This is a genomic window from Ruegeria sp. HKCCA4008 (genome assembly GCF_013033125.1).
GTDB lineage: Bacteria > Pseudomonadota > Alphaproteobacteria > Rhodobacterales > Rhodobacteraceae > Ruegeria.
The window spans coordinates 57,672-112,479 of the sequence record NZ_WQDM01000009.1 but is presented as its reverse complement, the minus strand read 5'-3'; the positions used below and the strand labels follow the sequence as shown (position 1 = coordinate 112,479).

General features: G+C 58.8%; 63 protein-coding genes (2 of these 63 only partly in view). 27 read left to right on the top strand and 36 right to left on the bottom strand.

What is annotated here, in order from left to right; genetic code table 11:
• From recF to mutM, 6 genes are all read right to left on the bottom strand, one after another.
• Positions 1 to 730, bottom strand: partial view of a DNA replication/repair protein RecF gene (recF, locus tag GOW60_RS17695; RefSeq protein WP_171230303.1) — the 5' portion only. The gene continues 368 nt to the left of window position 1, outside the view; the window shows 730 of its 1,098 coding nt (coding positions 1–730); its start codon is at positions 728 to 730; the stop codon falls past the left edge of the window.
• A 59-nt stretch (positions 731 to 789) separates the two neighbouring features.
• Positions 790 to 1,911 carry a DNA polymerase III subunit beta gene (gene dnaN, locus GOW60_RS17690; RefSeq protein ID WP_171230302.1) on the bottom strand — a complete coding sequence of 374 codons (1,122 nt, stop codon included), beginning with the start codon at positions 1,909 to 1,911 and terminating at the stop codon, positions 790 to 792.
• 225 nt (positions 1,912 to 2,136) lie between these two features.
• On the bottom strand, positions 2,137 to 3,522 hold the full coding sequence (gene dnaA, locus GOW60_RS17685) for a chromosomal replication initiator protein DnaA (protein ID WP_171230301.1): 1,386 nt from the start codon (positions 3,520 to 3,522) through the stop codon (positions 2,137 to 2,139).
• Positions 3,523 to 4,077: 555 nt separating this feature from the next.
• Positions 4,078 to 4,341 (bottom strand): 30S ribosomal protein S20, encoded by a 264-nt coding sequence (rpsT, locus tag GOW60_RS17680; protein WP_152459792.1) that lies wholly within the window; start codon positions 4,339 to 4,341, stop codon positions 4,078 to 4,080.
• Between the two features lie 221 nt (positions 4,342 to 4,562).
• Positions 4,563 to 5,339 (bottom strand): enoyl-CoA hydratase, encoded by a 777-nt coding sequence (locus tag GOW60_RS17675; protein WP_117870917.1) that lies wholly within the window; start codon positions 5,337 to 5,339, stop codon positions 4,563 to 4,565.
• Positions 5,340 to 5,405: 66 nt separating this feature from the next.
• On the bottom strand, positions 5,406 to 6,257 hold the full coding sequence (mutM, locus tag GOW60_RS17670; RefSeq protein ID WP_171230300.1) for a bifunctional DNA-formamidopyrimidine glycosylase/DNA-(apurinic or apyrimidinic site) lyase: 852 nt from the start codon (positions 6,255 to 6,257) through the stop codon (positions 5,406 to 5,408).
• 86 nt (positions 6,258 to 6,343) lie between these two features.
• Between mutM and ubiE the strand changes: the two genes are divergently transcribed.
• The gene (gene ubiE / locus GOW60_RS17665) at positions 6,344 to 7,096 is read left to right on the top strand and encodes a bifunctional demethylmenaquinone methyltransferase/2-methoxy-6-polyprenyl-1,4-benzoquinol methylase UbiE (RefSeq protein WP_171206363.1); all 753 of its coding nucleotides are present in this window, start codon (positions 6,344 to 6,346) and stop codon (positions 7,094 to 7,096) included.
• 3 nt (positions 7,097 to 7,099) lie between these two features.
• Positions 7,100 to 8,629 carry a 2-polyprenylphenol 6-hydroxylase gene (gene ubiB, locus GOW60_RS17660; protein WP_171230299.1) on the top strand — a complete coding sequence of 510 codons (1,530 nt, stop codon included), beginning with the start codon at positions 7,100 to 7,102 and terminating at the stop codon, positions 8,627 to 8,629.
• Between the two features lie 95 nt (positions 8,630 to 8,724).
• Here ubiB and GOW60_RS17655 read toward each other — a convergent pair whose 3' ends face one another.
• Positions 8,725 to 9,900: an acetyl-CoA C-acyltransferase family protein gene (locus GOW60_RS17655; protein WP_171230298.1), complete on the bottom strand. Its 1,176-nt coding sequence runs from the start codon at positions 9,898 to 9,900 to the stop codon at positions 8,725 to 8,727.
• Positions 9,901 to 10,016: 116 nt separating this feature from the next.
• Here GOW60_RS17655 and GOW60_RS17650 point away from each other — a divergent pair, with 116 nt between their 5' ends.
• From GOW60_RS17650 to GOW60_RS17625, 6 genes are all read left to right on the top strand, one after another.
• The gene (locus tag GOW60_RS17650; RefSeq protein ID WP_171171757.1) at positions 10,017 to 10,580 is read left to right on the top strand and encodes a helix-turn-helix domain-containing protein; all 564 of its coding nucleotides are present in this window, start codon (positions 10,017 to 10,019) and stop codon (positions 10,578 to 10,580) included.
• Positions 10,581 to 10,690: 110 nt separating this feature from the next.
• Positions 10,691 to 11,878: a glycine C-acetyltransferase gene (locus GOW60_RS17645; RefSeq protein WP_171230297.1), complete on the top strand. Its 1,188-nt coding sequence runs from the start codon at positions 10,691 to 10,693 to the stop codon at positions 11,876 to 11,878.
• Positions 11,875 to 12,825, top strand: coding sequence for a PLP-dependent cysteine synthase family protein (locus tag GOW60_RS17640; protein WP_171230296.1), 951 nt, complete (start codon positions 11,875 to 11,877; stop codon positions 12,823 to 12,825). The genes GOW60_RS17645 and GOW60_RS17640 overlap by 4 nt, the downstream gene beginning before the upstream one ends.
• A gap of 19 nt (positions 12,826 to 12,844) precedes the next feature.
• Entirely contained in the window at positions 12,845 to 13,873 is a 1,029-nt protein-coding gene (gene tdh / locus GOW60_RS17635; protein WP_171230365.1) for an L-threonine 3-dehydrogenase, read from the top strand.
• Between the two features lie 64 nt (positions 13,874 to 13,937).
• Positions 13,938 to 14,822 (top strand): tryptophan 2,3-dioxygenase, encoded by an 885-nt coding sequence (locus GOW60_RS17630; protein ID WP_152459784.1) that lies wholly within the window; start codon positions 13,938 to 13,940, stop codon positions 14,820 to 14,822.
• Between the two features lie 3 nt (positions 14,823 to 14,825).
• Entirely contained in the window at positions 14,826 to 15,653 is an 828-nt protein-coding gene (locus GOW60_RS17625; protein WP_171230295.1) for an alpha/beta hydrolase, read from the top strand.
• Between the two features lie 70 nt (positions 15,654 to 15,723).
• Here GOW60_RS17625 and infB read toward each other — a convergent pair whose 3' ends face one another.
• From infB to pip, 6 genes are all read right to left on the bottom strand, one after another.
• Complete coding sequence (gene infB, locus GOW60_RS17620; protein WP_171230294.1) at positions 15,724 to 18,198, bottom strand: translation initiation factor IF-2; 2,475 nt, start codon at positions 18,196 to 18,198, stop codon at positions 15,724 to 15,726.
• 8 nt (positions 18,199 to 18,206) lie between these two features.
• Complete coding sequence (locus GOW60_RS17615) at positions 18,207 to 18,830, bottom strand: RNA-binding protein (protein WP_171171767.1); 624 nt, start codon at positions 18,828 to 18,830, stop codon at positions 18,207 to 18,209.
• A 22-nt stretch (positions 18,831 to 18,852) separates the two neighbouring features.
• Positions 18,853 to 20,472, bottom strand: coding sequence for a transcription termination factor NusA (nusA, locus tag GOW60_RS17610; protein ID WP_171230293.1), 1,620 nt, complete (start codon positions 20,470 to 20,472; stop codon positions 18,853 to 18,855).
• Positions 20,472 to 21,062, bottom strand: coding sequence for a ribosome maturation factor RimP (gene rimP, locus GOW60_RS17605; RefSeq protein ID WP_152459779.1), 591 nt, complete (start codon positions 21,060 to 21,062; stop codon positions 20,472 to 20,474). The genes nusA and rimP overlap by 1 nt, the downstream gene beginning before the upstream one ends.
• Before the next feature lie 160 nt (positions 21,063 to 21,222).
• A complete protein-coding gene (locus tag GOW60_RS17600; protein ID WP_171230292.1) occupies positions 21,223 to 22,044 on the bottom strand; it encodes an ABC transporter substrate-binding protein in 822 nt (273 codons plus the stop codon).
• Positions 22,041 to 23,018: a prolyl aminopeptidase gene (gene pip / locus GOW60_RS17595; protein WP_171230291.1), complete on the bottom strand. Its 978-nt coding sequence runs from the start codon at positions 23,016 to 23,018 to the stop codon at positions 22,041 to 22,043. Before pip ends, GOW60_RS17600 begins: the two co-directional genes overlap by 4 nt.
• A 48-nt stretch (positions 23,019 to 23,066) precedes the next feature.
• Here pip and ubiG point away from each other — a divergent pair, with 48 nt between their 5' ends.
• Positions 23,067 to 23,813, top strand: coding sequence for a bifunctional 2-polyprenyl-6-hydroxyphenol methylase/3-demethylubiquinol 3-O-methyltransferase UbiG (gene ubiG / locus GOW60_RS17590; RefSeq protein ID WP_171230290.1), 747 nt, complete (start codon positions 23,067 to 23,069; stop codon positions 23,811 to 23,813).
• 36 nt (positions 23,814 to 23,849) lie between these two features.
• Complete coding sequence (locus tag GOW60_RS17585) at positions 23,850 to 24,404, top strand: hypothetical protein (protein WP_171230289.1); 555 nt, start codon at positions 23,850 to 23,852, stop codon at positions 24,402 to 24,404.
• A 100-nt stretch (positions 24,405 to 24,504) separates the two neighbouring features.
• Here GOW60_RS17585 and GOW60_RS17580 read toward each other — a convergent pair whose 3' ends face one another.
• The 4 genes from GOW60_RS17580 to GOW60_RS17565 are packed head-to-tail and all read right to left on the bottom strand — an operon-like array spanning position 24,505 to position 26,848.
• Entirely contained in the window at positions 24,505 to 24,945 is a 441-nt protein-coding gene (locus tag GOW60_RS17580) for a MarR family winged helix-turn-helix transcriptional regulator (protein ID WP_152459775.1), read from the bottom strand.
• A 12-nt stretch (positions 24,946 to 24,957) separates the two neighbouring features.
• Positions 24,958 to 25,788: a carbon-nitrogen hydrolase family protein gene (locus tag GOW60_RS17575; protein ID WP_171230288.1), complete on the bottom strand. Its 831-nt coding sequence runs from the start codon at positions 25,786 to 25,788 to the stop codon at positions 24,958 to 24,960.
• On the bottom strand, positions 25,788 to 26,045 hold the full coding sequence (gene grxC, locus GOW60_RS17570) for a glutaredoxin 3 (protein ID WP_152459773.1): 258 nt from the start codon (positions 26,043 to 26,045) through the stop codon (positions 25,788 to 25,790). The genes GOW60_RS17575 and grxC overlap by 1 nt, the downstream gene beginning before the upstream one ends.
• Before the next feature lie 38 nt (positions 26,046 to 26,083).
• Complete coding sequence (locus GOW60_RS17565) at positions 26,084 to 26,848, bottom strand: double zinc ribbon domain-containing protein (protein ID WP_371813379.1); 765 nt, start codon at positions 26,846 to 26,848, stop codon at positions 26,084 to 26,086.
• Between GOW60_RS17565 and GOW60_RS17560 the strand changes: the two genes are divergently transcribed.
• Together GOW60_RS17560 and hemH are read left to right on the top strand one after the other, a co-directional pair.
• Positions 26,829 to 27,659: an SAM-dependent methyltransferase gene (locus GOW60_RS17560; RefSeq protein ID WP_171230286.1), complete on the top strand. Its 831-nt coding sequence runs from the start codon at positions 26,829 to 26,831 to the stop codon at positions 27,657 to 27,659. The genes GOW60_RS17565 and GOW60_RS17560 overlap by 20 nt on opposite strands.
• Positions 27,660 to 27,715: 56 nt before the next feature.
• The gene (gene hemH, locus GOW60_RS17555) at positions 27,716 to 28,765 is read left to right on the top strand and encodes a ferrochelatase (protein WP_171230285.1); all 1,050 of its coding nucleotides are present in this window, start codon (positions 27,716 to 27,718) and stop codon (positions 28,763 to 28,765) included.
• A 72-nt stretch (positions 28,766 to 28,837) separates the two neighbouring features.
• On the opposite strand, the gene GOW60_RS17550 is transcribed toward hemH, so the two are convergent.
• On the bottom strand, positions 28,838 to 29,020 hold the full coding sequence (locus GOW60_RS17550) for a hypothetical protein (protein ID WP_117870963.1): 183 nt from the start codon (positions 29,018 to 29,020) through the stop codon (positions 28,838 to 28,840).
• A gap of 139 nt (positions 29,021 to 29,159) precedes the next feature.
• A complete protein-coding gene (locus GOW60_RS17545) occupies positions 29,160 to 29,759 on the bottom strand; it encodes a L,D-transpeptidase (protein WP_152459769.1) in 600 nt (199 codons plus the stop codon).
• 169 nt (positions 29,760 to 29,928) lie between these two features.
• Between GOW60_RS17545 and GOW60_RS17540 the strand changes: the two genes are divergently transcribed.
• Positions 29,929 to 30,444, top strand: coding sequence for a CAP domain-containing protein (locus GOW60_RS17540; RefSeq protein ID WP_152459768.1), 516 nt, complete (start codon positions 29,929 to 29,931; stop codon positions 30,442 to 30,444).
• A 55-nt stretch (positions 30,445 to 30,499) separates the two neighbouring features.
• Here the strand turns inward: GOW60_RS17540 and ptsN are convergent, their stop codons facing one another.
• The 7 genes from ptsN to GOW60_RS17505 form a co-directional block, all read right to left on the bottom strand.
• Positions 30,500 to 30,964: a PTS IIA-like nitrogen regulatory protein PtsN gene (gene ptsN / locus GOW60_RS17535; protein WP_117872900.1), complete on the bottom strand. Its 465-nt coding sequence runs from the start codon at positions 30,962 to 30,964 to the stop codon at positions 30,500 to 30,502.
• Positions 30,965 to 31,023: 59 nt separating this feature from the next.
• A complete protein-coding gene (gene hpf, locus GOW60_RS17530) occupies positions 31,024 to 31,587 on the bottom strand; it encodes a ribosome hibernation-promoting factor, HPF/YfiA family (RefSeq protein ID WP_152459767.1) in 564 nt (187 codons plus the stop codon).
• Between the two features lie 252 nt (positions 31,588 to 31,839).
• Complete coding sequence (gene lptB, locus GOW60_RS17525; protein WP_152459766.1) at positions 31,840 to 32,598, bottom strand: LPS export ABC transporter ATP-binding protein; 759 nt, start codon at positions 32,596 to 32,598, stop codon at positions 31,840 to 31,842.
• Positions 32,598 to 33,089 (bottom strand): LptA/OstA family protein, encoded by a 492-nt coding sequence (locus GOW60_RS17520; RefSeq protein ID WP_371813378.1) that lies wholly within the window; start codon positions 33,087 to 33,089, stop codon positions 32,598 to 32,600. The genes lptB and GOW60_RS17520 overlap by 1 nt, the downstream gene beginning before the upstream one ends.
• A gap of 3 nt (positions 33,090 to 33,092) precedes the next feature.
• Positions 33,093 to 33,674 (bottom strand): LPS export ABC transporter periplasmic protein LptC, encoded by a 582-nt coding sequence (lptC, locus tag GOW60_RS17515; RefSeq protein ID WP_254444014.1) that lies wholly within the window; start codon positions 33,672 to 33,674, stop codon positions 33,093 to 33,095.
• Between the two features lie 29 nt (positions 33,675 to 33,703).
• Positions 33,704 to 34,672 carry an SIS domain-containing protein gene (locus tag GOW60_RS17510; protein WP_171171788.1) on the bottom strand — a complete coding sequence of 323 codons (969 nt, stop codon included), beginning with the start codon at positions 34,670 to 34,672 and terminating at the stop codon, positions 33,704 to 33,706.
• On the bottom strand, positions 34,669 to 35,283 hold the full coding sequence (locus tag GOW60_RS17505; RefSeq protein ID WP_171230283.1) for a ribonuclease D: 615 nt from the start codon (positions 35,281 to 35,283) through the stop codon (positions 34,669 to 34,671). Before GOW60_RS17505 ends, GOW60_RS17510 begins: the two co-directional genes overlap by 4 nt.
• Positions 35,284 to 35,416: 133 nt before the next feature.
• Here GOW60_RS17505 and GOW60_RS17500 point away from each other — a divergent pair, with 133 nt between their 5' ends.
• The 8 genes from GOW60_RS17500 (at position 35,417) to GOW60_RS17465 (ending at position 42,585) form a co-directional block, all read left to right on the top strand.
• Positions 35,417 to 35,674, top strand: a complete 258-nt coding sequence (locus GOW60_RS17500) for a metal-sensing transcriptional repressor (RefSeq protein WP_152459761.1) — start codon at positions 35,417 to 35,419, stop codon at positions 35,672 to 35,674.
• A gap of 3 nt (positions 35,675 to 35,677) precedes the next feature.
• On the top strand, positions 35,678 to 36,997 hold the full coding sequence (locus tag GOW60_RS17495) for an MFS transporter (RefSeq protein ID WP_171230282.1): 1,320 nt from the start codon (positions 35,678 to 35,680) through the stop codon (positions 36,995 to 36,997).
• A 52-nt stretch (positions 36,998 to 37,049) separates the two neighbouring features.
• On the top strand, positions 37,050 to 37,478 hold the full coding sequence (locus GOW60_RS17490; RefSeq protein WP_171230281.1) for an Lrp/AsnC family transcriptional regulator: 429 nt from the start codon (positions 37,050 to 37,052) through the stop codon (positions 37,476 to 37,478).
• Positions 37,479 to 37,551: 73 nt separating this feature from the next.
• Positions 37,552 to 38,250 (top strand): transglycosylase SLT domain-containing protein, encoded by a 699-nt coding sequence (locus GOW60_RS17485; protein ID WP_371813377.1) that lies wholly within the window; start codon positions 37,552 to 37,554, stop codon positions 38,248 to 38,250.
• A gap of 69 nt (positions 38,251 to 38,319) precedes the next feature.
• A complete protein-coding gene (gene flhA / locus GOW60_RS17480; RefSeq protein ID WP_217355626.1) occupies positions 38,320 to 40,347 on the top strand; it encodes a flagellar biosynthesis protein FlhA in 2,028 nt (675 codons plus the stop codon).
• Positions 40,344 to 41,117 (top strand): flagellar biosynthetic protein FliR, encoded by a 774-nt coding sequence (locus tag GOW60_RS17475; protein WP_171230279.1) that lies wholly within the window; start codon positions 40,344 to 40,346, stop codon positions 41,115 to 41,117. Before flhA ends, GOW60_RS17475 begins: the two co-directional genes overlap by 4 nt.
• Positions 41,114 to 42,202, top strand: coding sequence for a flagellar type III secretion system protein FlhB (flhB, locus tag GOW60_RS17470; protein ID WP_171230278.1), 1,089 nt, complete (start codon positions 41,114 to 41,116; stop codon positions 42,200 to 42,202). Before GOW60_RS17475 ends, flhB begins: the two co-directional genes overlap by 4 nt.
• Complete coding sequence (locus GOW60_RS17465) at positions 42,199 to 42,585, top strand: hypothetical protein (protein ID WP_171171800.1); 387 nt, start codon at positions 42,199 to 42,201, stop codon at positions 42,583 to 42,585. Before flhB ends, GOW60_RS17465 begins: the two co-directional genes overlap by 4 nt.
• A gap of 33 nt (positions 42,586 to 42,618) precedes the next feature.
• On the opposite strand, the gene GOW60_RS17460 is transcribed toward GOW60_RS17465, so the two are convergent.
• The 9 genes from GOW60_RS17460 to GOW60_RS17420 are packed head-to-tail and all read right to left on the bottom strand — an operon-like array spanning position 42,619 to position 47,163.
• Positions 42,619 to 43,125 carry a flagellar basal body-associated protein FliL gene (locus GOW60_RS17460; RefSeq protein ID WP_171230277.1) on the bottom strand — a complete coding sequence of 169 codons (507 nt, stop codon included), beginning with the start codon at positions 43,123 to 43,125 and terminating at the stop codon, positions 42,619 to 42,621.
• Between the two features lie 9 nt (positions 43,126 to 43,134).
• A complete protein-coding gene (gene flgH / locus GOW60_RS17455) occupies positions 43,135 to 43,866 on the bottom strand; it encodes a flagellar basal body L-ring protein FlgH (RefSeq protein WP_171230276.1) in 732 nt (243 codons plus the stop codon).
• The gene (flgA, locus tag GOW60_RS17450; protein ID WP_171230275.1) at positions 43,866 to 44,282 is read right to left on the bottom strand and encodes a flagellar basal body P-ring formation chaperone FlgA; all 417 of its coding nucleotides are present in this window, start codon (positions 44,280 to 44,282) and stop codon (positions 43,866 to 43,868) included. The genes flgH and flgA overlap by 1 nt, the downstream gene beginning before the upstream one ends.
• On the bottom strand, positions 44,282 to 45,067 hold the full coding sequence (gene flgG, locus GOW60_RS17445; protein ID WP_171120134.1) for a flagellar basal-body rod protein FlgG: 786 nt from the start codon (positions 45,065 to 45,067) through the stop codon (positions 44,282 to 44,284). The genes flgA and flgG overlap by 1 nt, the downstream gene beginning before the upstream one ends.
• A 21-nt stretch (positions 45,068 to 45,088) precedes the next feature.
• Positions 45,089 to 45,799, bottom strand: a complete 711-nt coding sequence (locus GOW60_RS17440) for a flagellar hook-basal body complex protein (RefSeq protein ID WP_171230274.1) — start codon at positions 45,797 to 45,799, stop codon at positions 45,089 to 45,091.
• Entirely contained in the window at positions 45,799 to 46,071 is a 273-nt protein-coding gene (locus GOW60_RS17435) for a flagellar biosynthetic protein FliQ (RefSeq protein WP_152459750.1), read from the bottom strand. Before GOW60_RS17435 ends, GOW60_RS17440 begins: the two co-directional genes overlap by 1 nt.
• A 4-nt stretch (positions 46,072 to 46,075) precedes the next feature.
• Positions 46,076 to 46,366, bottom strand: coding sequence for a flagellar hook-basal body complex protein FliE (fliE, locus tag GOW60_RS17430; RefSeq protein ID WP_171230273.1), 291 nt, complete (start codon positions 46,364 to 46,366; stop codon positions 46,076 to 46,078).
• A 12-nt stretch (positions 46,367 to 46,378) separates the two neighbouring features.
• The gene (gene flgC / locus GOW60_RS17425; protein ID WP_170345698.1) at positions 46,379 to 46,765 is read right to left on the bottom strand and encodes a flagellar basal body rod protein FlgC; all 387 of its coding nucleotides are present in this window, start codon (positions 46,763 to 46,765) and stop codon (positions 46,379 to 46,381) included.
• 11 nt (positions 46,766 to 46,776) lie between these two features.
• A complete protein-coding gene (locus GOW60_RS17420) occupies positions 46,777 to 47,163 on the bottom strand; it encodes a FlgB family protein (RefSeq protein ID WP_171230272.1) in 387 nt (128 codons plus the stop codon).
• A 132-nt stretch (positions 47,164 to 47,295) separates the two neighbouring features.
• On the opposite strand from GOW60_RS17420, the gene GOW60_RS17415 reads away from it, so the two are divergent.
• The 6 genes from GOW60_RS17415 (at position 47,296) to GOW60_RS17390 (ending at position 54,485) form a co-directional block, all read left to right on the top strand.
• Positions 47,296 to 48,588 carry a FliI/YscN family ATPase gene (locus GOW60_RS17415; protein ID WP_371813383.1) on the top strand — a complete coding sequence of 431 codons (1,293 nt, stop codon included), beginning with the start codon at positions 47,296 to 47,298 and terminating at the stop codon, positions 48,586 to 48,588.
• An 85-nt stretch (positions 48,589 to 48,673) separates the two neighbouring features.
• The gene (locus tag GOW60_RS17410; protein WP_171230270.1) at positions 48,674 to 49,513 is read left to right on the top strand and encodes a flagellar motor protein MotB; all 840 of its coding nucleotides are present in this window, start codon (positions 48,674 to 48,676) and stop codon (positions 49,511 to 49,513) included.
• Between the two features lie 91 nt (positions 49,514 to 49,604).
• Positions 49,605 to 50,900: a flagellar hook protein FlgE gene (locus GOW60_RS17405; protein ID WP_152459745.1), complete on the top strand. Its 1,296-nt coding sequence runs from the start codon at positions 49,605 to 49,607 to the stop codon at positions 50,898 to 50,900.
• A 32-nt stretch (positions 50,901 to 50,932) separates the two neighbouring features.
• Positions 50,933 to 52,384: a flagellar hook-associated protein FlgK gene (gene flgK / locus GOW60_RS17400; RefSeq protein ID WP_171230269.1), complete on the top strand. Its 1,452-nt coding sequence runs from the start codon at positions 50,933 to 50,935 to the stop codon at positions 52,382 to 52,384.
• Positions 52,385 to 52,386: 2 nt separating this feature from the next.
• Complete coding sequence (locus GOW60_RS17395) at positions 52,387 to 53,394, top strand: flagellin (protein ID WP_171230268.1); 1,008 nt, start codon at positions 52,387 to 52,389, stop codon at positions 53,392 to 53,394.
• Positions 53,391 to 54,485, top strand: a complete 1,095-nt coding sequence (locus GOW60_RS17390; protein ID WP_171230267.1) for a flagellar basal body P-ring protein FlgI — start codon at positions 53,391 to 53,393, stop codon at positions 54,483 to 54,485. The genes GOW60_RS17395 and GOW60_RS17390 overlap by 4 nt, the downstream gene beginning before the upstream one ends.
• A 54-nt stretch (positions 54,486 to 54,539) precedes the next feature.
• On the opposite strand, the gene GOW60_RS17385 is transcribed toward GOW60_RS17390, so the two are convergent.
• Positions 54,540 to 54,808 carry the 3' end of a DUF1523 family protein gene (locus GOW60_RS17385; protein ID WP_152459741.1) on the bottom strand. Its footprint extends 376 nt past the window's final position, so only the last 269 of its 645 coding nucleotides appear in the window; the start codon falls outside the window, past its right edge; it ends in the stop codon at positions 54,540 to 54,542.

Sequence of the window (54,808 nt, the reverse complement as noted above, 5' to 3'; positions counted from 1 at the left end):
TGAACCGGCTTTCATTCAAAGCCTCGCGCAAATCCTCAGCCGTTTCCGGCATCGCACCTTCGGTTTGCACCAATTCCAACTCGGCAGACGGAAAAGCCGTTTCCGCCTGGTCCTGCGCCGCCCGCAGATGGCTCAACGCCGCCAATCGCGCTGCGTGGATACGATGCCCCATCTCGGCCAGCTGACCCTCAAGCGCAGCATACCAATGCGCGTCCCGAACCTGCTCTTTCAGCAAACGGTTCCGTTCGCGCATTGCTTTTTCGTACGTCAGCGAGGCCTCTGCATGAGACGGATCAAAACTGAGCGCAATGCGATCAAGAAACCGGCGCCGGCCTTCGGCCCCTTCAATCCACAGGCGGTCCATGGACGGAACCAGCCAGACCACCCGGGCAAGTTTACCCAGATCAATCTGGGTGGCGGATTTTCCGTCAATCCTTACCTGCCGTGCTGCACCACCCTCAGACCAGGTTTCGATTTCGAAATTCTGACCCTGCGATTGCAAAAGTCCCGACAGTTTCCAGCCCAACACCTCGGGCCGTCGCGTCATCTCGGCCGCGCTTGCCCGCCGCATTCCGCGACCGGGTGAAAACAAGGATACCGCTTCCAGAATATTGGTCTTGCCCGCACCGTTCGGCCCGTGAATCGCCACCGGCCGCCCGTCCAGAGACAACCGCGCCAGCTTGTGAGACCGAAAATGCGAGACCGTAAGCTCGGTCAGGGCCAATCCCATGACCCCTCCCTTCATCTTTTCAAAAATACTCCCGCCGGAGGCATCGCGCGTCCGCGCGATCAGACGCGCATTGGCATGACGACGTAAACCGCGCTCTGATCATTGCCTTCGCGCATCAGGGTCGGGTCGCCAGCTGAATTGAACATGAACACCGCATTCTCTCGATCCACCTGAGACGCGATCTCCAGCAGATATTTGGCATTGAACCCGATCTCCAGACGCTCATCACCATAGGCGACCGCCAGTTCTTCCTCGGCCGCGCCACTGTCTGGTGCGTTCACCGACAGGACCAGCTTGTCGCCATCCAGTTGCAGCTTCACCGCACGCGAACGCTCGGAAGACACCGTTGCCACCCGGTCCACGGCCTGTGCGAACTCGGCGGCATCCACTTCCAGCTTGCGCGTATTTCCTTGCGGGATAACGCGCGTGTAGTCGGGAAAGGTTCCGTCAATGACCTTCGAGGTCAGCGTGATATCAGGCGTGGCGAAACGCACCTTGGTTTCGCTGACCGAAACCGCGATATCCATTTCATCATCGTCCAACAGCTTGCGCAGCTCGCCCACGGTTTTACGCGGGACGATAACGCCCGGCATGCCCTCTGCACCATCCGGCAAATCGGCATCGATCCGAGCAAGCCGGTGGCCGTCGGTGGCCACGCAGCGCAGCACCTTGCCGCCATCGGATCCGTCGGCCACATGCATGTAGACACCATTCAGATAATACCGTGTCTCTTCTGTTGAGATTGCGAATTTCGACTTGTCGAACAACCGTCGCAGCAGGGCAGCCGAAGCCGTGAAATTTGATTGATACTCCGACGACGCCATGACCGGGAAATCCTCTTTCGGCAGCGTCGCCAGCGAGAAATTCGACCGACCCGCCTCAACCGTCAGACGCCCTGCCGCGCTGTCTGCGGTCAGCGTGACCAACGCTCCGTCGGGCAGCTTGCGCACGATCTCGTGCAAGGTGGTCGCGGCCACGGTGGTGGCACCGGCTTTCTCGACCTGCGCCGGGGCCTTGTCGACCACTTCGGTATCCAGATCGGTCGCGCGAAACAGCGCCTGATCGCCTTCCGCCTCGATCAGGACATTGGCAAGTATGGGAATGGTATTGCGGCGTTCCACTACGGATTGGGCCTGCGAAACGGCCTTGAGAAGGGTGCCGCGTTCGATGCTGATCTTCATACCCTCAATTCCTCTGACTTGCGTACCGACATGGGCGGGACTGGCACGTTAGCGGTTCCACCCTGAGGCACAAGGATTTTTTACGGATTTCTGGGTTGGATTGCGTCCAGCGTCAAGGGCAGCGTGCCAGACAGGCACCAGTTCTGATCCAACCGTGGACTAATGCGCACAAGAAACGCCCCGGGCCCGAGGATCCAAGGCGGTATCCTAATTTACAGGCGCGGATCAGGCTTCAAGCGACCGGCGCAGCATTTCGACATCCTCGGCGATCTGACCGTCAGTCAGCTTCAGCTCTTCAATGCGCTTGACGCCATGCATGACCGTCGTGTGATCGCGCCCGCCAAATCGGCGGCCGATCTCGGGCAGCGACCGGCTGGTCAACTGCTTGCACAGATACATCGCCACCTGACGCGGACGCGCGTAAGAACGCAGGCGCTTCGGGCCGATGATGTCAGAAAGCCGGATGTTGTAATACTCGGACACCTTCCGCTGGATCTCTTCAACGGTGATCTTGCGTTCCGAGGCGCGCAGCACATCCGCCAGACAATCCTGCGTCAGTTCCATGTCGATCTCGCGACCGACCAGTGACGCGAAAGCGAACAGACGGGTCAGGGCACCCTCCAGCACCCGAACATTGGTCGAGATGCGATGCGCCAGGAATTCCAGAACGCCATCGGCAATCGTCAGGTCCGGATAGGATGAGCTGTATTGCTGCACCTTGTTCTGCAAAATGCCCAGACGCAGTTCATAATCGGTCGGGTGCAGGTCAACCACCAGACCACATTGCAGGCGGGATTTCACCCGATCTTCCAGATCCTTGATCTCACCCGGGGCGCGATCGGCCGAGATGATGATCTGTTTGTTCTGATCCACCAGCGCGTTGAACGTGTGGAAAAACTCTTCCTGAGTGGAATCCTTGCCGGCGATGAACTGCACGTCATCAACCATCAAAACGTCAACCGAACGGAACAGGTGTTTGAAATCCATCATCCGACGCTCGCGCAGGGCCTGCACGAACCGGTACATGAACTGTTCCGCCGAAAGGTACAGAACGTTCAGTTCCGGATGTTTGGTTTTCAGCTCCCATGCGATGGCATGCATCAAGTGTGTCTTACCCAGCCCTACACCGCCGTACAGAACCAGCGGATTGAAGGTCACCGGCCCGCCCTCGGATACCCGACGCGCAGCCGCATGGGCCAGTTCATTGGGCTTGCCGACGACAAAACTGTCAAAGGTAAAGCGGGAATCCAACGGGGCGGCCTGAAGCGACTCCAATGTATCCTGCGCCGGGTCCTCACTCGGCGCTGCGACAGGTTCAGGCTTTGCCAACGGTGGCATATCGACAGCTGGCTTGGGTCGGGCAGGTGAGTTTGCGGCGACGCGGAAATCCAGACGCTGCACAGTTTCACCTGCGGTGTTCAGCTCGTATAAAATGAGGTCCGCAAAATTCTGGCTGACGTAATTGCCCATGAAGTTGGTCGGCACCGAGAAAACCGCCACGCCGTCCTGAAGCTCCTTGAATTCCAAAGGCTCGATCCAGGTCGTATAATTGTTCCGACCGATGGCCTTCAGCAACTTGTTACGCAGTAGTCCCCATTTCTCTTGTGTCATTAAGCGCCTCACGCATCCCATTCTTATTGGCCTGTCAGCCTTATTCATACGAAGCCGGTTCCCCGGTGTTGTATTCACACGCAATAGGTATCCAGTCGCCAAACCAGTCGGCTTGGCGGGACCATCCCGAAGAGCTCGGCAACCCCAGTTCTGACGCTCAGCAATAACGGAACGTCCCGAAAATCGGGTTGCACGTCGCAATCTCAATTTTTAGACAGGGCCAAGATCACCGGGTTTATTCCGGCTTCCATGGCAGATCGGCAGCCTGGCTCAAGCCAGTCGTCGACAATTGTCCCCTGATCGCTCTGATGCCCGTCAGTTCGATCGGGAAAACAGCCTGTCCCCCCAAGCGAGTGAATCGCTGACATCAGTCGTAGCAATTCCGAGAGGGGCGCGGCAACGAAACTCTGATATTGACTCGGGTCTTTGGGCGAAAGAATCTCTCGGTTTTGTGAAGGCGCGGTTTTCTGGCAACACGAAAAAAGGCGCCGTGATGTGCGGCGCCTTTTCAGAATGGTTCAGCCTTTCTGACGTGACCTAGGGTCACCCCAAAGCTTAGCCCAGTGCTTTGACGCGCGAGGACAGGCGCGACATTTTACGGGCAGCAGTGTTCTTGTGGAAAACACCCTTGGTGACGCCGCGCATCAGCTCGGGCTGAGCCGCACGCAGAGCAGCAGTCGCCGCGTCCTTGTCGCCGGATGCGATCGCTTCTTCGACTTTACGCAGATAGGTGCGGATGCGCGAACGACGCGCTTTGTTGATTGCAAAACGCTTTTCGTTCTGACGAGCGCGCTTTTTTGCCTGAGGCGAGTTTGCCATGTGAATCTGACCTTCGTTAGGTACGTTAATCTTGGGTTGCGCGCCACGGACATATCCGCACCGGATCAGAAATCACGAGTGTGAGTCGGGCCAAGCGGGCCGCACGCGCATGTATAACGAGGGTCTTTAGCCAAGTTCAAAGAGATTGCCAAGGTGATTCTTGGAACCATGGCCAAGAATATGGGGCGGGCTAAAGCCACCCGCCACACAAGTCCCGCGCTTTACTTGTCGCGGAATTGCGCTGTGCGCTTTTCCAGGAACGCGGCCATGCCTTCTTTCTGATCTTCGGTTGCGAACATCGAGTGGAAGACACGACGCTCGAACAACATGCCTTCACTCAGCGGAAGCTCGTAGCTGCGGTTCACCGCTTCTTTCGCGGCCATTGCGGTCAGCTGCGATTTCTCGGCAATCTTCTGCGCTGCGCTCACGGCTTCTTCGATCAGCTTCTTTGCCGGCACCACCCGGCTGACAAGACCCGCACGCTCGGCTTCGTCGGCATCCATGAAACGCCCGGTCAGGTTCATGTCCATCGATTTGGATTTACCCACGAACCGCGTCAGACGCTGACTTCCCCCCAGACCGGCAATGACGCCAAGATTGATCTCGGGCTGGCCGAATTTCGCGGTGTCCGCCGCGATGATGAAATCGCACAGCATGGCAAGTTCACATCCACCGCCCAGCGCGTAACCTGCAACGGCCGCAATGATCGGCTTGCGAATTGCGGTCACACGATCATTCGCATCAGCAAAAAGGTTGATGTTGTAGACGTCGACAAAACTCATCTCGGACATTTCCTTGATGTCCGCGCCGGCGGCGAAGGCCTTGTCCGATCCGGTTATCACGATGCAGCGCACCTTGTCGTTGCTGTCCGCATCTTCCAGCGCGGTGCAGAGCTCACCCAGCAACTGGGTGTTCAACGCGTTCAGCGCATCCGGTCGGTTGAGTTTGATAAGTGCGACGTGGTCTTCGATTTCGACGATGATCGTCTCAAAAGCCATGAGGAGAAAGCTTCCGGTTGTTCCGTTCAGGTACGATTCCTTACCACGCGAAAAACTTGGATCAAGCTATCTTTGGCATTGCGCACAATAGAAGGATGAGCGACCGGACTGGGTGATTCTCTTGATCGGCGCTCCGCACCCTTCGGTCCGGCAGGCCTCGCCCTCGCGGCCGTAGACATCAAACTTGTGCTGAAAATATCCAAGTTCTCCATCGGCTTGGCGGAAATCCCGCAGCGAAGACCCACCGGCTTCGATAGCGTCCTGCAACACCTGCCGGATGATCGGAACAAGCGCCGCCACGCGGGGCGCGGAAATCTGTCCGGCTTTGCGACGTGGCGACACTCGGCCGCGATAAAGAGCTTCGCAAACATAGATATTGCCCAGACCGGCAACGATTCCCTGATCCAGCAGGGCGGATTTGACAGGGGTGTTCTTGCCTTTGAACGCCCTGATCAGGTGCTGGTCGTGAAAATCGTTGCCCAAGGGTTCAGGCCCCAGAACCGACAGCAGCTTGTGATCTTCGGCGCTGGCCGTTTGCAACAGGTCCATCGCGCCAAACCGGCGGGGATCGTTGAAGGTGATGCGCGCGCCGTTGGCCATATGAAAGACCACGTGGTCATGTTTTTGCACGGCGGGATGGTCATGGACGAATTGCCCCAACGGGTCACCCGACACCGTCATCCGCCCCGACATACCCAGATGGATCAACAGCGTCTCACCGCTGCTGAGATCCGCCAGAATGTATTTCGACCGCCGCCGCAACCGCTCCACCCGCTGTCCGGTCAGCCGTTCGGCCATACGTTCAGGGAACGGCCAGCGCAGATCGGGGCGGTTCACATCAGCCCGTTCGATCACGACCCCTTCCATGGCGGGACTCAGGCCGCGTCTTACTGTCTCGACCTCAGGTAATTCGGGCATTACAGGGCTCCTAGTTCAAAGGGCCGCATTGTGCCCGCCTCCCTTGGCCCTATAACAGAGGCGAAAATCGACAAACGGCAAGGCAAATGTCCGACAACATCGACAAGACCACTCATTTCGGTTTCGAAACCGTCCCCGAGGCCGAAAAGGCCGGGCGCGTGCAGGGCGTGTTCAACTCGGTTGCCTCGAAATATGACGTGATGAACGATGTCATGTCGATGGGCATCCACCGGGTCTGGAAGGACGCGATGATGGACTGGCTGGCGCCACGCCCCGGCCAGCGGCTGCTAGACGTGGCCGGCGGTACGGGCGACATCTCATTCAGGTTCCTCAAGCGCGCGGGTCACGGCCACGCCACGGTGCTGGACCTGACCGAGCCAATGCTGATCGAAGGGCGGCAACGTGCCGAGGCAGATCAGATGTCGGACAGCCTGAACTGGGTCGTGGGCGATGCCATGGCCCTGCCCTTCGAAGACAATACATTCGATGTCTACACGATCTCGTTCGGCATTCGGAACGTCACCCGCCCGCAAGAAGCTTTGAACGAGGCTTACCGCGTGCTGAAACCCGGCGGCCGCCTGATGGTGCTGGAATTCAGCCAGCTGCCCAATGAGGGGCTGCAAAAGCTCTATGACCTTTACAGCTTCAACGTCATCCCGCGCATGGGAAAGCTGATCGCCAATGACTATGATAGCTATCAGTACCTGGTCGAATCGATCCGAAAATTCCCCGATCAGGAAACGTTTCTGAACATGGTTCGCGCCGCAGGTTTCGAAAACGCCAAATACCGGAACCTGAGCATGGGTATCGCCGCGCTGCATTCCGGCTGGAAGATCTGACACATGCGTGGTCCCCATAACATCATCCGCCTGATCCGCACAGGCGCCACGCTCGAGCGCACAGGCGCCATGAACGTGGTACTGGATGCGTTCGAAGCCCCGCGCGCCGTTCGCATTCTGGCCCACGCATTGGGCAAACCCTTTCAATGGCTTGGCTACAAAGGCGACCCCGGTATGCCGCCGGCCACGCGCGCCCTGACGGCGCTTGGCCCCGCCTATATCAAATTCGGGCAAGTGCTCTCGACCCGCCCCGACGTGGTTGGCGACGAACTGGCCGAGCAACTGCGCGTTCTGCAAGACAAACTGCCCCCTTTCTCCAAAGCCGACGCGATGGCCGAAGTCGAGAAAGAACTGGGTCAGCCGATCTCGGACATGTTCAGCGAATTCAGCGAACCGATTGCCGCAGCCTCGATTGCGCAGGTTCACAAGGCCAAGCTGACCAGCACGGGTGAGGATGTCGCGGTGAAAGTTCTGCGTCCGGGGATCGAACGCGCGTTCCGCAAAGATGTCGATGCGTTCTATTTCGCCGCCCGGATCGTCCAGCTCTTCGCCCCCGGCGCGCGCCGTCTGCGACCTGTGGAGGTGATCGAGCATTTCGACGGTGTCGTGCGCGGCGAACTGGATCTGCGTCTGGAAAGCGCGGCGGCCTCCGAATATGCGGCCAACACCAAGGGCGACACCGGCTTCTGGCTGCCGCCCGTTGTGTGGTCACTGTCCGCGCGGCGCGTAATGACGCTCAGCTGGGCGGACGGGATCGCGCTGGGTGACAATGATGCTCTGGATGCCGCAGGTCACAACCGCAATGATCTGGCCGAACGTGTCCTGCGCCTGTTCCTTCTGCATGCCCTGCGCGACGGCTTTTTCCACGCCGACATGCACCAGGGCAACCTGAAGGTGGCCGCGAACGGAGACATCATAGCCTATGACTACGGCATCATGGGGCATATCGATGAATACACGCGCCGGGTCTATGCCGAAATCCTGTTTGGTTTCATCCGGCGCGACTACAAACGCGTGGCCGAGGTGCATTTCGAAGCCGGCTATGTTCCCGCCAACCAGGACGTGGACGAGTTCGCACGCGCTCTGCGTGCCGTGGGCGAGCCGATCTTCGGCATGGACGCCACGCATATTTCCATGGGGCGGTTGCTGAGCTATCTATTCGAAGTGACCGAACGGTTCGGGATGGAAACACGAACCGAACTGATCCTGCTGCAACGCACCATGGTTGTCGTCGAAGGCGTTGCACGCTCACTCGACCCTCATATGAACATCTGGGAAGTCGCCCGACCCGTGGTCGAAGACTACATCAAACAGTCCATCGGCCCCCGGGCGGCCCTGCGTGATTTTGGGAAAACCGCAATGGTGCTGGCCCGCTTCGGCCCGCGTCTGCCGGCACTGGTCGAAAACGCACTGATCGCGCAGACCCAGAAGGACGAACCGCAGACGCCCACCTTTTGGTCCTTTGCTCTGCCCGCCACGATCGGCGCCGCAGCAGGTGCGGCGCTGGTCTTGCTGATCAACGCGCTCAGCTGAACCAACCCGCCTGCTTCATCTGGCCACAAATATCCTCGGGGGGAATCGCGCCCTGGCGCGATGGGGGGCAGACAGCCCCCCGCACCCCATCCGGGTCAGAGCCGCTCGATGGCGATGGCAATCCCCTGACCACCCCCGATGCACATGGTGATCAACCCTTTGGATCCGCCGGTACGTTCCAGCTCGTACAGTGCTTTCAGCGTGATGATCGCACCCGTGGCCCCCACCGGATGCCCCAACGCAATCGCACCGCCGTTGGGGTTCACCTTGCTCGCGTCCAATCCAAGCTCCTGATTCACGGCCAGAGCCTGCGCGGCGAAGGCTTCATTGCTTTCGATCACGTCGAAATCTTCCGCTGACAGGCCCGTCTTCTTCAACAGGTTTTGCACTGCCGGAACTGGACCGATGCCCATGACTTCCGGCCGCACGCCTGCATGCGCATAACCAATCACACGCGCCTTCGGTTTCAAACCGGCCCTTTCGGCCGCATCCGCTGTCGCCAGCACCATCGCCGCCGCGCCGTCATTGATGCCCGAGGCATTGCCGGCTGTCACACGCCCGTCCTTCTTGAACACCGGGCGCAGACCGGCCAACGCTTCGGCGGTCGTCGCCTTTTGATGCTCGTCGACTTTGAAATCGACCATGTCCCGCTTGACCTTGACCTGTACCGGAGTGATCTGGCTGTCGAAGTAACCGGCCTCGATCGCCGCTGCCGCACGTGTCTGGCTGACCAATGCGAACGCATCCATCTGCTCGCGGCTGATCTGATGCTCATCCGCCACGTTTTCGGCCGTCACCCCCATATGTCCTGTGCCGAAGGGGCAGTTCAACGCACCCAGCATCATGTCCAGCGAGGTGACGTCGCCCATCTTCGCGCCCCAGCGCGCCTGCGGAACGATGTAGGGGCTTCGTGACATGCTTTCTGCTCCGCCTGCCACCGCAAAGTCAGCATCGCCCAGCATCAGGGACTGAACGGCTGACACGATCGCCTGCGCGCCGGATCCGCACAGGCGGTTCACGTTCATGGCCGGCGTACCATTGGGAATGCCCGCCTGCATGGCGGCGACGCGCGACAGATACATGTCACGCGGTTCAGTGTTGATCACATGACCGAACACAACATGCCCGATCTGCGCCCCCTCAACCCCCGATCGCTCAAGCGCCGCTTCGGTCGCGACAGTGGCCAGATCAATCGGCGCGGTTGAAGCCAGCGCACCACCAAAGGTGCCAATTGCGGTGCGGGCACCGTCGAGAATAACGATATCGCTCATGAGCTACTCCTCCTGAATTTCGCTGCATTATGCATGCGCAGAATGGCACTGTCGCCCCAAACGTCCCGTCACGGCGGGAATTGACATTGCGTTGCACACCCCCCATGGATTCCGTCATGACGGAAGACACAGACGATATCCTGAACCTCCTGCCCGCTCGCCTGAAAGAGGCACGCCGGGCCAAAGGCCTGTCCCTGGAAGCGGTCGCCAATCTCAGCGGTGTGTCCCGGTCCATGGTCAGTCAGATCGAACGCGGCGAAAGCAGCCCGACGATCTCGACCTTGTGGAACCTGACACGCGCCTTGCAGGTGGATTTCGCCGGTCTCTTGGAGGGCACAAAGGCCACGGACCAGATCGAGGTACTCAGAAACTCCGAAGTGCCCAGCATCGACAATATGGGGCAGAACTGCCGAATTCGCATCCTGTCACCACCGGAAGAGGCCGGGGGTCATGAAGTCTATGATATCGAATTTGACGAGGACGGGGCCCTGAACAGCCAACCCCACGCCCGCGGTGCCCGTGAACAGCTCACCGTGCTGGAAGGTGCGGTCAAAGTCACTTCAGGCAATGCGGTGTCCGAGTTGAACCAGGGGGACACGGCCCGATACGCCGCCGACATTGCGCATTCCATCTGTGCCCAAGGGCCAGCCCGAGTATTTCTGATCGTAAAAAACGCCTGACATCCGCGAAATTCCGCCTTCACGGATATTTTTCCTTCATATTGAATTTCCCCTATTTGGGAATTTCATCCGCTATGTTAGATGTGCGACTCAGTTGAACGGAGGTCGCCATGGCAGATGCATTCCTGTCCCATATCACGGACACACTTGCGCAGATCGAATCTGAGGGTCTTTACAAACGCGAACGAATGATCACCTCGCCTCAGGGCAGTGAGATCACCGTGGGCGGCAAGCAGGTGATCAACCTCTGTGCCAACAACTATCTGGGTCTGGCGGATCACCCGGCGCTGATCGAGGCCGCAACTCAAGCGATGGGGCCCAAAGGATTCGGCATGGCGTCGGTTCGGTTCATCTGTGGCACGCAAGACATTCACCGCGAACTGGAACAACGTCTTGCCAATTTCCTGAACAAGGACGACTCCATCCTTTTTGCCGCCTGTTTCGACGCCAATGGCGGGTTGTTTGAACCTCTGCTGGGACCGGAAGACGCCATCATTTCAGACAGCCTGAACCACGCCTCGATCATCGACGGCGTGCGGCTGTGCAAGGCCAAGCGCTATCGCTACATGAACAATGACATGAACGACCTCGAAGCCTGGCTGAAACAGGCGCGCGAGGACGGGGCACGGCATATCATGATCGCCACCGATGGCGTGTTCTCGATGGACGGCTATCTGGCCAACCTGCCGAAAATCAGGGAACTGGCCGATAAATACGATGCGATTGTCATGGTGGACGATTGCCATGCGACCGGCTTCATGGGGCCGAACGGGGCTGGCACACCCGATCATTTCGGCGTCGATGTGGATATTCTGACGGGAACCTTGGGCAAGGCACTCGGGGGGGCAATCGGCGGCTATATCGCCGGGCCGCAGCCAGTGATCGACCTGCTGCGGCAGCGGGCGCGGCCCTATCTGTTCTCAAACTCGCTGCCGCCCTCGATCGTCGCTGCAGGGTTGGAAGCGATCCGCCTGGTCGAAGAAGGCGACATGCTGCGCGCGCAACTGTTTGGAAACGCCAAGTATTGGCGCGCTGGGCTGGAAAAGCTTGGCTTTGACCTGCTGCCCGGGGAACACCCGATCATCCCGGTGATGCTGGGTGAGGCGACGCTGGCACAAGACATGGCATCACGGCTGTTCGACGAAGGCGTCTATGTTTCGGGCTTCTTCTTTCCGGTCGTCCCACGCGGGCAAGCGCGGATCAGAACGCAGATGAATGCGGCTCTGACCAGGGATGAACTGGACCGCGCCCTGTCCGCATTTGGCAAGGTCGGCAAAGAGCTGGGGGTCATCGAATGATCCTTCCATCGGTCATCGATGTGATCGGCGACACCCCCATGGTCGAACTGTCGCGCGTGTGTGCCCAGCAGAAGCTGAGCGGGCGTATCATCGCCAAGCTTGACTATTTGCTGCCGGGATTTTCGAAAAAGGACCGCGCGGCGAAGTCCATCATCGAAACGGCGCGCGCAGACGGGACTTTGTCACCGGGGCAGACGGTGGTCGAGCTGACCTCAGGCAACATGGGCACCGGCCTGGCGATTGTCTGCGGCATTCTGGGGCACCCGTTCGTGGCAGTCATGAGCGCGGGGAACTCGGTCGAACGCGCCCGCATGATGCGCGCGTTGGGCGCCGAGGTGGTGATCGTCCCCCAGGCCCCCGGCAGCAAACCCGGCGAAGTCTCTGGGGCCGATCTTGAACTGGTCGATGTCGAGGCGAAACGCATCACGACCGCACGCAACGCGTTTCGTGCGGATCAATTTGGCCATTCGGGAAACCCCAAGGCTCACGAAACCGGGACCGGGCCCGAGATCTGGGCGCAATCCGAAGGCACCGTCACGGCATTCTGCGACTTTGCAGGATCGGGTGGAACGCTGGCCGGAGCGGCAGAGTATCTGAACCGGCACGGCGTGCGGTGCTATGCCGTGGAACCTGCGGGCGCGCGCGCTTTGGCCGGTGAGCCGGTTTCGACCCCGGACCATCCCATTCAGGGCGGCGGTTACGCCATGGATGATCTGGTGCATTTGAAGGATAGCCGATTGGCAGGACACCTAGCTGTTTCGGGGAAGGCCGCGCGGGATTGCACCCGGCTTCTGGCCCGGACCGAGGGGATATTCGCCGGCTATTCGGCAGGCGCGAATCTTGCCGCGGCAATTGAACTGCTGCGCGGCCCCGAAGAAGGCGGCTGTGTCGCCATCGTCATGTGTGACAGCGGCCTGAAATACCTGTCGACCGATTTGTGGGAGTAAACATATGCGACCCAATACAATGAAAGCACTGGAAAAATCCAAACCCGAAGAAGGGTTGTGGATGGTGCAGGCCCCGATCCCCGAAATTGGCCCCGATGATGTGCTGATCCGTATCAAAAAGACGGGTATCTGCGGCACCGACATCCATATCTGGAACTGGGATGAATGGGCGTCTCATACCGTGCCGGTTCCTATGATCACTGGCCATGAGTTTGCCGGAGAGATCGTCGAGATCGGGCGCAACGTGACAGGGCTTGAAATCGGCCAGCGATGCTCGGGCGAGGGTCATCTGATCACCACCGACAGCCGTCAGAGCCGCGCCGGAAAGTTTCACCTGGATCCGGGAACCCGGGGTATTGGAGTGAACGAACAGGGCGCATTTGCCGAATATCTGAAACTGCCTGCCTTCAACGTGGTGCCCTTGCCCGACGACATACCGGATGAGATCGGGGCCATCCTCGATCCGCTGGGCAATGCGGTGCATACCGCCCTCAGCTTTGATTTGCTGGGCGAGGACGTTCTGATCACGGGTGCGGGCCCCATCGGCATCATGGCCGCTGCAGTCGCTCGTCATGCGGGTGCACGCAACGTGGTCATCACCGACATCAACGCAGACCGATTGAAACTGGCCGAACATGTGGTTCCCTCGGTGCGGACCGTCGATGTCTTCACGGAGGACTTGCAGGGCGTCATCGCCGAGCTTGGGATGAAAGAAGGGTTCGATGTCGGGCTTGAAATGTCCGGCTCGCAAGCCGCCCTGGACCAGATGGTCGAAGCCTTGGTGATGGGTGGAAAGATCGCGTTGCTGGGGATTCCCCCGGGCAAATCTCCGGTTGACTGGTCGCGCATCGTGTTCAAGGCGATCACGATCAAGGGGGTCTATGGGCGAGAGATGTTCGAGACGTGGTACAAGATGATCGCCATGCTGCAAAACGGTCTGGATGTGTCCCGCGTGATCACGCACCGCTTTGCGGTTGATGATTTCACCAAAGGGTTTTCCGCGATGAGATCAGGCCTGTCCGGCAAGGTTGTTCTGGACTGGACCTAACGCGCTGGAAAGTTGCACCCTCAGCCCCTAGACAGGTGCAGAACTTGCACAAGGGAGGCATGAGATGGGCGAGAACAAAGACGATCGTCTGTTGCAACGGGGGGTCGAAGACACCCTGGTCACTGATTTCGCCGAAACGCACCGCAAAAGCTATGGCGACTTCCTGCAACTGAAGACGCTGCTGAACCTGCAAAAAACCTTTCAGGACCCCGCACAACCTGACGAGATGCTGTTCATCATCATTCATCAGGTCAGTGAGCTGTGGCTGAAACTGATGCATCACCAACTGGTCGAGGTGCGTCGGTTCCTGCAACAAGATGAATTCGGACCCGCCATGAAAAACCTCGACCGCATCAAGGCCATTCAACGGCAATTGATTGCGGCCTGGGAAACCCTGCTGACCATGACGCCGGCCGACTATATGACGTTTCGGCAGGCCCTCGGCAACTCTTCCGGGTTTCAAAGCTATGGGTACAGGCAGATCGAATTCATTCTAGGCAACAAGGATGCATCGACCCTGAAAGTGCACGAGCATGATCCCGAGGTGATGGAGATGCTGAACGCCGCCCTGACCAAACCGTCCCTGTATGACGAAGTGTTGCACATGCTGGCCCGACAGGGGTTCGACGTTCCAAGGGATTTGATCGAGCGGGACTACTCTGAACCCTATTCCGGTGATCCGCGCGTGGTTCAGATCTGGGTCGACGTGTTCCGCAACACGGACAAGTATTGGGATTTGTATGCGCTGGCAGAAAAGCTCATGGATGTGGAAAGCCTGTTTCAACGCTGGCGCTTTGACCACGCCACCGCGGTTGAACGTGTGATCGGAATGCAACCCGGTACCGGAGGTTCCAGCGGCGTGGCTTTCTTGCGAAAGGCACTTGAGTTGCGGTTCTTCCATGACCTCTATGATGTGCGGACGGAACTGATGTACAGCGGGCAGGGCTGAGCCATGCTGTATCGCGGATTTTCACAAGCCGAACTGGAGCGGGAATACTCTCCCAGTTCGATGATCGGTGGCGACCTGACCCCCTATCTGACCAGCTATCAAACGCTGAGTGCGCAAGCCCGTGCCGAATTGCCCGTCCAGGCCAACCTGGCCTATGGCGACGCCCCGGCCCAGGTGCTGGATTTCTTTCCCGCGAAGGGGGCCGACGCCCCGTTGCATGTCTTTGTTCACGGTGGGTATTGGCAGGATCTCAGCCAGCGCGAATCGGCCATGATGGCCCCGGCGCTGATCGAAGCCGAGCAATCCTTTGCCACCTTGAACTACACGCTCGCCCCGGATGCGCGGCTGGATCAAATGGTCGACGAATGCCGCGACGCCCTTCTGTGGCTTGCGTCACAGGCCGAGGCACTGGGATTCGACCCGACGCGGATCACCTTGTCAGGGCACAGTGCCGGCGCTCATCTGGCAAGCATGGTCATGGCGACCTCGGCCGGCGCATTGGCCCGTGCCGGGCTGCGTGTGCGTGACGTGCTTCTGATCAGCGGTGTTTATGATCTGGAACCCATCAGTTTGACGTCCGTGAATGATCCGCTGCACCTGACCCCGGTCGAAGTGAACGATCTGTCCCCGATCCGCAACCTGCCCCCACCGGGCCCCCGCTATCATGTTTCAGTGGGGGAACGGGACACCGGCGAATTCATTCGACAAAGCCGCGACTATGCGGAACGGCTGCGCAAGGCCGGGCACTCGGTCAGCTTTGCCTTGAAACACGGAATGCACCATTTCGACATCATCCTGCATTCCGGGACATTCCTGCCCGACACGCAATGAGGCATTTTTTCAAACAAAAACAGCGGCCCGATCGGTGCCGCTGTTTTTTTTGAGTCCATCCCGCTTGGGATCAATCCAGGGTGCGGGTAACCTCTTCGCGCTCGAAGATCTCGATCACGTCGCCTTGGCGGATATCGTCGTAGTTTTCGAACGCCATACCACATTCCTGACCCGACTGGACCTCGGCCACTTCGTCTTTGAAGCGCTTCAGCGTCTTCAGCGTGCCTTCGTGAATCACCACGTTGTCGCGCAGCAGGCGAACGCCTGCCGAACGGCGGGCAACACCTTCGGTCACCAGACACCCGGCAACCTTGCCGACACCGGTAACCTTGAAGACTTCGCGGATCTCGGCATAGCCGATGAACTTTTCGCGGATCTCGGCGCTCAGCAGGCCGGATGCGGCCGCTTTCACGTCGTCCACGAGGTCATAGATCACCGAGTAATAGCGGATCTCGACACCCTTTTGGTTCGCCGTGTTCCGCGCCGATGCGTTGGCACGGACGTTGAAGCCAAAGACCGGCGCGCCGGAAGCCTCCGCCAGACCGACATCCGTTTCGGTGATCGCGCCCACACCCGAGTGCAGAACGCGCACGCGCACTTCTTCGTTGCCGATCTTTTCCATCGCCTGAACGATGGCTTCGGCAGAACCCTGCACGTCGGCTTTGACGAGGATCGGCAGCTCGGCCACGTTCTCGTCTTCCTTGGCCTTCTGCATCAGCTGCTCGAGGGTGGTCGCGGCACCGGCAGCGGCGCGTTTGTCCTTGGCGGCCTGTTCGCGATAAGCGGCGATTTCACGGGCCTGCGCTTCGGTCTCGGTCACGTTCAGAACGTCACCGGCCTCGGGCGTACCGTTCAGGCCCAGAACCTCAACCGGAACGGAAGGCCCGGCTTCCTTGACGCGTTCACCCTTGTCGTTGATCAGCGCGCGGACCTTACCGTACTGCTCACCCACAACGAAGATGTCGCCCTGACGCAATGTGCCGTTCTGAACCAGAACCGTGGCGACCGGGCCACGACCCACGTCCAGCTGCGCCTCGATCACGGCCCCCTGGGCGGCGCGGTTCGGGTTTGCTTTCAGTTCCAGAATCTCGGCCTGAAGCGCGATGGCTTCCAGCAATTCGTCCAGACCCTGACCCGTGATTGCGGACACTTCGACATCCTGGACGTCACCGGACATTTTCTCAACGATCACTTCATGTTGCAGCAGATCGGTGCGCACCTTGTCCGGGTTTGCATCCGGCTTGTCGACCTTGTTGATCGCCACGATCATCGGCACTTCGGCCGCTTTTGCGTGGTTGATCGCTTCGATCGTCTGCGGCATCACCGCGTCGTCAGCCGCGACGACCAGAACCACGATATCCGTAACCTGAGCGCCGCGCGAGCGCATCGACGTAAACGCCGCGTGGCCCGGAGTGTCGAGGAAGGTCAGCGTGGTGCCGCCATCGGTTTTCACCTGATACGCGCCGATATGTTGGGTGATGCCACCGGCCTCACCCGCCACAACGCGCGCGTCGCGGATTGCGTCCAGCAGCGAGGTCTTGCCGTGGTCAACGTGACCCATGATGGTGATGACCGGCGGACGCGGTTGCAGATCGTCTTCGCTGTCTTCGACCTCTTTGATGACGTCTTCAACATCCGAATCGGATACGCGAGTGACCTTGTGGCCAAATTCTTCGATGATCAGTTCCGCGGTGTCTGCGTCGATGGTCTGGTTCTGCGTGACCATCATGCCCATCTGCATCAGCGATTTGACCACGTCAGCCACACGCTCGGCCATACGGTTGGCCAGTTCCGAGACCATGATCGCCTCGGGCAGCTGTACGTCGCGGATCACCTTTTCCCGTTCAACGGCACCGCCCATGGCTTTCTGACGCGCACGCTCCTGCTTGCGCTTCATCGCGGCCATCGAGCGCTGACGGTTGCCTTCGCCACCGGTCGCCTGACCCAGAGTCAGCTTGCCCGAACGGCGGTTGTCGTCACGACCCTTGCCACGGCCACGCTGCTCACGTTCGCGGTCCTGTTTGCGCGGCGTGGCTGCCGGCGCAGGTTTGCTGGCCGGGGCGCGAGCCGCTTTGGGCTCTTCCGGTGCGGGCGCGGCAGCGGCGCGTTTGGCAGCTTCTTCCGCCTCTTTGCGCTTGCGTTCTTCTTCCTCAGCCTTCTGACGCGCACGCTCTTCGGCTTCGCGCTGTTCGCGTTCTTTGGCTTCCTGTTCCGCACGGCGGCGTGCGCGCTCTTCTTCGCGCGCCTTTTCAGCAGCCTCGCGCGCTGCGGCCTCTTCGGCTTCGCGGGCCTTGGCCGCTTGTAACGCCTTCATGCGGCGCGCCATTTCCGCATCGGAAATGCCCGCAGGACGACGCGACGGATCACCCGAAGGTGCAGCACCGCCACCCGGCTTTGCTGCGCCCGGCTTGGGAACCACCACGCGTTTGCGTTTGGTTTCCACCACGACATTCTTGGTACGTCCGTGGCTGAAACTCTGTTTCACATTTCCGGGGCGTGCCCCGCCACGAAGACCCAATGTCTTTTTGCCGTCATTATCGCTCATAAAGCTACTTACCCTTCCGCGCGGCCCCTGCCGCCGTCATCCGTTTCGCGCAAGCCACGCAGGCGCTGCGCTTCCTCTACAACACGTTTGGCGAGTCCGCCAGAGGCCAAGGCCGCATGAATCACCGTTTGGCGCCCAAATGCCTGTCCTAATTCGTCTGCCGTCAGCCAACCTATGTATTTCCCGAAGTGCGGCGTGCTCAGTTTGGACTTGCCGCGCCCCGATCCATCAGCGGCCTGAATCAGCACCTGCGCCTCTTCCCGGTCCAGCCACGTCTTGACCTTTTCATACCCGGCGACCGCGTCGCCGGATTTGCGCGCCAGGCTGAGCAGCTCGACAACGCGGCGCGCGATCTGCTGTTCAACCTTTTCCGCCAGGTCCTTGGGCACAGACACCTGCGCCTTGAACCCCCGCGCAAACAGTTTCTTGCCAACGGCCTTGTCCAGGGCGGCACGATCCGCCGCCACATAGACCCCCCGCCCCGGCAATTTCGCCGCGACATCCGGAAAAACCTGACCGTCCGGCCCCGTCACAAAGCGGATCAGCCCGAATTTGGGCTGCACCTCGCCTGTGGCGATGCACTTGCGCTCGGGTCCGTCGGACCGATCCTTATGGGCGCCACCGCGACTCATACACGCCACCCGAAGCCCGAGATCAGGCCTCGACCTCCTCGTCTGCTGCGTCGCCGTCGACGTCTTCTTCCGCCTGTTCCAGCTCGGCCGGATCAACCCAACCCAGCAGGATACGCGCCGTCATGACCATATCTTGCGCCTCTTCCAGCGTTACGCCGAAAGGCTCCAATACACCGTCATCCTTGACACGCTCACCATCGACGGTCGTCCAGCCACCGGCCAGTTCCCAGTCGGCGCAAGTTGCAAAGTCTTCCAGAGTCTTCACGTCGTCCCTGGCCAGCGCTTCTACCATCTGGGGTGTCAGGCCTTCGAATTCAATGAGACTGTCCTCGGCCCCCAATTCACGCGCCGCATCCAGTGCCGCCTTGGCCTGTGCTTCCAGGAATTCGCGGGCGCGGGTTTGCAGTTCCTGCGCGGTACCTTCGTCAACGCCGTCGATGACCAGCAGTTCCTCGATCTCGACATAGGCAACCTCTTCGAGGTTGGTGAAGCCTTCCGAGACCAGCAGCTGAGCAAAGAATTCATCCAGATCCAGGCTGTCCATGAACAGTTTGGTACGGGCTTCGAATTCCTTCTGACGGCGGGCCGATTCTTCGGCTTCGGTCATGATGTCGATGTCCAGACCGGTCAGCTGGCTGGCCAGACGCACGTTCTGACCGCGGCGACCGATGGCCAGCGACAATTGTTCTTCGGGCACGACGACCTCGATCTTGCCGGCTTCTTCGTCCAGAACCACCTTGGAAACCTCGGCAGGCTGCAACGCGTTCACCAGGAAGGTCGGCTGATCTTCGTTCCACGGGATAATGTCGATCTTTTCACCCTGAAGCTCGTTCACAACGGCCTGAACACGGCTGCCACGCATACCAACGCAGGCCCCGACAGGATCGATCGAGCCGTCATACGAGATCACAGCGATCTTGGCGCGCGAACCGGGGTCACGGGCCACGGCCTTGACCTCGATGATGCCGTCATAGATTTCCGGTACTTCCATCTTGAACAGCTCAGCCATGAATTCCGGCGCGGTGCGCGACAGGAAAATCTGGTGGCCACGCACTTCGCGGCGAACCTCTTTGATATAGGCGCGCACCCGGTCATTCGGGCGATAGCTTTCGCGGCCGATCTTGTCGTTGCGGCGCAGAACCGCCTCGGCACCGCCCAGATCGACGATGACATTGCCAAACTCTTCGCGCTTGACCGCACCGTTGATGATGGTGCCCGCGCGATCCTTGAATTCTTCGTACTGACGGTCGCGCTCGGCTTCGCGCACTTTTTGCAGGATGACCTGCTTGGCGGACTGAGCCGCAATCCGACCCATTTCAACCGGCGGAACTTCTTCGACGAAGACGTCGCCAACCTCGGGCGATTCCATGTACTGCTTGGCCTGCTCGACGGTCATTTCGGCCTGATAGTTTTCAAGCTCGTCATCTTCGACCACCGTGCGAACACGGGTGAAAGTCGCCTTGCCGGTCTTGCGGTCGATGCTGACGCGGATGTCCATCTCGGCGCCGTAGCGGCTCTTGGCGGCACGGGCGAGCGATTCCTCCATCGCTTCGACGACCAGGCCGGGGTCGATCATCTTTTCGCGGGCCACGGCCTCGGCGGTCTGCAACAGCTCCAGCTGGTTTGCTGAGGTGATTGCCATCAGTTCGTCTCCTCTTCGGACCCTTCGGTCTCAATCTCGTCGAAAGCGTTTTCGTTCAGGGCGCCGGCATCCTTGCGCTGGCGCAGCATTTCCTTGATCAGGTCATCGGTCAGGACCAGCTTGGCATCGCTCAGCCAGTCGAATTGCAGACCGATGGTGATGGTTTCATCCCCCTCCGGGATGTTGATCAGAACCTCGTCCCCTTCGATCCCGGCCAATTCGCCCTTGAAGCGACGGCGGCCGTCAATCAGTTCGGCGGTCTCGATCTTGGCCTCATACCCTTCGAAGGTCTCGAAATCCTTCAGACGGGTCAGAGGGCGGTCGATACCGGGGCTCGAGACCTCGAGCGTATAGGCATCAAGGATCGGATCCTCGACATCCAGCGTGGCGCTGACCGCGTTGGAAATTTCGGCGCAGTCATCCACTTCAATACCGCCATCGGGCTTGTCGGCCATGATCTGAAGCGTGGTCTGCTTGCCGCTCATCAGGCGGATGCGGACCAGCTCATACCCCAGATCCTCGATCACGGGCGTGATGATCTCGGCCAGTCGCCGGTCAATGGCAGCTTTTGCTATCAGGTCGTTTGTCATCTGGTACTCTACCCTGTCAGTCGGGCACAAAAAAACGGGCGCGCGGCCCGTCGAATTTTCCGGTGGAGCCCCGGACCAGAAGTCCAACGCGCCGCTGTTGCAAATGCATATACGCAGGATGGCCCGAGTCTGCAACCCCCCGAGGGATTCGCATTCGGATTTACACCATCCACCACCGTTCGGCGATGCGGCCATCGTCCAGCGCACCGTTCCCGGCAACCTGTCGCGGCATCCCGACAGCATCCGATACGGCAAGGGCCATGTCGGCCTCGGACGGGTGGAACCGGACACCGCGCGTGCCTCGCATTCCGGCCCGATCCGGAAGCGCCGCGATATCGACATACCCGTCCCGCAGCGCCTCGGCCCGCACGGCGGGGTCCGGGATTACAATGACCTCGACCGCGTCAGCCCATCCGGCCTGACCATCTTTGTAATGCCCCTCGACACAGCGGCCCAGAAAATGGCGGCCATCTTCTGCCCGTTCGACACGATAGCAGCCGGTGCCGTTGGCCTTGCGCAACGGGGATATGGTTTCACCGGCGCGCGCAACAACAAAGCGGCTGTCGGCCAGCAGGAAAGGCAATCCGGGATTTGCCTCGGCAAGTTCAAGCCGCAGGCGGTTGGGGGCAAGGGCCTCGGGCCTTCCGATTTCGGCCAGAACGGCCAGGACATCGGCAATCTGCAACGGTTCGCCATCGTGAAAGACCGCATCATCACGCAGATCAAAGCTCCAGACCCGTGCGTCGGCGTCGGTTTGCCAGCCGGTCGCAAGTTCACCGCGCAACGTACCATCCGGGGCGATTTCGGTCATTGTGTCGAAAACGGCCCCACGCGCTACTTGCTCGAGGCTGTCATCGCGCGGAACAGCCAGACGCAATGTCCCGCCTTTCTTGGGGGTACCGGCAAGGGATGCTCCTGTCGCCGCCAGCAATGCGGCAGCGGCACCAGAGGCAAAGAGAGCACGGCGATCGATGCGGGTCATGCAACACCCTCCGCCACACGGTCCATGATTCGCACCAGTTCCGCACTGATGCCCGGCTCGGACAGGGCGTGCCCCGCCTGACGAACCATTTTCAGTTCGGCATTCGGCCAGCGTTCCGCCAGCGACCACGCGGCCTGCGGCGGGCAGATCATATCATAGCGCCCCTGCACGATATGGCCCGGGATATGCGCGATCCGGTCCATCTGATCCAGAATCTGCCCGTCCGTTTCCAAAAACGCCTTGTTGGTAAAATAGTGATTCTCGAGCCGCGCAAAGGTGCGCGCGTATTCGCCGGGGCTTTCGCCAACCGATCCGTTGGTGTGGATCGACGCCAGCGCGTTTTCCCAATGCGACCAGGCCCGCGCATACAGGATCTCTGTCGCGCGGTCGCCCGAAAACAGACGTTTGTTATAGGCGGCAATGGTGTCGTTCAGTTCAACCTCGGGCAGCAGTGAAGTGAATTTCTGCCATTGCTCGGGCCAGAACCGCCCGGCGCCACCGCCGTAAAACCAGTCAAGCTCGGCCTGAGTCGCAAGGAACACCCCGCGCAACACCAGTCGACTGACGCGATCGGGATGGGTCTGGGCATAGATCAACGCCAGAGTCGCCCCCCAGCTTCCGCCAAAAGCGATCCATTCTTCGATCTCGAAGAGTTTGCGTAGCCGCTCTATGTCGGCCACCAGATGCCACGTGGTGTTGTCTTCGACCGAAGCGGTGGGGCGCGACCGGCCACATCCGCGCTGGTCAAACAGAATCACCCTGTAGGCCTGTGGATCGAAGTATCGCCTCATGGCCGGGCTGCACCCCCCACCCGGCCCTCCGTGCAGGATCACGACGGGTATGCCGTCAGGATTACCGCATTGTTCCACATAAATACGGTGCCCATCGCCCATATCGACCATCCGCTGGTCGAAAGGGTCGATCGGCGGGTACAGATATTGAACTGCGCGCTTTTGGTCCGGGTACTTGTCCATTATGGCCCTATATAGTCCTTAAGCGTAAAAGAGCACACGGAGACAGGAATGCAAGCGCATCCGAACACGGTGGACCCGTCCGAGATCGCAAAATTCGAGGCCATGGCCGCCGAATGGTGGGACCCGCACGGGAAATTCAAGCCATTGCACATGCTTAACCCGTGCCGGCTGGACTATATAACGCAGCAGATCGCCGGAGAATTCGATCGCGACCTAAAGTCGCCTGTGCCGTTCGAAGGTCTGCGCCTGCTGGATATCGGCTGCGGCGGTGGGCTGCTGAGCGAACCGATGGCGCGTCTTGGGGCCGACGTTGTGGGCGCCGACGCCGCGGAACGCAATCTGCCCGTGGCGCGCATTCACGCTGAACAATCCGGGCTAAAGATCGACTATCGCCATACCACGGCCGAGGACATGGCCGCTGCCGGTGAGCAATTCGATGTTGTGCTGAACATGGAAGTGGTCGAACACGTGGCTGATCCCCTGTCCTATCTGACCGCCACGCGTCAGTTGCTCAAACCCGGCGGGTTGGAGATTTGTTCAACCATCAACCGCAACCCTAAGTCTTACGCCATGGCGATTTTCGGGGCCGAGGTCGTCATGCGTTGGCTGCCGCGCGGCACGCATGAATGGAACAAGTTCATCACGCCGGACGAGCTGTTCGACCTGCTGCGTCAGGCCGGGCTGGACCCGGTGGACCGCAAAGGTTTCGTGTTCAACCCGATCACCTGGAGCTGGTCCATCTCGGACCGGGATCTGAGCGTGAATTATGTGACGGCAAGCGTGAAGCCGGGGTGAGGTAGACTTTTTGAATCGATTTTTAAGTTACGCGCCGTGGCGCGCGGTATTTTTGGTGCGGCAATTTCCGCTGCTACCTTGTTCGATAACACGCTAGCCACAGCAGAAGAGAATGCGGGCGTGTTCGTGTACGAACATGAAGGAGTTCCGCTTTTTGGCTACATTAGCGATCCTAAAGTTTCTGAGGCGACTCAGGAAATAGCAGATCGTTACTTGGGTTCGAACTCGAACAACTATGATCTGGTAAGGGCGTTGTATTTTTTCGTCTTTATTGACCCCGAGATAGTTTCGGATGGCAAGTTTGTGAAACCAGTCGAATTAGAATTGACGGAGGAGACGACAGAACCATTTTCCAAACACGAACTCTCTGACGAAGGATGCAATGTAGGGAGAATATTCTCTACGAATGAAGAAGAAAAAGGAGAGTATTTGGTATGGCTTGTTCATGGTGGGCAAAATGAGGGCAAAGAAGGAATTGAATCTTGCCTTCTTTTCGCGGCGGCGGCTTCGGCCGGAATTTGGTTGGGTGATTTTCCAGCTTTGGATCCCCGTGATTTACGGCAGCTTCTGGATAGAATGCTCTTAGAATGAAGTGGCCGTTTAGTCCGCGGTACATTGCATGAGCATCAAATCTGCCAGCGCCCGACCACACCAGTCCTGGATCCACCTTGGGACAACGGTTCGCTGATCCCTACTCCCCCTCCAACTGCATGCGCAAGTCCCGAAGCACTGGCAGGGCGCTGCGGACCCGCTCCGGCCCCAGCTCTCCGACCACGCGGTTGATCAGTGGGGCAATCGAGGAAATCGCCTGATCGCGCGCCCGGCGGCCTGCGGGGCTGATCGCCACCATCTTGCGGCGGGCGTCGTCCCAGTCGGGGCGGATGTGGATGTACCCGGCCCATTCGAGCTTGGCCAAAGTATTGGTCATCGCGCCACGGGTCACGTGGAACGTGTTGGCCAGTTGCGCCGGGCTACGCTCGTCCCCGACGAAAACCAGATGATTCAGCACCGAAAAATGCGAAATTTCCATACCCTTGGGCAGCACCCGGCTGAGCCGGTTGCGCAACAACTGATCCGCGGTCAGGATCTCGCTGAACAGCGTGACCGCAAGGGCGTTGGTGTCTTCCGTCATTGTTCAATTCTGTCAGGGTCCAGTGAAAGACCGGGTGTGTGTCAACGACGGCACGCGGCGGCGTGCCTCTGTCACAGAACTATCATCCAAATCGAAAATGTGAATGCCCGGATCGGTACCTGCGTCGATCAGCACCTTTCCCCAAGGGTCGACGACCATGCTGTGCCCATGGGTAAAACGCGTCTTTCCGCGCTTTGATGGGTGTTCCCCCGTTTGCGCGGGGGCCAAGACCCAACAGCCTGTCTCGATCGCCCGGGCCCGCAAGAGCGATTCCCAATGCGCGGCGCCCGTAACAGGTGAAAACGCTGCCGGAACGGTCAGGATTCGCGCGCCTGCCTGCGCCAAAGCCGCATGCAGGTACGGAAACCGGATGTCATAACAGATGGTCAAACCCACCTTGCCAAAATCGGTTTCGGCTATGACCGCCTTTTCGCCGGGGCGGTAGTTCTTTGATTCGCGAAACGTCTCGGTCTCGGTGACCTGCACGTCGAACATATGGATCTTGTCGTAGCGCGCCACGATCTGACCTTGCGGATTGATCATGAAAGACCGGTTGGCAAACCGCCCGTCAGCGTCATGAGTCTTGATTCCCAGTGACCCGATCAACACCCACACGCCCAGTCGGGCGGCCTGATCCCGCAGGCCGGCCAAGGTGATGTCGTCTTCTTCGTGCTGAAGAACCTCGTTTTGCCGCGTCGTACTGTTTGACACGCAATTCGTGACCTCTGGCGTCAGGATAAACCGCGCGCCATGCCCTGCCGCGTCGGCCGCCATGGCGCGCACCATGTCCAGGTTTTCGACCGGATCATCCGACGAGGTGATTTGCAGCAGCGCGGTCTTCATCAGGCCGCAAGCAGACGGTCAAGCTTGCCTTGCCGCTCCAGCTCGTAAAGGTCGTCGCAGCCGCCCACATGCTGTGTCCCGATGAAAATCTGAGGCACGGTGCGTTTGCCGCCTGCACGCTGGATCATCTCGGGCTTGCGTTTGGGGTGCATCAGAATGTCAACTTCCTTGAACTCAACGCCTTTCTGCTTCAGCAGACGTTTGGCCGCGTGGCAAAAACCACAGAGCGGCGAGGTATAGATTTCTACGGGCTTCATGTTCCGGTCCCTTTGGGTTTCGTGCGATCTTGGGCGAATTAGGCATCCTTGGCAACGCGCGCCAGTGCCAACACGAAAATATGATTTGCCCCTGCGGCCTGACACGTACGAGTGCACGCCGCCAACGTCGCGCCGGATGTCATCACGTCATCCACCAGCAGGACATCGCGCCCCTTCAAATGCAGCGCCCGACTTGGGTGGATGTCAATTGCGCCTGCCAAGGCGTCGCCCCTTTCCCGCGCGGTCTTTCCGTCCAGCACCGGGGTCCGCCGTTTGCGCACCAGCAGATCCGGCACGCAGTCCAACCCGGTTTCTCGCCCCAGGTTACGCGCCAGCAGCGCAGACTGATTGTATCGCCGTTTCAGCAGGCGTGACCAATGCAACGGCACCGGAGCAATCACCATTCCGGGACGCAGCAGATCGCGCCCAGCCTGCGCCATCCAACGGGCAGCGGGGCGGGCCAGTTCGGTCCGGTCACCATGCTTCAAGGCCAGAACAAGTGACCGCGCCTTCCCATCATACATCAGCGCAGCGCGGCCCGCGTTCCAGGGCGGAGGGGTTTTCAGACAATCGTCGCATTCGGTCCGGAACCTGTCTGCGCTTCCGATCACGGGCACCCCACAGCTTTCGCAAACCGTGCCACCGATGAACGGTGTATCCCGCCAACACGCCCCACACAGGCCGAAATCGGATTCCGTCAGCTCTCCGCAGCTCATGCAACGCGGCGGATAGATCAATGCAAGGGCAGTTTGAATCCGCTGCGCAATGCGATACTTGCGACCTATGAAACTGCCCGAGCCCACCGCACCCTCTCTTTTCGACCGTAACGCCATTCTGCATCATCGCGCCCGCGCGAAGGACGACGCCCTGTTCTTGCACCGCGCCGCCATTGATGAGGTTCAGGATCGGCTCTCCATGGTTAACAGAACCTTTACGGCACCTGCGGTTGTGACCCCTTTCCCACAGCTTTGGGCAGGCGTTTTTCCGGATGCCGCCATTGTCGCGGATGACGATGTGCTGTCACTTCAACTCGGTGCGCATGATCTGGTGATTCATGCGATGGCGCTGCACTGCGCCAATGACCCGGTCGGACAGTTGATCCAATGCAAAAGGGCTTTGAAACCGGATGGGTTGCTTCTTGTTGTATGCCTTGGGGGTGAGACCCTTCACGAATTGCGCGCCGCGCTGGGTCAGGCCGAAATCGAAGTCACGGGCGGGCTCAGCCCCCGCATCGCCCCCACGGCCGAACTGCGCGATCTGGGTGGGTTGCTGCAACGGGCCGGTCTGGCATTGCCAGTGGCCGATGCCGTACCGCTGACGGCAGAATACCGCGATATCTGGCACCTGATGCATGATCTGAGGGACATGGGTGAGACCAACGCTCTGGCTGCCCGGTTGAAATGCCCGACCCGGCGCAGAGTGTTCGAAGCCGCACAGCGCGTCTATTCGGATCACTTTTCGACGGGAACAGGCCGTCTTACCGCAACCTTCGAACTGATTTGCCTGACCGGTTGGTCCCCCGATGACAGCCAACCAAAGCCGCTGCGCCCGGGGTCAGCCCAAATGCGCCTGGCAGATGCCCTGCGCACGAAAGAGGGCAAACTGCCGGATTGACGCGCAACCAAATCCCTTTATCTCAGGTCGGAACATGAAAACTCAGGAATGCTCAAATGTTTGATGCCACCCGTCCCGCTCATGCCCCTGCCGACCATCCCAAGGTCAAGATGGGCCGTGTTGGCATTTTGCTGGCCAATCTGGGCACACCGGACAATTACACCTATTGGCCGATGCGTCGCTATCTCAACGAGTTTCTGTCGGATCAGCGGGTCATCGACTATCCGAAATGGAAATGGCAACCGATTCTTCAGGGGATCATCCTCAGCAAACGGCCATTCAGTTCGGGTGAAGCCTACAAATCGATCTGGAATCACGAGAAGGGCGAAAGCCCGCTGATGACGATCACCAAGGACCAGACTGCCAAGCTGCGCGACGCGATGCAGGATCGGTATGGGGATCAGGTGATGGTCGATTTCTGCATGCGCTACGGCAACCCATCAACAAAATCCAAAGTACGCGAGATGGTTGCCGCGGGCTGTGACCGTATTCTGTTCTTCCCGCTTTACCCACAATACGCGGGCGCAACCACGGCCACCGCCAATGACCAATTCTTTCGTGCACTGATGGATGAGGCCTGGCAGCCCGCCTCGCGAACCGTACCGGCCTATTTCGACCAACCCGCCTATATCGACGCCCTGGCGCAATCCGTTGAACGTGCTTATGCAGCGGCGGAGACAAAACCCGATATTTTGGTCTGCTCGTATCACGGGATGCCGGAACGGTATCTGCAACAGGGTGACCCCTATCATTGCCAGTGCGCCAAGACGACACGGCTGCTGAAGGAACGGCTGGGATGGTCAGACGATCAACTGGCTTCAACGTTCCAGTCGCGATTCGGCCCCGAGGAATGGCTGAAACCCTATACAGTGGATCATGTGGCGGATTTGGCCAAACAGGGCAAAAAGAACATAGCGGTCATCGCGCCGGCATTCTCGGCCGACTGCATCGAAACGCTGGAAGAGATCAACGAAGAGATCAAGGAAAGCTTTGAAGAAGCGGGCGGCGAAACCTTCACCTATATTCCATGTCTCAATGACGATGCGGCGCACATTGCTGCATTGGGCACAGTGATCGAAGAAAACTTGCGCGGCTGGCTGGACTGACCTGCACAGCCTTGGAAAAACAAAAAAGGCGGTGGATTGCTCCACCGCCTTTTTCATGAATTCCGTGTCGGATTAGCTTGCAGCAACAGCAGCAGCAACAACGACCAGCAGGATCAGCGGCAGCAGGATGCCCTGCGACGAACCCTGAGTTTCTTCTACAACAACAGGTGCTTCAACAACCGGCTCTTCCAGGTTACCAGCATAAGCGGTCGAAGCAGCAGCAGTCAGTGCAGCAGCGAGAACGAGTTTCTTCATATTAACCTCCAGAATTTGCGCAGTTCCAATGCCCGGAACCACACATCTAAGACTTACCTCGTGGTTTTTTCTAATCAGCATTGACGCTGGAATGCAATTGCAACTTGACCGCTAAGCGGGTTCCCACACGAAAATGTCGTCAAATTAGCAACACTTGCGTGCCGACCTTCGCCATCGAGAACAGCTCGGCAATGTCTTCGTTGAACAGACCGATACAGCCATTCGACGACCGGCGTCCGATTTTTCGCGTATCGTGCGTTCCGTGAATGCGATAGTACTTCCAACTCAGGTATAAAGCATGTGTTCCCAGCGGGTTATCCGGCCCCGGAGGGATATAGTCAGGCCATTCCGGGTTTCGCTTTTTCATGGACGGTGTCGGAGACCAGCTGGGCCCTTCAACCTTTCTGATTACACTGGTACGCCCCCGGCGGGTCAGTTCCTCGGTCAGGGGAACCGATGAAGGGTAGAGTTTGTATATACTTTGATCATCTGACCAATAGTGCAGCGCGCGCGACACGGTATCGACCAGAATGGCACCATTTCTGGTGTTCGAAAAGTACGGCTGCCAATCCAGCGCCCGGAAACCCGATACGTTGCGGCGCACCGAAGGCTCGGGTTCGGGTGCAGGACGCAGCGGATCACCGGGGATGTACTGCGCCAGTGCGGGGGTTGCCAGCGTCGCGGTGGCCCCAGCCAGAAAACCCCTGCGTGTGGACGTTTGAATGCGCTTTTTGACCATGACAACGGGTCCTGTGTTCAAGTGAGGTCTGAAATCCGTGACATTCTATTGCCAGAATGCTTCAGTCGCAAATCAAACCGGCAGAATCACGCAAGTTTAGGCTATTGCGCGTTTGCTCAGAGCTGTCAGGCGCGCTATGCCCTGTAATGACACAATAACCAGGTCGATCATGACGCGTATCGTTTCTTTACTCTTGATTTGCTTTGTCGCGCTGGCGGCATGTACAGACACCGGCACCACGACCATCGGTGCAGACGGTCGCCCGCTGCCCACGGTCTACAAAATTCGCGGCAACCCGGAAAAGTTGCAGTTCCGTATGGTTGATTCGGTCAATGCCCTGCGTCAGGCCCAAGGATTGCAGCCTGTCCAGCTGAACTCGCAGCTGAACGCAGCAGCGGCGACCCATTCCAAGGACATGGCCAGACAGAACCGGCCCTGGCACTTCGGGTCCGACGGCTCCTCTCCGATCGATCGGGCTGCACGGGTCGGATATTTCGGCACGTTCCTCGGTGAAGCAATTTCCGAGACCTACGAAACCGAAACCGAAACCCTTGCCGCTTGGATGCAGGAACCCGGACCGCGCGCCGTGATCATGGACCCCAAGGCCACGCAGATGGGGTTCGCCTGGCATCAAGAAAAAGGCGGGAAAATCTGGTGGACGCTGGAAATGGGAACCGGCGGCTGACCCCGATCACCGTACACACAAAAAAGCCCCCGAAATCCGGGGGCTTTTTTTCTGATTACGCTGCTTGCATAGACTGCGCTTCGGTCAGGATCGCATAAAGCTTGACCGGATCGGGGTTCGCCCGAAGCTTGGTGCACACCGAGGTGTCCCTCAGCGTGCGTGACACAAGGGCCAGCGCCTTGAGGTGATCGACGCCGGCCTCTTCCGGTGCAAACAGTGCAAACGCAATGTCCACGGGTTGACGGTCAACCGATCCAAAGTCGATGGGCTTTTCCAGCATGACGAATACGCCCGAAACCGAATCAAGCTCGGGCAACCGCGCGTGCGGAAGCGCAACGCCATGCCCCACGCCGGTCGGGCCCAGGCTTTCCCGTTCGAGCAGACAGTCGACGACGGCCTGAGAATCGAGGCCCAGATTGGCGGCTGCGACATCGCCGATTTCCTGAAACAACCGCTTCTTGCTGGAAGCGGCGGATAGTACACGTACTGCTTCGGGCTTCAGTATGCTCGAAAGCTCCATGATCATGCTCCATAGGCACGGCACCCGCGTCGGCGGGTGCGGCCCCGTATCCTTGCCTGTTAAGGATCAATCCAGCCGATGTTACCGTCTTCGCGACGATACACGACGTTCAATCCATCCTTGTTCTCATTTCTGAACACCAGCACCGGGGCACCGGCAAGTTCCATTTGCATCACGGCTTCACCTACGCTCAAAGATGGGATTTTTGTTTCCATCTCAGCCACAATCATGGGCTGCAGCGATTCGGGTTCATCGGCCGCGTCCGATTCGTCAGAAGCGAGGATATAAGAGGACGCTCCAAAGAGTTCAACCGGCTCGGACCGATCCTTGTGGTGGTCCTTCAAACGACGCTTATAGCGCCGCAGTTGTGTTTCCATTTTGTCGCAGCATGCCTCGAACGCAGCATAAATTTCGGTTGCATGCGCCTTGGCCTGAGCGGTCAACCCGGTGGACAGGTGCACTGTTGTTTCGCATACATATTCATGCGCTGAACGGGAAAAGACGACGTTGGCATCGGTAGGCCGCTGGGCATATTTACCCACAACCTCGCCCAATTCGGTCTGCACGTGAGTCTGAAGCGCCGCACCGATGTCGATCTGTTTTCCGCTGATTTGGTAACGCATGTGATCTCCTTCACAATTCACACCCATTCTGACGTCACGTTACGCGACGAACTTGTTTTTATCGGGTGGGGGGTCGAGACACTTTCCGCGGTTGTCTTAACTCCAGCCCTTCAACGAAGGGACAACGATCTCCAGACTGGAACCGGGTAAATGCCATGGGACAATTGAGGCAAGAGACGACGGAAGAGTCAATCAAAACAGGTGTGTATATACGCGATTTCCGCCATGCATCCGACGCAGACCATAACAAGCCTATGAAATACGGAAGTTTTCGCCAAGATAGACACGGCGGACATTCTCGTTCTCGACGACCTCGTCCGGTGTGCCCGACATCAGAACCTGCCCGTCATGCAGGATATAGGCGCGGTCGACAATTTCCAGCGTTTCCCGCACGTTATGGTCGGTGATCAGAACACCGATCCCCCGTTTTTTAAGGTCGGCAACCAGATGTCGGATATCGCCGACGCTGATCGGGTCAACACCCGCAAATGGTTCGTCCAACAAAAGATATTTCGGGTCTGCGGCCAAACATCGCGCTATCTCAACGCGGCGGCGCTCACCGCCGGAAAGGGCAAGAGCGGGCGCGCGGCGCAGATGTTCGATCGAAAAATCCGACAACAGCTCTTCCAGCCGTTCTTTCCGCCTGTGAGCATGAGGAACCGTGATATCCAGTACCGCGGCGATATTGTCCTCGACGCTCATGCCGCGAAAGATCGACATCTCCTGCGGCAGGTAACCGATGCCCATTCGCGCACGCCGGTACATCGGCAACGTCGTAACATTCTGGCCGTCAATCGTGACTTTGCCGGCCTCTGGGAAAACAAGCCCCGCCACGGAATAAAAGGTCGTGGTCTTACCCGACCCGTTGGGTCCCAACAGGGCAACGACTTCGGACCGGTCCAGTGTCATCGAGACATCGCGGATCACCGTTTTCTTACGGTAGGATTTCCGCAGCTTCTCGATGCGCAGCCCGGAATTGCCTTCGGCCACTGACAGGTCGGGTCGCGCCATCAGTTGTTTCCCTGCTGAAGGATCGTCTTGACGCGCCCGGTCATGGTCGCTGTGCCCGTTGTCAGATTGGCGTTCATCTGGTCGCCGCTGATGATGCTGGGGCCTTGTGTCAGCAGGACATTGCCTTTCATAACGATCACACCGGAATCGATCGTGTATTCCGCCCAATCGCCCTCTGCCGCGTCCGGCGGGCTGACCAGAACAACATTCTCGGTGGCTTCCATCCGTTCAATTGCCGAGCGTTCCTCGTTGTAGATCACGAGAACCCGTTCAGCGGTCAGCCGCATTTCGCCCTGAATGACGACGACATTTCCGAGGAATTCGGCAGAACCGTCCTCCTGGTTGACGTTCAATATTTCGGACGTGACCTCGACCGGAAGACTCGGGTCGGCATTTGCAGAACCAAAAGCCACCTGCGCCTCCTGCGCAGTCGCGGTTACGGCACCTGCAAACAGAGCAAGGTACAAAGGAACAAAACGAAAATCGAACACAGGTTATCTTTCTGCTTTTTCAGGCTCGTATACCAGCTTCACGCCGTCTGTAAAAACAATATGGACCGGTCCGTCCTTTTTTTCAGTGCCAAAGGTCATGCGTCCGGCGGAAAAATTGCCGATCGGCCCGGTTCCGTTCACCCGCCCCGGCGTGTCGCCCCGGATTTCGTCCAGCGACGTGTTGAGCAGGTCAGTCGTGACTTGAAGTCCGTCGGCAGTGGTAATCACTACGTCGCCGACAAAAGTTGCCGTGCCCTCATCGGGGCGGATCAAACCTGAATTGGAATCCAGAAATATCGTTCCACCACTGAGAAGCCCCAGACGGCCCCGAAATTCGGATGCGTTCGGGGTTTCGTCTTCGTCGCCCTGCTTGGCTTGGATAGCTTCGATCTGGACATCTTCGCCTTTGCGGGTTGTCCCGCGATACTTCGGCTGTGTGACCACCTGTTGCGCCAACCGCTCGTCAATGTCTTTTTCGGCGAATGGCACCGTTACGTTGGTTTCGATGCTGCGGGACAGAAGGAACACTGTGGACAGCATCAGAATGGCCGCAAGCGGCAACAGAACCTTCAGGAACTGTACCATGCGGGAATACCTGTCCAATTCGGCCTCCCTCAGCCCAGACCGACGCGCAAGCAGTCGTGGATATGCAGAAGACCCAGCGCCTGCCCGGATGCAGCCTCGTCGACCACAAATAGCGAAGTGATCTTGCGATCATTCATGATCGCCACCGCCTCTTCGGCCAATGCGTCCGGTGTTATGGTGGTCGGATTGGCGGTCATGACCTGCTCGGTGGTTTTGTCCAGCAGACCGTCCATGTGTCGCCGCAAGTCACCGTCCGTAATGATGCCCGACAAATGCCCCTGCGCATCCGTTACACCGGCCACGCCGAAACCCTTTTGGCTGATTTCGATCAGCGCGTCGCTCATCGGGGTGTTCGCCGCGACCAGAGGCAAGGCGTCGCCGGTATGCATCAGGTCACGCACCGTACTCAGCCGCGCACCCAGTTTTCCACCGGGGTGGAAGGCGCGAAAATCCTCGGGGCGGAAGTCGCGATACTTCATCAGCGCAATGGCCAGCGCATCGCCCATGGCTAGGGTCAGCGTCGTCGAGATCGAAGGCACCATGCCGAAACCGCAGGCCTCGCCCATCGACGGTATCAGCAGATGCACATCGGCCTGTTTCATCAACGTGCTTTCTGGCTTGCTGGATAGCCCGATCAGCGGAATGCCAAAGCGGCGCGTAAAGGCCAGCAGGTTGGCCAGCTCGGGCGCTTCGCCAGAATTCGAAATCGCCAGCACCACATCGCCTTTGGAAACCATGCCCAGATCGCCATGGCTGGCCTCGGCCGGGTGCACGAAATAGGCGGGCGTTCCGGTACTGGCCAGAGTGGCGGCAATCTTGTGGCCGATATGGCCCGATTTTCCGATGCCGCTGATGATGATGCGCCCGGTTGCTTTCAGGATCAGATGCACCGCCTCTGCAAAATGCTCGTCAAGGCTGTCGGCCAGCACGTCCAGCGCGCGGGCCTCGTCGGTGACGACCTGGCGGGCGGTTCTCAGGAATGCTTCGGTGTCGGTCATGAGTGTGCAAAGATATCCGTTTCGGGCCAACCGGCGAGGTCCAGCTTCGCACGCATCGGCAGGAATTTAAAACAGGCCTGCGCCATCTCGGTCCGGCCCTCGCGCGCCAACCGCTTGTTCAACTCGTCGCGCAGGCGGTGCAGATAAAGAACGTCCGAGGCCGCATAGTCCAGCTGAGCATCGGTCAGGGTTTCAGCGCCCCAGTCGCTCATCTGCTGTTGTTTCGAGATATCCACGCCGATCAGTTCCTGGCACAGGTTCTTCAGCCCGTGACGGTCGGTGTAGGTGCGCACCAGCCGGCTGGCGATCTTGGTGCAGTAAACCGGCGCGGCCAGGGCACCAAAGGTGTGATACATCGCGGCGATGTCGAACCGCCCGAAATGGAACAGCTTAAGGACATCAGGGTTTTCCAGCATGGCACTCAGGTTCGGGGCTTCGGTCTGGCCCTTGTCCACCTGGACGATATGGCTGTATCCGTCACCGCCTGACATTTGAATCACGCACAGGCGATCGCGATGCGGGTTCAGCCCCATGGTTTCACAGTCAATGGCCACAACCGGGCCCAGATCCAGCCCGTCCGGCAGATCGTTTTTGTACAAATGGTTCGCCACGCGACTATTCCTTTGTGCGATATCGCCCCCGAGATAGGCGGTTTGGTCCCCAAACTCAACGCCGTCCGAAAGTCGCGGGCCATTCGATACCAAATCCTTGACCATATCCCCATCGGGGGGATATGGATAAGCCATGTCGGACAACACCCACCAGTCACATTCGCAGATCACGGCCCGGCTGAAGCGGGCCCATGGGCACCTGGCCAAGGTCATTGCCATGCTCGAAGAGCACGCGCCCTGTTCGGACGTCGCCCAACAGTTGTTTGCAGTAGAAAAAGCCGTCACCAATGCCAAACGCGCTTTGATTCATGATCATATCGAACACTGCCTGTCCGCTGACGACGATGGCGGCGGGATCGAAGACTTCAAGGCGATTACAAAGTACCTCTAAGCCATGCTGAGTATTCTGAAACACCGCACCTACCGCCACCTGTTCGCCGCCCAGATCGTTGCTCTGACCGGAACCGGGCTGGCCACGGTCGCCCTTGGGCTGCTCGCCTTTGATCTGGCCGGGAATGCTGCGGGACTTGTCCTTGGCACCGCACTGACGATCAAGATGGTGGCTTATGTCACCGTTGCACCGCTCGCCGCTGCTTTTGCCGAGCGTCTGGATCGTCGCAAGATGTTGGTCGTGCTGGACCTGATCCGCGCAGCGGTTGCAGTATGTCTGCCTTTCGTGACTGAAGTCTGGCAAATCTACGTGCTGATCTTCGTGCTCCAATCGGCGTCGGCGGGCTTTACGCCCGCCTTTCAGGCCACGATTCCGGACGTTCTGCCAGACGAAGCTGAATACACGCGTGCCTTGTCACTGTCACGCCTGGCCTACGATATGGAAAGCCTGCTGAGTCCCATGTTCGCCGCCGCATTGCTGCTGCTGGTCAGCTTCAACAGCCTGTTCTGGGGTACCGCGCTGGGTTTTGTCGCATCGGCAATGCTGGTTGTCTCGGTCGTGCTTCCGTCACCTAAGCCAAGCCGATCCCGCGGCATCTATGACCGCACCACACGCGGCATACGTATCTATCTGAAGACACCCAGGTTGCGCGGACTGCTTGCGCTCAGCTGGAGTGCAGCGGCCCTGAGCTCGATGGTGATCGTGAACACTGTGGTCATCGTGCGCGCCAATCTTGGCCTGTCGGAAAGCGCGGTGGCCATTGCCCTGGCCGGTTTCGGGGGCGGGTCGATGCTTGCAGCCTTTACCTTGCCCCGCCTTCTGGACCGGATCGAGGACCGTCGGGTCATGGTCGCGGGCGCCGTTTTTGCCACTGGCTCCATGGCCGTCGCCGCGATGTTGGCCGCAATTGCTCCTCTGTCGCTCGGGTTGCTGACCGCGTTGTGGGCATTTACCGGTTTTGGATACTCCACCACCCTGACACCTTCGGGCCGCCTTTTGACCCGGTCGGCCCACCCCGAGGATCGCCCAGCCGTCTTCGCCGCACAGTTTACCCTGTCGCATGGTTGCTGGCTGGTTCTTTACCCGCTGGCGGGGTGGTTGATGACGGTGTTCGGCCCGACCGTCACACTCAGCAGCATGGCGACGCTGTCCGTGGCGGGCGTCGTCGGTGCAATCGGCCTGTGGCCGCGCCTCGACCAGGAACCGATCACCCATGATCACCCCGACCTGCCGCCCGATCATCCACATCTGGCCGGGTCGGGCCCGCACGCGCATCCGATCATCATCGACGATCTGCACCCGCGCATCCCGCGCGAACCCTGAGCGGGCGCTTGGACCTGATCTCAACCCGCAATGACCACAAACCAGAGCCCCAATGGACCAGCTTGACCGTCGCATCATCGCCGCCCTGCAAGCCAACGCACGCGCCTCGACCACGCAGATTGCGACCACGCTGGGTGTTGCCCGGACAACCGTGCACGAGCGAATAAACCGGATGGAACAGCGCGGCCTGATCGAAGGATACACCGTGCGCCTCGGGTCCACCGAAGACACGCCGAAAGTGCAAGTCATCGTCATGCTCGAAGTGCAGCAAAAGGAAACCAGCCGGATCATCAAGCGGCTCGAAGCCTACCCCGAAGTCAAACTGTGCCTGTCGATCAACGGAGAGTTCGACCTTATGCTGTCCGCAGAGGCGCCGAGGCTGGAGGATCTGGACATTCTGGTCGATGACCTGGCGAAAATTCCCGGTGTCTTGCGCACCAATACCAGCGTTGTTTTCGGGCGCAGGATAGATCGAAACTGAAGCGGCGATAACTCTCTGTAAACCGATCGTTGGCTAGCTTGGCCGGGAGAGATCAGAATCCCGGACCGGCAGAATGCCAAATCAGAAGTTCCCGCTTTTTCTCATGATGGTGCATGTGCTTTTTGCGCAGGCAGGGTTTGCCATGCCAGATGCCAAAACCGGTGACCTGTGCGATCATGCCGCGCGCCGCGCCGCTTTGTCCGAAGGCGTGCCCCTGGACGTGCTCCGCGCCATCTCGCGCGTTGAAACCGGGCGCAGGCTGGACGGCCGGTTGCAGCCTTGGCCTTGGACAATCAACGTCGGCGGTCAGGGATACTGGTTCAAGTCCGAGGTCGAAGCCAAGGCCTATGCGTTCAAAATCTTCAAATCGGGCACCCGCAGCTTTGATGTCGGCTGTTTTCAGATCAATTATCGCTGGCACGGCAAAGCCTTCCGTTCGATCGACGCGATGTTCGATCCAGATGAGAACGCGACCTACGCCGCCCGGTTCCTGAATGAACTCCATGCCGAGCTTGGTTCGTGGCCCGCAGCCGCGGGGGCTTATCATTCCCGCACGACACCCCTTGCCGAAGCTTACAAAGAGCGGTTTCAAACGGTGCTGGCACAGCTCGAAGGGGCCCCCCGAACCCGGGTTGCGGGCACGTCTCGGGATCCGTTCACCGGAGCCGGACTCCCCTTGATCCCCATTCCGACGGCCTCGCCCCGCACCGGCGCGCTTGGGTCTCTGGTGCCAGCCGCAGGCGCCGCAACCGCGTTTATCGCCTTCAACTAGGAGTTTCGCGTGCCCAAGGTAAACATCCAGTCGCTGTTTTCGCCTACTGTTCTGCTGGCGATTGCGCTGATGACGGTCATCGTCATGATGATCCTGCCCATGCCAGCATGGGTGCTGGACGTGGGGTTGGCGGCCTCCTTTGCGCTGGCCATCCTGATCTTCACCCTGACGCTGTTCATTGAACGCCCGCTGGACTTTTCGTCCTTCCCGACGATTCTGCTGGCGTCTTTGATGTTGCGCCTGTCGCTGAATGTGTCGTCGACGAAACTGATCATCGGACAGGGGCACACCGGCCCGAATGCGGCAGGAGACGTGATCGAAGGTTTCGCCAGTTTCGTCATGGGCGGCAGCATCTTTCTTGGCCTAGTGGTGTTCGGCGTGCTGCTGATCGTGAATTTCATGGTCATCACCAAAGGCGCCGCCCGCATGGCCGAAGTCGGCGCGCGCTTTGCGTTGGACGGGATGCCCGGCAAACAACTTGCGATCGACAGCGACATGTCCGCCGGGGCAATCGATCATCAGCAGGCCAAGGAACGGCGAGAGCTGGAACAGCAGGAGACGACATTCTTCGGTTCGCTCGACGGTGCGTCGAAATTCGTGAAAGGTGACGCCGTCGCCGGGCTTCTGATCACGTTGCTGAACCTTGTCATGGGCCTGGTCATGGGCGTCGTCGTACATGGAATGCCCGTGGCCTCGGCGTTCGAAACCTATGCGATTCTGACCGTCGGCGACGGGTTGGTGTCCCAAATTCCCGCCGTCATCATTTCCATTGCGTCCGCCCTGCTGCTGGCACGGGGCGGCACGCAGGGGGCCACGGACAACGCCATCTTTTCTCAACTTGGCCGCCACCCGGCAGCATTGTCCACCGTGGCGGTGCTCATGGTCCTGTTCGCTCTGGTGCCCGGTCTTCCTTTTCTGCCGTTCATCCTCGGCGCGACCATTCTGGGATACGCGGCTTACAATGTTCACCAAAAGCAGCAAGACGTAGACGCGTCGGCAAAACTGCCCTCGACCGAAACCGAAGCGCCGACATCCCAGGCTATCGGCGACATCCTGGACCTGGATGATGTCCATCTGGAGTTCGCTCCGGATCTGGTCAGCATGGTTCTGAATCCTGGCACGGGGCTGGACGCTCGTATTGCCAATATGCGGACCTATGTGGCGTCGACCTTTGGCCTGATCCTGCCCGAAATCCGCCTGACCGACCGCGCCGACCTGCCGACCGGGACGTATGTGATCAAGGTTCAGGGCGTCGAACAGGCACGCGGTGTCTTGCATCCCGATCTCATCCTGGCGCTCGTGCAGGACGGGTTTGACCTGCTGCCGGAGGGCAATGACGTGACCGAGCCGGTCTATGGTGCTCCGGCGCGCTGGATCCTGCCGAAAGATCAGGAGGACGCCGCGCTGAGCGGTGCCACCATAGTTTCACCGCCCGAGATTCTTGCCACCCATCTGCTGGAGATCATCAAACAGAACTTCTCGCGCCTGCTGACACTGAAATCCCTCCGGCGCCTGCTGTCGGAAATGACCCGCCTGAGCGACCCGGTACGCGCCGAAGCCAACCGCAAGCTGCTGGATGAGCTGATCCCCGACAAAGTGCCGATCGACACGTTGCACGCTGTTCTGCGCCTGTTGCTCGACGAACGTGTGTCGATCCGCAACATGGCGCTGATTCTTGAAAGTGTCGCCGAGGCGCGGCTGACCACAACCCAGCCCGAAGGCATTTGTGAACTTGTGCGTCAGCGTCTTGGCTTTCAGCTGGTCGCGGACATGAAGCGCGAGGATGGTTCGATCCCTCTGATCCAGTTGGCCCCGGAATGGGAGGACACATTCGCCTCTTACCAGATCGACGCCCCAAATACCGGCATGGATGTCGCGCTGCCCCCGAACGTGTTCAACAAACTGGCCGACGGAGTCGTGAGCACCATCGCCAAATCCGCTGACAACGGTCTGTTTCCAGCCGTCGTGACCTCGACCCGGCGTCGTCGGTTGCTGCGCACCGTCATGCAAGCACGCGGCGTGTCCAACCCGGTTTTGTCCTTCGAAGAAATCGGGCTGGAAGCCAAACCTGCCTTGGTCGGAACTGTTGCAGCGTGATTGCCCTGCCGCCAGAGATGCTGTCGCAGCTGACCGAATCAATCTGGCAGGCCTTTGTCGTGTTTCTGCGCGTCTCCGCTCTTGTTTCGCTGCTTCCAGCTTTTGGTGAGCGCAGTATTCCGACACGGGTAAAGCTTGGTGCTTCCGTTGCTTTCACGCTGATCATACTGCCCGCTGCGCCCCCCGTCAGAATAGATCCCAGCCTTTGGGCGACCGTGCGGCTGGTCGGCACCGAAGTTCTGATCGGGCTTGTCCTGGGGATAGGCCTGCGCCTGTTCGTTCTCGCGCTGCAAACCGCAGGGTCCATTGCGGCTCAGTCCACGTCATTGTCGCAACTGCTGGGTGGCGCGGCGGCCGATCCGGTTCCCGCCATGGGATATCTGCTGACCCTGGCAGGGCTGACACTTGCCGTGATCATGGACCTACACATCCGGGCCGCGCAGTTCCTGATCCAGAGTTATGCCCTGTTCCCAATAGGGCTGGCACCTCATGCCGCAGATGCGTCGCGCTGGGGATTGCATCAGGTCGCCAACAGCTTTGGACTGGCTTTTGCACTGGCAACGCCGTTCGTCATCGCCTCTTTGATCTACAACCTGGCACTTGGGTTCATAAACCGGGCAATGCCCCAGCTGATGGTGGCCTTCGTTGGTGCTCCTGCAATCACCTTCGCGGGGCTGTTTCTGCTGTTCGCCGGTACACCGCTGATCCTGTCCGTGTGGGCTGACGCGCTGATCGCCTTCTTCACCAACCCGATGGGAGCGCAAAGATGAGCGCAGGTGATGACGACAGCGACAAGTCATACGAGCCGACACCGCAAAAGCTGCTGAAAGCGCGCGAGAAAGGTGAGGTTCCAAAATCCAACGACTTGTCGGTTGTGGCGGCATATACCGGGCTTCTGATCGCCCTGCTTACAGTCGGTCAATACTGTGTCGAGCATATGGGCACCGGGTTCATGGTTCTGATCGATCAGTCCGACGCATTTGCACGGCTTCTGACGGATGGGCCATCGCATGCTCCGGTTGCGGGGGTTTTGAAAAGTGCCCTGCTGCCTGTTGCTTTGCTGTTCTGCCTTCCTGCGGCGGCTGTTCTGCTGAACTTGATCGCCCAGCGCGCGCTGATCTTTGCCCCAAGCAAATTGAAACCAAAACTATCGCGTATCTCTATGATTTCGAACGCTAAGAACAAGTTCGGGCGGGGCGGCCTGTTCGAGTTTGCCAAAAGCACCACCAAACTGTTGATCTACAGCACCTGCCTTGCGCTTTTTCTGAAAGCCAATCTAACCGAGATTTTGTCTGCCAGCGCGGCGCCGGCAAAGTCATCCATTCTGCTCATGATGAACCTGCTGTTTCGCTTTCTGTTCATCGTGATCGCAATCGCACTGGCCATCGGGGTTGTCGATTTCCTTTGGCAATATGCCGAACACATGCGCAAGAACCGTATGTCCCGCAAGGAGATCATGGATGAAACCAAGGATGCCGAGGGCGACCCCCATGTCAAACAACACCGGCGCCAGCGCGCACAGGAAATCGCGACCAACCAAATGTTGGCAGATGTTCCAGGCGCGGATGTCGTGATCGTAAACCCCACCCATTATACTGTGGCGCTTAAATGGACACGGGTTGCGGGCAGCGCCCCGGTTTGCGTTGCCAAAGGGGTGGACGAAATCGCCGCCACCATCCGATCCGCCGCAGGAGAAGCAGGCGTTCCGATCCATTCAGACCCTCCCACAGCTCGCGCCCTTCACGCGACCGTGGACATAGGTCAGGAGATCGCCGAAGAGCACTATCGTCCTGTTGCCGCCGCAATCCGGTTTGCCGAAGCGATGCGAAAACGCGCGAAGGAGCAAGTTCGATGACCCACACGCAATTACCCGATCTGGAAAAAGTGACCAACGCTGCGTTTCAGAAGCAATTTCAAGCGCTACGACCGATCCTGGAGGCCGAGGCACGGATCAAGCAGCAACTTGCCAGATTGGACGGTCAACTCCGTCAGGCGCGTCAAGACAGCACCAAGGTCGAAGGCTATCAGGTTTCAGGGACCGACGTTCTCTGGAATAGTTGGGAGTCCGCGACGCGGAGACAATTGAACCTGCAACTGGCACGAACGCGCGCGCAGAAACTGGCCGGAATGGAAGCTTTGCGTACTGCCTTTGGGCGAAAACAAGCGGTGGAAAAATTGCGAAAGAAAGTTCAGCAAGCAAACCGAAAAGCAAATGCCAAAAAGCACTTCGGGCCCTAGCTTGACCGACCCGAATTATCGGGTCGGTCAGTGTCAGCTATCTTGTCGGTTTACACTCAGGATCAGCACTTTGGACACGTCGTCGCCAAATTCTTTGCGCGCCACTTCCAGCAAGGAATTCCGCAATACATCCAGGTTCCCGGATTCTGTAAAAGCCCCGTCAAAGCCACCCGTGTTTGCATGGTCAAAAAGAACCTGAAGAAAGCCATCCCTGAGTTTAGGCTCGATTGCATAATAGGTTTCTGTGATGGCCGGGTTCGCCTCAAGGCTCAGCGACAGCGTTACCATGGCTTCGATCTGGTCGTCTTTTACAACGGGGACGACGAATTGCTTGGTCATTTTCAGATAACCAAAGCTTTCCCCCTTGCCTTTTTCCTTTGATTTCCCGGTTTTTTTGCCGGCCGACTTATCCTCTTTGACTGCTTCTTTTTCGGCAACGGCAGTTTCAGGTTTTTTTGCAGGTGCAAGAACCAGACCCGCGCCAATACCCGCGCCGAGTCCAACAATCAGAAGAATCACGGGAATCAATTTCGCAACCACGATCTCACCTCAGAACGGCAAAAGGGAATCAAGAACTTGCTGACCATAGCGGGGTTGCTGGACATCCGTTATCTGCCCTCTGCCGCCATATGACACGCGCGCTGACGCGATTTTGTCATAGGTTATTTCGTTTTGCCGCGAGATGTCCTGCGGGCGGACATATCCCGTCACAAGAAGCTCTCGCAGTTCGAAGTTGACCCGCAACTCCTGGGATCCCGATATTGAAAGAACTCCGTTCGGCAACACATCCAGCACTGTTGCGGCAACACGCAGAGTCAGTTTTTCGTTTCGCCTGACGGATCCCCGGCCAGAGCTCGAGGAATCCGCTTCAATCGAAACGGCTTCATCCAGTGACGCGCCCTGGGGCAGATTCTTTTGCACGCGCTGAGGCAGGCCGAAGAGGCTGGGGACTTCGAGGTTCTCGGACCCAGATCTGGATCGTCTGGTATTGTTCGAAATTTCTGCCTTCTCGTCCAGCTCGATGACGACGGTCAGGATGTCGCCTTTCTTGATCGCCCGCTGATCGCCCAGCAACGAATGCTGCCCGCCGCTCCACAAAGAGGACCGGTCGACGTTTCGCTGGGGTTGGGTGTGCAATGGCAAACCCGGCCACAACATTGCAACCTGTTCCGGGGAATCCTCGTTGGGTGTGAAACTTGGCGGTTTGCCCAAATGATCCATTCGACCACATGCGGACAAGACAAAAGCCGTCAGGACAAGGGTTTTTGGCAATCCGTGCATCACTGTACCTCGATTTGACCGTCCGGACGGATTCGGCCTGTTACGGTTGTTCGGGATGAAAGGTTCATGACCCGAATGCGATCCCCCGCCGCGCCGCGCCCCAAGGCCCGGCCCTCGGTGGTGATCGACAAGGGTTGGCTGCTGAACACCAGCACGACCAGATCGTTTCGATCCACGATGGCAGGTGGCCCGACATCAGAGCCGCGAATTGGCCGACCGGGGTAGAGCGCCACCCGGGCCTCTTGTCCGATCAGAAGATCAGGGTCTGAAATTGCATCGGCAACATCTGTTGGCTTCAACTCGAGATCGACGGCAGAAATGACTTCCTTGGCCCGGATCGTACGTGTCGGCACCACAATTTCAGCCTGGGCGGCAATTGGCGCCAGAAGCACCAGAGAAAGAACCAGAAGTCGCATCACCGTACCTGCGTTGTCGCGCTCATCATCTGGTCCACCGCCGTGATGACTTTGGCATTCATCTCATAGCCGCGTTGCGCTTCGATCAGCTCGGTAACTTCTCGAACGGCGTCAACCGAACTGTCTTCCAGATAACCCTGTCGCAAAGTTCCCAGACCGTCTTCGCCCGGCGTACCCAGAACCGGAGCACCTGAAGCTTCGGTTTCCTTGAACAGATTGCCTCCGACGGCTTCCAGGCCTTTGGCGTTCGAAAAACTGGCCAGCGTAAACTCCCCAAGCAACTGACCTTCGGGGGAATCGTCAAAATACGCATAGACTTCGCCCGACGCGTTGATCGAAACAGAACGCGCATCGTCAGGGATGGTGATTTCCGGCGAAACCGCAAACCCGTCAGAGGTGACGATCAGGCCCTCTGCCGACCGCTTCAAACTGCCGTCGCGCGTATACGCGGCCTGACCGCTGGGCAAGGTCACCTCCAGATACCCGCGACCTTCGATTGCAACATCCAGATCGCTCCCGGTGGCCGACAAGGCCCCTTGTTCCAATTGCACTGTCACCGCTGCCGGTCGCACACCCAGACCCAGTTGAATACCCGTGGGCAGAACCGTTCCGTCCGACGCATTCACGGTGCCGGCCCGCGCCATCTGTTGATAATGCAGGTCGGCGAATTCGGCCCGTCGGGCGTTGTAGCCGGTGGTGTTCATATTCGCGAGGTTGTTCGAGATCGTCTCGACCCGCATCTGTTGCGCTGTCATCCCGGTGGCGGCAATTTTAAGGGCCCGCATGTCTAACTCTCCTCATCCAAATCAGCGCATCAGCGCCTTGAGTGCTCCACGCACGCGCTCATCTTCACTCTCAAGAAAGCTCTGCCCCAGCTCATAGGCGCGCTGGATTTCCACCAAACGGGTCACTTGCTGAATCGCGTTCACGTTTGACCCTTCGAGAAAGCGATGCAAAACCACCGGTTCGTCGACCGGCTCAATCGCACCGTCGGTGCGGAAACGAGTGTTTCCTTCGCGTACAAGTTCGTTCGTGTCGGCAACGTTGAAAACGCCCAGCTGCCCCAGAAGTTGACCATCGACACTCAGCGTTCCGTCGCTGCCGACATCGATTGACGCTGCATCAGGCGGGATGAACACAGGCGCGCCATTGGCATCGAGCACGCGCGCACCATCCATTGAAACCAGATCGCCATCGGCATTGGGAGAAAAGCTGCCAGCCCGCGTCAGCCGGTTGCCGTTCTCGGTTTCGACCATGAAGAACCCGTCGCCCTCGATGGCAAAATCAAATTGCCCGCCGGTTTGCGTCAGCACGCCTTGTTGCATTGACGAATTTCGCGCCTCGGCCCGGCTCATGGAAAGGGACGGGCTGTTCGGCATATCTCGAATGTATTCCGAGAACACCAGCCCCTGCTGGCGATAGCCGGTCGTGTTGGCATTTGCGATGTTATTCGCCACCAGGCGCATTTCATTCATCAGCCCGGACTGGCGGGACAGGGTGACATAGGCGGTGTCCATCAGCGACCTCCTGCGATCAATGGAACAAGCGTACCGGTGAAAAACGTAACAAGTGTCTGAGTCATGAACCCCATCGAGATCCAGAACACGACGACGATGGCGATCAGTTTGGGAACAAAGGTCAGTGTCATTTCCTGTATCGACGTCAGGGCCTGAAACAGACCAACGATCAGGCCTGACACCAAAGCAACTGCCAGAATCGGGACCGATGTGATGACGGCGATCCAGAGAGCCTGACGCACGATGTCATAGAAAAGACCTTCGCTCAGCATGGTATCAGACCGGCATCCGAAGGATTTCCTGATAGGCCTCGACCACCTTGTTGCGAACGATCACAGCTGTTTCGACGGCCAGTTCGGTCTGTGCCAGCGCCTGCACCAGCGCGTGCGGGTCGGCTTGCCCGACCATCGCGGTCTGCGACATCTGCTCGCTGTGTTTCAACGTGGATGCAAAGTCCTGAAAACTTGCCTTCAGCCCCTGCACCATGCCCGAGTGATCTGGGTCGGCCTGGGTTGCAGGACGGGCGCCGGCATAATTCTGCGCGGCGGTCAAGGATCGGATGTCCATTCTGGCTGTCCTTTATTTTCTGAGCAGTTCCATCAATGACGACGACATTTGCCGTGTTTGATCGAACATCTTGAGGTTGGCTTCGTAGCTCCGCTGCGCCTCACGCGCGTCGGCTATTTCGATCATCAGATCGACATTCGATCCCAGATAGTGACCACTGGCATCTGCCATCGGGTGGCCGGGGTCGAAAATTCGTGTCAGGTCGCGTCGATCAAGCTTTACGCGGCCAGCTTGCACCACGTTCTGACCATCTTTTTCTATGGTCTCAAACGGCACCGTCTTGCGCCGGTACCCGGGCGTATCCGCATTCGATATGTTTTCGGACACGTGGCGCAGACGGGCTGCCTGCGCACGCAGGGCGCTGGCGGATGCCGCAAGTGAGTGGGAAAAATCGCTCATCCTCGGCCTCCTTATCCACGTCCCAGACTGGTGCGAAGGATGTTCATCGAGGATTTGTAGATCGCCAAAGCGCGGTCGTGCTGTCGTTTGGCCTCGACCGATTTCAGCATCTCTTCTTCAAGCGATACGCCGTTGCCATTTGGATCACCCGACGGAGCGGCCTGGTGCTCTGCCCAGGGCTGTGCACCCGTACCGCCGTGCAGATGACCCCGCCGCGTGGCCATCATGGTCACTTCGCGTCCCGAGTTTTCAAGTGCTTTGTGGAAGGGCTCGATATCGCGCGTCTGGTAGCCCGGCGTATCCGCATTGGCCATGTTGCGCGCAATCACCGCCTGCCGTTGCCCGGCATGGGTTGCCATTGCGTACGCGGTCTTAAGGACGTTCAAGTCATAGAACATCGGGGCTTCTCCCTCGATCAATTTCAATCAAGGCTTAACCCCGATTCCTTTAGAAACCGTTTTCAGAACCCAATTGGAGAACCCAAGATGTCCGATCTCGACCCGATGCTTCTGAAACATGAATTCGATCGGATGACTTCGATCCGCCACGTGGGCCTGGTCAGTAGCGTCGCACAAGGGTTGATCGAGATCAGTGGCCTCAACGAACATGCGCGAATCGGAGACTTGCTTTCATTGCGGCGGCGCGCGGGGCCCGATCTGGCCGGTGAAGTGCTGCATGTCGGTGCAGACCATATCCAAATGATTCCGGGTTCCGCCCCGGACGGTGTCAGCCTCGGGGACCGTGTGTACCTTGATCCCTCGCCGGGGTTCGCGCCCGCATTGCACTGGCTTGGGCGCGTCATTGATCCGTTTGGCAAACCGCTGGACGGAAAACCCCTGCTGAACGGGCCACAGGATCGCGATATCATGCAAGCCCCCCCGCCTGCGGTGGCGCGCAAGCCATTGGGAAAGCGGATGGCCACCGGACTATCCGTTCTCAACACCATGCTGCCGATCGTGCGCGGTCAACGCGTTGGGTTGTTTGCGGGATCGGGTGTGGGGAAATCAACGCTGCTGTCGACGCTGGCGCGCTTCATGCAGGCTGACGTGGCTGTGGTGGCTCTTGTCGGCGAACGCGGGCGTGAAGTGAACGAGTTTGTTGCCCGCGCCATAGGCCCGGAAGCCATGAAGCGCACTATCGTGGTCGCCGCGACGTCCGACCAGTCTGCATTGGCGCGCAGACGGTGCGCGTGGTCGGCCATGTCGGCGGCCGAGTACCTGCGGGATCTGGGGCTGAACGTTCTGTTTCTGGCCGATTCGGTAACCCGTTTCGCAGAGGCGCACCGTGAAATCGCCGTTGCCATGGGCGAAGCACCGTCACTCCGAGGCTATCCGCCCTCTGTCACCTCCCTGATTGCCAACCTGTGTGAACGCGCAGGCCCCGGCACGCAGGAGCAGGGTGATATCACCGCCGTGTTCAGCGTCCTGGTTGCGGGGTCCGACATGGATGAACCCATCGCCGACATTCTACGCGGTGTGTTGGACGGGCATATCGTGCTCAGCCGCGAGATTGCCGAACGCGGGCGCTTCCCGGCCATCGACCTCAGCAAATCCGTATCCCGCAGCCTTCCAGAGGCCGCGTCAGAGGCAGAGAACCAGATGATCAACGAAACCCGCAAACTTGTCGGCAGCTACGAACAATCCGAAGTCATGATAAAGGCCGGGCTGTATTCAGAAGGATCAGATCCGCTCTTGGACCAGGCCGTGCGCGTTCATAAGGAATTGGACGCGTTTTTCGGCAAACCCGATTCCGAAGGGATTGAAAACAGCTTCAACCGCTTGTCTCTGATTCTGCGCCGTGCCTCGGCCGGCCTGCCGCGTTAGTGAACTCGGAACAGTTTTAAGTATTAAGGCCGCCTTAAGACCTGCACTGCTATTCCAATAGTCGGGTGATAAAAAGGTGGTGGAGATGGGTGCGCAAACCAATGCGGCGCCAATCATCATCAAGAAGAAGCGTGTATCGGGTGGCGATGGCCATCACGGTGGCGCGTGGAAAGTCGCGTATGCCGACTTTGTGACGGCCATGATGGCCTTCTTCATGTTGATGTGGCTGCTGAACGCAACAACGGAACAGCAACGAAAAGGGTTGGCGGATTATTTCGCACCGACAATCCCGCTAAGCCCGGAATCCGGCGGCGGGGACGGGGCGTTTGGCGGCGACAGCATGCTGTCTGAAGAAGTGCTGCTGCGAGACGGTCAGGGTGCCACGACCACACATCCGACCGAATCGCATCAGGCCCGTGGTTCGATCGGAGTGAAAGCCGTGGGCGGCGGCAAAGGGGCCAAGGAAGATTTCTCTACGTTGGAGGCGCAACTGCTGGGGCGCACGGGTGAAAGCGAGGTCTCGGACAAACTGCTCAAGCATATCGTCACACGGGTCACCGATGAAGGATTGGTGGTGGAACTGTTCGACACCGACGATCAGGCATTGTTCGAATCGGGTTCTGACAAGCCAACAAGCTTTCTGCGGTCCCTGGCCCTGATCATCGCCCGAGCCTCGGATCTTGTCGTCAATTCGATCGCCGTTGAAGGGCATGTCAGCGCGTCTCCGGTTGTGCAGGCGCGCAACACTGCCTGGGAACTGTCCACGGCAAGGGCCCAAAAATTGCGTCAATTGCTACAGGACAAGGGCGTTGCGGCACAAAGGATGGATCGTGTTACGGGCCATGCAGACCGAGAATTGTTCGCCGACAATCCCATGGCTGCGCGGAACAACAGGATCGAAGTGATCTTTCTGCGCCAGCCCTAAATGATAGAGCGTATTTTACATGTTAGCGCGCTGTTAAGGGGCAGCGCGTTACCTGTTGCATCAAAGACGGACGCAACAGAAGGGCGCACCCATGACCATTTCCTCTTCGCTCAATGCCGGTGTGGCGGCGCTGAAAGCCAATGCCAACAGGTTGGCGACGATTTCCGACAACATCGCGAATTCTTCAACCTACGGGTATAAACGGGTCGAGACGGATTTTCATTCAATGGTCACGTCAGGCCAGGGTGGCAGCTATTCGGCAGGCGGCGTGCGGACGACAAGCCAGCGCATGATTGATCAACGCGGGCCCCTGGTCACAACCAGCAACTCAACCGATCTGGCAGTTCGTGGGCGCGGCATGCTGCCTGTGCGCCCCAGTTCGCAGATCGGGAATAATTCGAACGAGATGCTGCTGACAACAACCGGGTCGTTCCGCACCAATGAAGAAGGGTATTTGGTTACCGAATCCGGCCTTGTTCTTCTGGGGTGGCCCGCGGCACCCGATGGCACTATTCCACCGGTTTCGCGCGATACTCCCGCCGCGCTTGAACCCATTCAGCTGAGCGTGAACCAGCTGTCGGGTTCACCAACCACAGAAATGAAACTGCGTATGAACCTTCCGGCCACGGCGACAAATGCGGGCGCGCCGGGCGACGTTCAACCTTTGTCGGTTGAGTATTTCGATAATCTCGGCAAGTCTGAAAGCGTCGATATCCAGCTGATCCCAACGGTTCCCGCAACCGGCAGCAGCAACGAATGGACTATGGTCTTGCGTGACTCGGCGTCGGGTGGCGCGGTCATCGGTGAATACACGCTGACATTCACCGACAACCGAACGGCAGGCGGCACTCTGGCCAGCGTCACACCTGTTTCTGGCGGAGCTTATGATCCAGCAACGGGCAGTGTCATGGTCAACGTCGCCGGCGGAGCGATGGAGGTCAATATCGGCCTGATCGGAGATGCAGACGGGATAACCCAATTGTCCGACACGTTCGCGCCTGTTTCGATCACACGTGACGGTTCTGCCGTGGGAACTATGACCAGCGTTCAGGTCGATGAGAGAGGATATGTCTACGCGTTCTACGACACTGGCGTCAGTCGCCGGATGTACCAGATTCCGTTGGCAGATGTACCCAATCCCAACGGTTTAACCGCGTTGGACAGCCAGACTTACGCGCCTTCCCGTGAAAGCGGTACGTTCTTTCTTTGGAATGCCGGCGAAGGCCCGACCGGGGATCTTGTTTCTTTCGCGCGTGAGGAATCCACCACGGATGTAGCGACCGAGCTGACCTCATTGATTCAGACGCAACGTGCTTACTCCTCCAGCGCCACGGTGATCCAGACGGTGGACGAGATGTTGCAGGAAACGACAAACCTGAAACGTTAATCCAGCTCTGACCCAAAGAAAGGAGCGGCCTCATGAACATGTCGACAGCACTCAATAACGCATTGGGCGGGCTGACTGCGGCCAGTCGCGGGGCCGCTGTGGTGTCCGGAAACATCGCGAATGCGCTGACCCCAGGCTATGCGCGCCGGTCCCTGGAACTTGCAACAAGCCCTATATCCGGAAATGGCGTACGCACCGTTGGCGTGATCCGGCATCAGGATCCGGTTTTGACCGCCAACAGACGTTCGTCTGATGCCGAACTCGCCTTTCGGTCGGACGTTTCAGAATTTCACGCACGGTTCGAACAACTGGTGGGGTCTCCTGATGACGGCCCTTCGCTGTCTACTCGTTTGTCCTCGTTGGAAAACGCCTTTATCACGGCGGCCAGTTTGCCTGACTCGATCGAACGGCTGGATCAGGTTGCGCGCTCGGCCCGCGATCTGACCAACGAGCTGAACGCGGCGTCCGAAGGCGTACGCCAGGCACGCTCGGATGCTGATCGAAAAATTGGCGCCCAGATCAACACCCTGAATCAGACTCTGAAAGATATCGAAGACCTGAACGCCAAGATTCCCGCCATTCAAAACTCTGGCGGTGACATCGGTGCCCTGCTGGATCAGCGGCATGTCCTGATCGACCAGGTCAATACCTTGATCCCGGTCAATGTCGTGCCGCGCGCCAATGATCAGGTATCCCTGTACTCGGAGGGCGGGCTGATCCTGCTGGAAGGCACGGCCTCGGAGTTCACTTTTTCCACGACCGGCGAAACAAAGCCTCACATGACCGTGGCAAATGGTCTGTTGTCCGGTCTGGAGATGAACGGCAACCCGGTACGGACAAGTGGAGACAACGCTCAAATACGCGGCGGGGCACTGATGGCGCAGTTCACCATCCGCGACGACTTGGCAGTCGAGGCGCAGGTTCAGCTCGACACGGTTGCAAGGGACCTGATTGAACGATTTGAAACGCCCGGTTTGGATTCGTCGGCTCTTGCGACAGATCCTGGTCTGTTCACCGACGATGGCAACCGATTTGATCCTGCATCTGTTGTCGGGCTTGCATCACGGATTTCACTCAATTCAACCGTGGACCCTGACAATGGCGGGGACAGTTGGAAACTGCGCGCGGGTCTGGGTGCCGCAACTCCGGGTGATCCCGGGCAGGCTGCTCAATTGCGCGCGTTCGGGAACATATTGAACGACGCACGTCCGGTACCCGGCGGGCTGTTCGGCACGGGAAACATGCGCGCTGCCGAGTTGACCGAGGCCCTGTTGTCGAAAGCGGGCGCACACGCCCATGCCGCAGATCAGCGCAAGACTTTTGCAAACAGCTTCCAGCAGCAAATGGCGCAGATCGAGGCCGCGCAGGGCGTGGATACCGATCAGGAACTACAGCGGCTCATGCAGGTCGAACAGACATATGCCGCAAACGCTCGTGTCATCTCGGTTGTTGACGAGCTTATGGAAACTCTTCTGAGGTTGTGACCATGAATATCACTTCTATCGGCGATTTGGCGCGAGGAATGACCTTGCGAACCCGCGCAACAGATATCAAAACCCAGATCGAAACCCTGTCTTATGAAATGTCCACCGGGCGGGTACAGGACGTCTCGGGGCGGCTTGGCGGGGATTATTCGCAAATTCTGGATCTCGACCGCAGCCTCGCCAGACTCGACGCCTTTGGCATCGCAACGTCCGAAGCGGCCCTGTTCACCGATACCATGCAACTGAGCCTGAAAACCTTCGGAGATTCGGTCGGAGACATGACCGCGTCTTTGCTGGCCTACGGAACCGCCAATCAGCCGGTCAATCATGAACAAGCGTCCCAGCAGGCGGAGAATGAGCTGGACACGATGATCTCGGCACTGAACACGCGCGTCGGAGGGCGCAGCCTTTTTTCCGGCACCGCCACCGATGTGTCGCCCCTGCAATCTGCGAACGATCTTTTGACGGCGCTGAAGTCTCAGTTGACTGGGCTTGCGACGGTCGCTGATATCAGGCTGGCGGCAGAAAACTGGTTCAATGATCCAGCCGGTTTCGACGCCGTGATTTATCAGGGCTCAAACAGCACACTGTCTCCGATGCAGATTTCGGAAAATGAAAGCGTCACGCTGCCGATCACGGCAACGGACCCGGCGTTCAAGGTCGCACTCAGGGACGTCGCCGTTGCGGCACTGGCCACCGACAGCGCATTGGCACTTTCGCCCGATCAACGCACCGCTTTGTTCACGAAGTTAGGGGTCGAACTGGCCAACGCACAGGATGCCACCGTCAAACTCCGGGCAAAGGTCGGGGCGGCCGAAGCCCGCATCGAAGAGGCGGCAACACGCAATTCGTCGGCCCGAACCAGCCTGGAATTCAGCCGAAACGAACTGATCGCGGCCGATCCTTATGAGACGGCAGCGAAACTGCAAACGGTGCAATTTCAGTTGGAAAGCCTGTATTCCGTAACCGTTCGCAATGCGAACCTGTCGCTGGTGAACTTTCTGAGATGAGGGCGTTGATTTTTCTCCTGCTTCTCCTTCCCGGCATGGCTTGGGCAGGGACAATCCGTCTCAAGGACCTCGTGGATTTTGACGGTGTACGGGGCAACGATCTGGTGGGTTACGGCCTGGTGGTCGGCTTGAACGGAACCGGCGATGGGTTACGCAACGCGCCTTTCACCGAAGAAATCATGTCCAATATCCTCGAACGTCTTGGCGTCAACGTCACCGGTGAGGATTTTCGGCCCAAAAACGTGGCAGCGGTATTGGTCACGGCCAGCCTGCCGCCTTTTGCACGGGTGGGGGGTCAAATCGATGTAACGGTTTCAGCCATAGGCGATTCAAGCAGCCTGTTGGGTGGAACATTGATCATGACCCCGCTTAACGCAGCCGATGGCCAAATCTATGCGGTCGCGCAGGGCACAATCCTTGCAGGTGGCGTTTCGGCTGAAGCAGAGGCAGCCTCGGTCGTGCGAGGGGTGCCTACTTCGGGCGTGATCCCATCCGGTGCAAGGGTCGAGCGTGAAATTGACTTCGATTTGTCAACTCTCACTCAGATGCGCCTTGCACTCAGAGAGCCTGATTTCACCACAGCCGCGCGCATCGAAACCGCGATAAACACCGAGTTCAACAGAGCCGTGGCAATCATGCGGGATTCCGGCACGGTTGAGATCAACGTCGCGGCGACGCAGGCGCTTTCGACAGCCCACGCCATAGGGCGTATCGAAAACATTCTGGTCGAACCTGAATCGAAAGCGCGCGTTGTTGTCGATCAGCGCTCTGGCACCATTGTCATGGGGCAGGAGGTCCGAATTTCGCGTGTTGCAGTGTCTCAAGGCAACCTGACTCTGACGGTTCAGGAAGCACCGATTGCGGTGCAGCCCAACCCGTTCGCCAGAGGTGAAACAGTGGTCGTGCCACGTACAATCGCAGGGATCGAGGAAGAAGAGGGAACCGGCCTCGCCGAAATCCCCGAGGCCACCACGTTGTCCGAGGTTGTCGCAGGTCTGAACGCGCTTGGGGTCTCGCCTCAGGACATGATCGACATTCTGAAAACGATCAAGGCAGCAGGCGCGCTGCATGCGGAATTCATCGTCAGGTGAAGGGCACCACCAGCTGGATGGGCGCGCTGCTGGCACGCCCACCAAAGCTTGTATCTATTTCGATTTCCAGCTGTCCAGCCAGCGCCGAAATCTGTTATGTCGCTCTTCTATGGCGTCACCCGCCGCATATAGGCCATCTTCCACGTTTTCGATCATCGGATCAATCCGTGCTTGCCGGAACCTGCGCCAACGCACCCATATCGCCCAGACGAACGCCGCAAAGATCGTCAGGAAGATGATATTGAACCAGGGAATGATCCGAACATCCGGCCCTTCAACGTCTTTGATGAAAATGGCGTTGGGAAAGATCGACATGAATTCGT

Excerpts from the sequence above, each read along its gene's own strand:
- dnaN (WP_171230302.1), bottom strand. The coding sequence starts at position 1,911 with ATGAAGATCAGCATCGAACGCGGCACCCTTCTCAAGGCCGTTTCGCAG.
- dnaA (WP_171230301.1), bottom strand. The coding sequence starts at position 3,522 with ATGACACAAGAGAAATGGGGACTACTGCGTAACAAGTTGCTGAAGGCC.
- rpsT (WP_152459792.1), bottom strand. The coding sequence starts at position 4,341 with ATGGCAAACTCGCCTCAGGCAAAAAAGCGCGCTCGTCAGAACGAAAAG.
- GOW60_RS17675 (WP_117870917.1), bottom strand. The coding sequence starts at position 5,339 with ATGGCTTTTGAGACGATCATCGTCGAAATCGAAGACCACGTCGCACTT.
- mutM (WP_171230300.1), bottom strand. The coding sequence starts at position 6,257 with ATGCCCGAATTACCTGAGGTCGAGACAGTAAGACGCGGCCTGAGTCCC.
- ubiE (WP_171206363.1), top strand. The coding sequence starts at position 6,344 with ATGTCCGACAACATCGACAAGACCACTCATTTCGGTTTCGAAACCGTC.
- ubiB (WP_171230299.1), top strand. The coding sequence starts at position 7,100 with ATGCGTGGTCCCCATAACATCATCCGCCTGATCCGCACAGGCGCCACG.
- GOW60_RS17655 (WP_171230298.1), bottom strand. The coding sequence starts at position 9,900 with ATGAGCGATATCGTTATTCTCGACGGTGCCCGCACCGCAATTGGCACC.
- GOW60_RS17650 (WP_171171757.1), top strand. The coding sequence starts at position 10,017 with ATGACGGAAGACACAGACGATATCCTGAACCTCCTGCCCGCTCGCCTG.
- GOW60_RS17645 (WP_171230297.1), top strand. The coding sequence starts at position 10,691 with ATGGCAGATGCATTCCTGTCCCATATCACGGACACACTTGCGCAGATC.
- GOW60_RS17640 (WP_171230296.1), top strand. The coding sequence starts at position 11,875 with ATGATCCTTCCATCGGTCATCGATGTGATCGGCGACACCCCCATGGTC.
- tdh (WP_171230365.1), top strand. The coding sequence starts at position 12,845 with ATGAAAGCACTGGAAAAATCCAAACCCGAAGAAGGGTTGTGGATGGTG.
- GOW60_RS17630 (WP_152459784.1), top strand. The coding sequence starts at position 13,938 with ATGGGCGAGAACAAAGACGATCGTCTGTTGCAACGGGGGGTCGAAGAC.
- GOW60_RS17625 (WP_171230295.1), top strand. The coding sequence starts at position 14,826 with ATGCTGTATCGCGGATTTTCACAAGCCGAACTGGAGCGGGAATACTCT.
- infB (WP_171230294.1), bottom strand. The coding sequence starts at position 18,198 with ATGAGCGATAATGACGGCAAAAAGACATTGGGTCTTCGTGGCGGGGCA.
- GOW60_RS17615 (WP_171171767.1), bottom strand. The coding sequence starts at position 18,830 with ATGAGTCGCGGTGGCGCCCATAAGGATCGGTCCGACGGACCCGAGCGC.
- nusA (WP_171230293.1), bottom strand. The coding sequence starts at position 20,472 with ATGGCAATCACCTCAGCAAACCAGCTGGAGCTGTTGCAGACCGCCGAG.
- rimP (WP_152459779.1), bottom strand. The coding sequence starts at position 21,062 with ATGACAAACGACCTGATAGCAAAAGCTGCCATTGACCGGCGACTGGCC.
- GOW60_RS17600 (WP_171230292.1), bottom strand. The coding sequence starts at position 22,044 with ATGACCCGCATCGATCGCCGTGCTCTCTTTGCCTCTGGTGCCGCTGCC.
- pip (WP_171230291.1), bottom strand. The coding sequence starts at position 23,018 with ATGGACAAGTACCCGGACCAAAAGCGCGCAGTTCAATATCTGTACCCG.
- ubiG (WP_171230290.1), top strand. The coding sequence starts at position 23,067 with ATGCAAGCGCATCCGAACACGGTGGACCCGTCCGAGATCGCAAAATTC.
- GOW60_RS17580 (WP_152459775.1), bottom strand. The coding sequence starts at position 24,945 with ATGACGGAAGACACCAACGCCCTTGCGGTCACGCTGTTCAGCGAGATC.
- GOW60_RS17575 (WP_171230288.1), bottom strand. The coding sequence starts at position 25,788 with ATGAAGACCGCGCTGCTGCAAATCACCTCGTCGGATGATCCGGTCGAA.
- grxC (WP_152459773.1), bottom strand. The coding sequence starts at position 26,045 with ATGAAGCCCGTAGAAATCTATACCTCGCCGCTCTGTGGTTTTTGCCAC.
- GOW60_RS17560 (WP_171230286.1), top strand. The coding sequence starts at position 26,829 with ATGAAACTGCCCGAGCCCACCGCACCCTCTCTTTTCGACCGTAACGCC.
- hemH (WP_171230285.1), top strand. The coding sequence starts at position 27,716 with ATGTTTGATGCCACCCGTCCCGCTCATGCCCCTGCCGACCATCCCAAG.
- GOW60_RS17550 (WP_117870963.1), bottom strand. The coding sequence starts at position 29,020 with ATGAAGAAACTCGTTCTCGCTGCTGCACTGACTGCTGCTGCTTCGACC.
- GOW60_RS17545 (WP_152459769.1), bottom strand. The coding sequence starts at position 29,759 with ATGGTCAAAAAGCGCATTCAAACGTCCACACGCAGGGGTTTTCTGGCT.
- GOW60_RS17540 (WP_152459768.1), top strand. The coding sequence starts at position 29,929 with ATGACGCGTATCGTTTCTTTACTCTTGATTTGCTTTGTCGCGCTGGCG.
- ptsN (WP_117872900.1), bottom strand. The coding sequence starts at position 30,964 with ATGGAGCTTTCGAGCATACTGAAGCCCGAAGCAGTACGTGTACTATCC.
- hpf (WP_152459767.1), bottom strand. The coding sequence starts at position 31,587 with ATGCGTTACCAAATCAGCGGAAAACAGATCGACATCGGTGCGGCGCTT.
- lptB (WP_152459766.1), bottom strand. The coding sequence starts at position 32,598 with ATGGCGCGACCCGACCTGTCAGTGGCCGAAGGCAATTCCGGGCTGCGC.
- lptC (WP_254444014.1), bottom strand. The coding sequence starts at position 33,674 with ATGGTACAGTTCCTGAAGGTTCTGTTGCCGCTTGCGGCCATTCTGATG.
- GOW60_RS17510 (WP_171171788.1), bottom strand. The coding sequence starts at position 34,672 with ATGACCGACACCGAAGCATTCCTGAGAACCGCCCGCCAGGTCGTCACC.
- GOW60_RS17500 (WP_152459761.1), top strand. The coding sequence starts at position 35,417 with ATGTCGGACAACACCCACCAGTCACATTCGCAGATCACGGCCCGGCTG.
- GOW60_RS17495 (WP_171230282.1), top strand. The coding sequence starts at position 35,678 with ATGCTGAGTATTCTGAAACACCGCACCTACCGCCACCTGTTCGCCGCC.
- GOW60_RS17490 (WP_171230281.1), top strand. The coding sequence starts at position 37,050 with ATGGACCAGCTTGACCGTCGCATCATCGCCGCCCTGCAAGCCAACGCA.
- GOW60_RS17485 (WP_371813377.1), top strand. The coding sequence starts at position 37,552 with ATGCCAAATCAGAAGTTCCCGCTTTTTCTCATGATGGTGCATGTGCTT.
- flhA (WP_217355626.1), top strand. The coding sequence starts at position 38,320 with ATGACGGTCATCGTCATGATGATCCTGCCCATGCCAGCATGGGTGCTG.
- flhB (WP_171230278.1), top strand. The coding sequence starts at position 41,114 with ATGAGCGCAGGTGATGACGACAGCGACAAGTCATACGAGCCGACACCG.
- GOW60_RS17465 (WP_171171800.1), top strand. The coding sequence starts at position 42,199 with ATGACCCACACGCAATTACCCGATCTGGAAAAAGTGACCAACGCTGCG.
- flgH (WP_171230276.1), bottom strand. The coding sequence starts at position 43,866 with ATGCACGGATTGCCAAAAACCCTTGTCCTGACGGCTTTTGTCTTGTCC.
- flgA (WP_171230275.1), bottom strand. The coding sequence starts at position 44,282 with ATGCGACTTCTGGTTCTTTCTCTGGTGCTTCTGGCGCCAATTGCCGCC.
- flgG (WP_171120134.1), bottom strand. The coding sequence starts at position 45,067 with ATGCGGGCCCTTAAAATTGCCGCCACCGGGATGACAGCGCAACAGATG.
- GOW60_RS17440 (WP_171230274.1), bottom strand. The coding sequence starts at position 45,799 with ATGGACACCGCCTATGTCACCCTGTCCCGCCAGTCCGGGCTGATGAAT.
- GOW60_RS17435 (WP_152459750.1), bottom strand. The coding sequence starts at position 46,071 with ATGCTGAGCGAAGGTCTTTTCTATGACATCGTGCGTCAGGCTCTCTGG.
- fliE (WP_171230273.1), bottom strand. The coding sequence starts at position 46,366 with ATGGACATCCGATCCTTGACCGCCGCGCAGAATTATGCCGGCGCCCGT.
- flgC (WP_170345698.1), bottom strand. The coding sequence starts at position 46,765 with ATGAGCGATTTTTCCCACTCACTTGCGGCATCCGCCAGCGCCCTGCGT.
- GOW60_RS17420 (WP_171230272.1), bottom strand. The coding sequence starts at position 47,163 with ATGTTCTATGACTTGAACGTCCTTAAGACCGCGTACGCAATGGCAACC.
- GOW60_RS17415 (WP_371813383.1), top strand. The coding sequence starts at position 47,296 with ATGACTTCGATCCGCCACGTGGGCCTGGTCAGTAGCGTCGCACAAGGG.
- GOW60_RS17410 (WP_171230270.1), top strand. The coding sequence starts at position 48,674 with ATGGGTGCGCAAACCAATGCGGCGCCAATCATCATCAAGAAGAAGCGT.
- GOW60_RS17405 (WP_152459745.1), top strand. The coding sequence starts at position 49,605 with ATGACCATTTCCTCTTCGCTCAATGCCGGTGTGGCGGCGCTGAAAGCC.
- flgK (WP_171230269.1), top strand. The coding sequence starts at position 50,933 with ATGAACATGTCGACAGCACTCAATAACGCATTGGGCGGGCTGACTGCG.
- GOW60_RS17395 (WP_171230268.1), top strand. The coding sequence starts at position 52,387 with ATGAATATCACTTCTATCGGCGATTTGGCGCGAGGAATGACCTTGCGA.
- GOW60_RS17390 (WP_171230267.1), top strand. The coding sequence starts at position 53,391 with ATGAGGGCGTTGATTTTTCTCCTGCTTCTCCTTCCCGGCATGGCTTGG.